Here is a 56212-nt window from a genome sequence, read left to right on the forward strand (position 1 = left end):
TGAAACACCTCAGCGCCAATGGTACTGCGTCTTAAGGCGTGGGAGAGTCGGTCGCCGCCAGGTCACCCGGACCCAAGGACACACAGCTCAGCAACACACAGCCACTTGCACCTGTCTTCGCTTCTCCATGCTCCCACGAAACCGAACGGCACAATCGCGGGGTGGAGCAGCCCGGTAGCTCGTCAGGCTCATAACCTGAAGGTCGCAGGTTCAAATCCTGCCCCCGCAACCAAACACGCAAAAGGCCCAGCTCCTGACGGAACTGGGCCTTTTGCATTCCGGGCTCTGCCCGCGCCTGCCGGATCGGACTCTCCGCCGAGCCGTGAGCTTTACACAAGCGTCTGACTCGCGGATAACTTTACTAAAGTCCCTTGCAGGAGGCGACCATGCCCTTTTTCTTCCGCGCCCTGTCCGGCATCTGTGCAACCGTGGGCACCGCCATCGGCATCCTGCTGGGGCCGGCCATGGCCCAGTCGCCGAGCCCGAACTACAAAGTATCCTCGACCGTCGTTCCCGGCCATTACGCCTGTCTTGAATTCCGCGGAAGCCGTCCGGTGGAGTTCGGGCAATACACGGGAACCCGCTTTTCCAACGAGTTCGACATCGTCGATGCCAGCCGATACGAATACCGCGGCTCGCGTCGGCAGCCCGGCGCCTATTCCTTTTCCGCATCGACCGGCGCGATCACCTGGACCTCTGGCCCTTTCGCACCGGACGCCGATGGTACGTCGGTGGAGGCGGTGTCGACCGTCCGGGCATCCGACGGTAGACCCGCGATCATCCTGACCTTCAAAATACCTGGCCTCGGTGAAAGCCGGGAGTTCTGCGCCCTGGTGCGTTAAGCCTTGCGGTAGGCATCGCGACAACTCCCGCCCTTTTTGGCGCGCAAGGCTCAAAAACCTCAAGCGGCACTCCCGAAGCTCCGATTCACAAGGATTTCTGTCCATTCGGGTGGTGAAAACGCCACCCTCGCCAAGATTGGGTGCCCGTCCGTGCCGGCGCCGAGCCCTGCGGAACCCGCCGAAGGCGGACAGGACGCTGCCAAGCCAAGCGGGGTCCGGCCGGGAGAGATCTACGTCACGGTATGCGAGGTCGCGCTGATGGACCGCGCGGCCCGCAACGCCCGCAGCCTGCACCGGTTCGACGGCGGCGAGCCGCTGACCATCGTCGGGCCGGACGTCGAGAAGGGATGGATCAAGGTCCGCGACGTGTTCCGGAAGGAGGGATACGTGCCCCTGGCCAGTCTCAGCAGAGAACAGCCGCTGGGCGGGCAGAAGGCGCAGGATACGCTGGCTTTTGCCACGGCCTCGCTCGGCGCGCTGCCATTGCGGCAGGGCGGGGAGCAGGACCGAAGCCGTCGGCGCAGGGGGTATCCGGCGCCAGTGGCGCGGACTCCGTCGCGGCCTCGAACGGGTCAAAAGCCGGGGATGCGTCCGGCGACGAATATGAGGACAGCGACATCGTCCGGTAGCGGCCCGTTTCAGCCCGCCGGGGCGAGCAGCCGGGTGCTGACATAGCCCGCGCGCCCTTCGTGGCTGACCGGTGCCCAGCCGTCCTGGACCGGGCCGGTCAGGGTCAGCGGGGTTCCCCGGTACAGGACGCCGAGCACCGACGACTCCGTCGTCGGGCCGGCGCGCAGGATGGCGGCGGGCACCACCACCGTCATTCCCGCCCCCGTGACGGCCGCCCTGGTGGCGGCGTTGCCGGCGGACGGACGCTGCGCGTCCCGGATCTGCGAGCCGACGGCCTGGTTCGTGATGCGCATCTGGTTGCGCAGCAGGCTGTCCGACGGCGACTGCGCCGCCAGGGGAGCGGGCAGCAGGAGGGCCGCGGCGGCGGCGGCGAGGAATGGGCGCATGGTGACGACTCCCGGCGGTTCCGGCCACGCTCATGCGCGGCCCTTCTCTTATAACGCGATCACCTGCGACGCGTTCAGTCAGCTCTTCTTCCGCTTTCCGCCCTCGGCGTTGCCTGCACCACCCTTGGCCGGCCGGCTCACGGTGAAGTCGCCGCCGCGCGAGAAGGCACTCGGGTTCTGTTCGCTTTGTCCGTGCCGCAGGGCGAGGGAGGGGACCTGCGCCGTGGCGTAGCCGAGCACTTCCCGCGCGCTGACCGTCCCGTCGCGGGGACCTGTGTCGGCGACCCCGCCAAGCCCGTTCAGGACGGCGTAGGTGAAGGCGCCGTGGCCCAGGGAAGCCAGCTCGACGGCGAGCTGTTCCTTGTCGGTCGCCGCCAGGATGTGGACGCCCGCCTGCTGGCTGAGCAGCGCCAGGGTGCGCCGGTCGGCGTCGGCCTCGAAGGCCCGCTTCACGCCGCCCGACTTGCAGGCGTCGATCAGCACCAGGATGCGCTGGGCGCCGATGCGTACGACGTTCTGGTGGAAGGTGCGGGCGCTGATGCCGTCGCTCGCGACCGCCTGCAGCACGGCCTGGCGAAAGGAGGCGCCGCTGCGCGCGTCGCCCGCGGCCGTCTCGAAAGGTAGGTTGCGGCCGAACTCCGTGGGCAGGAAGTACCAGTTGGATTCGGCATTCTCGCCGTGCCCGGCGATATACAGCACCACCACGTCCTGCGGCTGGGTGTCTTTCAGCTTCGCGAAGAGCGCGTTGATGTTGGCGCGGGTCGCCTGCCGGTCGTACAGCTCATGCAGCACCACCTTGCCGAAAGTGCCGCTGCCGTTCTGCGTGCGCGCCCAACTGGTCAGGCCGCGCGCGTCGGCGACCGCGTAGTTCAGCGTCAGGGCTGGGTTGGAATACTGGTTGATGCCGACGGCGACCACATGCAGCGTCGGCGCGGCCACTGGGGCCTGAACCGTCACCACCGTTTCGGCAGGGACGCTCTCGATGCGGTTGTCGCCCAGCGCCACCGCGCGCAACCGGTTGCTCCCCGCGACGAGGTCGACGTTGTAGGTCACTCGCCGGGAGGGCAGGTTGTTGACGGTCACGTCCTCGGTCGAGGCGACCCGGTCGGGATCGAGCGCCTTTCCGTTCGCATAGAGCAGAACCTCGGTGATGCCGCCGCCGCGGTCCGACGCGGTGACCGTCACCTGGGTCGGGCCCGGCACCGCCGCCTGGGACCCGGACGCGGCGGCGAGCTGCACCAGCGGGGGCGGCGCGATGCCGGCCGTGATCGGTGCCGCGGCGGGGGTGAGCAGGGCGCCGGGCGCCCGCAGCGTCTTGGCCAGCAGGCCCGGCTCGTAATAGGGCTGGGAGAAGTTCGTCATCTCCAGCACCTCCTGGTCGGCCTGCCAGGCGACATCGCCAAGGCCGCTGTCGGAGCCGTCGAACCGTCCGGCCGCGTCCAGCACCGTCCAGCCGCCGCGCGTCATGATGAGTTGCGCCGCGAGCGTGCCGGCCGCCGCGTCCCAGAGGCGTGCGCGGCCGTCCGAACCGGCGCCGACCACGCGGTCGCCCGCGAAAACCGTCGCGACGACCGTGCCCTCCGGGTTCTCGACCTCGGCGACCCGGCGGCCGTCGGCGCCGTTCCAGACGCCCAGCCGCTGGCCGCCGGAGGCGACGGCCAGCATTCCGTCCGGGCGCAGGGCGAGGCCGGTGACCGCGCCGCCGACGGCGCGGAAGCGGCGTTGCGCGGCCGGGGTCCCGGCCCGCCATGCCTGCACCGAGCCGGTGGCATCGCCGCCGTACAGGGTGCCGTCGGCGGTGAAGGCCAGGGCCTGCACCGCTCCCTCGCTGCCGGTCAGGCTGGCCGAGGCGCGCCCGTCCGGCACGGACCAGAGCCGCACCGTTCCGTCGGCCCCGCCGCTGGCGAGCTGCGTGCCCGTGGGTGCGAAGGCGAGCGCGTTCACCGCCCCGGCATGGCCCGTCAGGGTCGCCAGCGCCTGACCGGTGATCGTGTTCCACAGCCGCACCGTCCCGTCGGCCCCCGCCGACGCCAGCAGGGTGCCGTCTGGCGAGAAGCGCACCGAGGAGACGGCCCCGGCATGGCCGGGGAGGCGCCGCACTTCCTGTCCCGAGGCGATGTCCCACAGGATGAGGTTTCCGTCGGCGCCGGCGGTCGCCAGCCGGCGGTTCGCCTCGTCGATCGCGACAGCGCGCAGGGCGCCCGCTTGGAGGCGCTGGATCTGTCGGCCGGTTTCCAGGTCCCAGACGCGCACGCCGCCGTCGGCCGAGGCGACGGCGAGGAAGCGGCCGCCGCTTCCCGTCTCCATGATGGAGACGGGGCCCGCGGAATCGCGGATCAGCAGCCGCGGACGCAGGGCTTGGCGCACCTGGTTGGTGATCGCCTGGTTGATGATGCGCGTCTGGTTGCGGATGACCGGCGCCTGCGCCTCGGCCGGAGGGCTGAAGCCCGCCAGCACCGTGGCGGCACCGAGAGCGGTTCCGAGAAGGGCGCCGAGGCGGCGCGTGCGGCGGGAGCTTGTCATGGTTCGACTCACCTGATAGCGGCGCTGATTCCAGCCCTGGTTTCTGCGCTGGCCGGCCATTTGGGCATCATCCTACACCAAATACGGGTAGGCGTCTCCGGGTGGCGGTGAAACACGGTGTGAACATTGCGGCCGGAATCAGGGCCGGGGGTGTGGCGCGGGCAGGGCCAGGGCGGCGCGCAGCTCGGGCCAGAGGGCGGCCCAGTCGCCGCCATGGTCCACCCCCGCCACCACCCGCACCGGGGCGCCGATGCGCGCCGCGAAGGAACGCACGAGATCCGGCGGAACCACCCTGTCCTCCGCCCCTGCGAGGTGGAGCTGGGGAAGGCCGGCGAGCGCGTCCGCGGCGTCGGCTGCGTTCAGAGAACCAGCCAGCGGCGTGATCCCGTGACGCCGCGTCCAGGCCGCGTGGTCCAGGGGGGCGGCGACGGTCAGGAGCCCGTCCACGTCCGTGCGCCGCGCCGCCAGCAGGGCCGCCAGCACGCCGCCGCCGGAATAGCCGGCAAGGATCAGCCGCTCCGCCCCGCTGTCCCGTTTGGCCGCGTCGAGCGCGCGGCCGAGCGCCCCGACCACCTCCGGTGCGAAGCGGTGCGAGGTCCAATAGCGGTTGCCGCAGGCGGGCTCGACCGAGGCGCCCACATACTGGCAGGGGCGGCCCAGATAAAGGACCCGTTCCGCCGGGTCGCGCGCGGCGAGGCGGAGGGCGACGGGGTTGCGCGGCGTGGGATCGCGCGACGGCCGTTCCGGCGTCACCCAGCCATAGCCGTCGCCCTCGATGTAGGCGACGAGCGGCCCGCCGTTCCGGCCGGAACCGCCGGCCCGCAGCCAGCCGGCGAGCGTGAAGGGGGCAGCCGGATAGAGCCTAGGGACGAGCCCGGCTCCGGCCGCGATCTCCTCCGCCGTGCCGCGCCGGGCTTCCGGGCCGGCGGCGCAGCCGGCGGCCAGTGCCAGCATTCCTAGAAACGCGAACGCCCGCCAGGGCCGGAACGGGCTTTGGCGGGCGTTCATCGATGCGTTTCCCGTGCCTGGAACGTTGGGGACCCGACGGCGGCGCCGGAGCGGCCCGGCGCCGCCGGAGGTCAGAAGGTCAGGCGCGCGGAGACGCCGACCGTGGTGTCCCGCTCGTTCGCGCGCAGCGCCTGGTAGGACAGCTGGCCGGTGAGGGACAGGTTCTCCAGCGCGTCGACCCGGACACCGACCGTGCCGATGATGCCGCTGCGGTCGCCGTTCGTGGAGGTCATCGCCGCGCCCGAGGCTTCACGGGTCCGGTTGAGCAGGTCGTACTCCAGCGTCGCGCCGACGAAGGGACGGATGATGTCCGTCGCCTGGTACTCGGCCTCCGCGCCGATCCGGAACTGGCGGAGATCGTTCACGCCCGGAGACACGCTGTTGCCCGCGGAGTCGAGATAGCTGTCGCTGCGCGTGCGCGACACCGACAGGCCCGTGACGCCCCGGAAGGTCCAGGCATCCTGGACATAATAGCCGGACAGGTTGGTGCTGGCGACGAGCCGGCGGGAGTCGTAGTCGCCGGTGCTCGGCCGCCCAAGCAGGTTCTGCCGGACGTCGTTGTCGTTGTAGCCGTAGGACAGGCTGGCATCGACGGTCAGGTAGTCGTTGATGACGTAGCCGACATAGGGGGTGAAGGAATAGCCCCGGCCCGTGCGGCGGCCGTTCAGGCTCAGCAGGTCGAAGCGGCTGTGCTCGACGCCGACCGCGCCGCCGACCACGAAGTTGTCGCTGACGCGGTAGTCGGCGCCGAACAGGCCGGTGTGGTTCCGGCCGTTGAAGCGCGAACCCGAGTTGAAGTTGCGCAGGAAGGAGACGTTGCCGTCCACCCAGCCGGAGATCCGGCCGGTTCCGTCGCCCGCCGACATGCCGAAGGCGGAGGCACCCTCGGCGTTGCGCTGGCGCGCGGCCATCCGGCTGCGCAGCACGTCGCCAATGCGGCTGGTGATAGTACGGACCGTCTCGCCGACGGTGCTGCGCTCGCTCTGCTGCGTCACCTCGGAAAGGGTCGCCGCCTGGGCCTCGGCCTCGATGTCGTGGTTGTCTACGATCACCTCAACCAGTTGGACCTGACCGCCGCTAACCTCGAACACATAGCGGCCCGGCACGTCGGTGTTCGACTGCCGGATCAGGGCCGTGACGGCTTGGTCGAGGAAGCTGCCGGGCTGCCCGGACCCCGGAAGTTCGAAAGAATGGGTTCCGTCGGCGCTGGAGTAGCCGGCGCGGGCCGAGGAGCCTCCAAGGCCGGCGGCGCCGCCCGAGGCGGTGCCGGATTCCCACTGGATCTGGTTGTAGTTCAGCTGGATGTCGAAATCGCCGGCCTGCCGGTCGGAGCGGTCGACCAGGACGGCCTGGAAGGTGTTCCGCTTGTCGCCGCCGCCATAATAGGCGACCTCGTTCCAGGTGGTGACGAAGGCCGTGCGGCCGTTGACGCTGGTCTGGCCGTACTGGACGGTGCCGCCGTTGCGCGTGTCCACGTCCGCCCAGAAGGGGGCGACGATGTCACGGCCAACCGTGTTGAGGGGTGACGGTGTGTAGGTGGAGATCGCCTGATCGAAGGTGAAGTTGCCGTTGTTGTTCACATAAACGGCGCTGCGCGTGCCACCCCAGATGTTCGCCGTGAAGCCGATGGGAACCGGGGCGCTCGACCCGTCGTCGTTCGCGGGAAGCGTCCCCACGTAGTTGACGCCGGTATCGAGCACCGCGCCGGCCTGCACGCCCCCAGCCGTCATGCAGACGCCGACGGCCAGCGCGATCGAGGAGGTCTGGACCAGCCGGCTCAGGGGAAAGCGCGTCTTCATGGATACATTGACTCCGAATAGGGGTTGAGCGCCGTGCCCGCTGCGGCGCAGACCCCCGGCGTCCCAGTTCCGCCCGGGAAGGAGCAACCGCTCGGCGGATTTCGCGCGAGTATCGCCGCGGTTTGTTAACAAATTTTATCATTTTCGGGCTGCTGCCCGTCAAAGGGGAAAGCTGTATCCATACTACAACAGCGCGTGCCGCCATTCCCGAGCGCTGCCTGAGCGAGGGCGTCAGCCGTCCACGTCCTCGTTGTATTCGCTGCCCGCGTCAATGACGACCTTGACCATGAAGACCACAGGCACGAGCCGGCCGGCGCCGCCGACGGTGCCAGCGAGATTCTCAGGTCCTTGCCGAGGGGCTGAGGCCGGTTCAGCCGGAGTTAAGGGCCGGAGCGGGTTCGGCGACCACCCGCTTGGCCTCCGGCCCGGCCGCTTCCCCTCCGGCGATGGCGGCTTGCGCCGTGCGGTTCACGTTCTCGGCCATCCGGGACGTGATGAGGCGCAGGAGATAAAAGCTGATCTCCGGCTTCTGGTAGCAGAGGTGGGCCAGCTCATCCTCGGTGATCCACAGCATTTCCGCCTCCGTCTCGCAGACCACGGACATGGTGCGCAGCCGGTCGGGCGAGAACATCGCGATCTCGCCGATGAAGTCGCCGGGGGAGAGGCGATGGCCGATTTCCGGGATCGTGACGGTGCCGGAGATCACGCAATAGACCTTGTCGGCGATCTCGCCCTTGCGGAACACGGTGGTCCCGGCCTCGAACACGACCTTTTTCATGTAGGGCTTCAGCCAAGCCACGGACAAGTTGCCCTTGGCCGCCGTCCGTACCTTGCGCAGCAGCATCACAACATCGACCAGCCGGTACAGGTTCAGCGGCAGAAGGATGCAGTTCTGGATCAGGGATGGGATGATCCCATGGCTTGCGGCGTAGGCGATGCTGAAGAGGTTCGCGACCATGGCCAGCACGCGGAGCGGGATTGCGGTCTTCTGATAGCAGGACAGGAGCGTCGCCACGACGGCGGCGTAACCGACGAGTTCGGCGAGGATGCCGCCAAGATTATTGGCCGTCATGTTGGGATGCTCTGCGTTCCGGCGCGAGGTGGCGTGTTGTCTGCAGGCGAGGGCCGCCGGTCAGGCCGCGGCGCAATCTGAGCAGCGCAACATAAGCTTCACAAGCGATAATTTTACGGGGACCCCGTGTGGGATGGCGGCCGCCGCGCCTGTTCCGCCGCGCCTATTTCTCGTTGAGGGCGGTCACGCCGGTCCAGCCGGCGGCGGGCTCGCCCAGGCGGGCGGCGGCCTTGCGCCGCATCACGGCGGCGGCCGGGTCGAGAAGGGCCAGAGGCTCGAACGCGGCAGCGGCCTCGCCGAAGCGGCCGGCGCGCCAAACCGCCAGGGCCTCGGCGTAGGCCATGCGCCGCGCGCCCTCCGCCGGATCCGCCCGGCGTTCCACGGCCAGCGGCTCGTGGAGCGTCACGGGCTCGCCGCGCCCGGCCACCTGGACCGTGTCCAACTCCCGGAAGGCGGCGGCGTCGCCGTGCCGGGCGACGGTCCCCTCGCTGACCAGGACGGCGGTCCCGTAGACCTTGTTCACGCCCTCCAGCCGCGAGGCGAGGTTCACCGTGTCGCCCATGACCGTATAGTTCAGGCGGCGCGGCGAGCCGATGTTGCCGATCAGCGCCGGGCCGCTGGCGACGCCGATGCGGCAGGTCGCGCGCTCCCCGTCGCCGTAGGCGAGCAGCGTCGGGTCGGCCTCCAGGGCCGCGCGCATGGCGAGCGCGGCGTCCACCGCCGCCCGCGCGTGGTTGGCCGGGCAATAGGGGGCACCGAACACGGCCAGCACGGCGTCGCCGATGTATTTGTCCACGAAGCCGCCATGCGCCTCGACGATGTCGGTCATCGTCGTGAAATAGCGGTTCAGGATGAGGACGAGCTGCTCCGGCGGCAGCGCCTCGGACAGCGCGGTGAAGCCGGCGATGTCGCTGAACAGGATGGACAGCTCCCGCTTCTCGCCGCCGAGGCTCGGCGTCCGGCCGGACGCCAGCATTTCGTCGATCAGCCGGGCCGGCAGGTAGAGCCGGAAGGCGTTGCGGATGTGGCGCTGGTCGCGGTCGAGCACCGTGAAGCGGACGGCCAGCAGCAGGGGCAGGGGCAGCACCGCCGCGACGCCGCCCGGAAGATAGGGCAGCACGATCCCGCTCCGGAAGGACATCAGGGACGCGAGGCTCCAGGCCGCCAGCACCAGCGCCAGCCCGCCGGCCGCCGCCAGCGGCTTGAGCGAGAGGGTCAGCGCCGCAGCTGCCAGAGCCAGCCCCAGCAGGAGGGCCGCGGCCAGCGCCGGCCCCGCCTCGTCCAGCGCGTTCCCCGCCATCAGGTTCGACACGGCGGCGGCGTGCAGATAGACACCGGGAACGCTGTCGCGCCGGTGGTCCTCGTGCAGGCCGGCCATCACCGGCAGGCGGCAGCGTTCGGGCTGGTTGGTCCCCTCGGGCTTGGTGACCCAGCGGTTGGAGGAGAGCTTGCGGTCCTCCACGTCCAGCACGGTGCCGACCAGCACGGCCTTGCCCCTGAAATGCCGCTCGAAATAGGCGCTGTCGCCCGCCTCGGCGCAGGCGTGCAGGTCGGCGAGCGAATAGGTCGGAATCGCGCCGGCGACCGTCGGGTGGTTGATCAGCATGCGGTTGGAGGCGCTGCCCGGGATGGCGTAGCCGGCGAGGCTGGCACCGCCGGGGCCGCGTTCCAGCGGCGCGCCCAGCGCGCGGGCGGCGATCTCCACGGCCAGCCCCGGCTCCTGCCATGGCGCGCCGTCGGGGCCGGCGGCGGTCAGGGTCAGCGGCACGCGGCGCAGCACGCCGTCGGGATCCTCCACGAGATTGACCGAACGGATGTTGGCCGCCCCGCCGGCGGCCAGGGCGTGGCCGCGGTAGGGCACGAGAGGCTCGGTCTGGTGCTGCACCTTGGCGAGCACGAGGCTGCCGGCCTTGCCGCCGCGGCGGAGTGCGAGAAGGTAATCGCGCTCGAATCCGGGGACCAGCGTCTCCACCGAGGTCGGGTGGATCACGTCCATGCCGACCACCTTGGCGCCGCCGTCGAACAGCGCGTTCAGCACGGTGCCGAGGCGCGGGGTCCACATGGCCTGGGGCGTGCCGGCGAAGGGCGGGCGGCGGTAGGTTTCCTCGTCGATGCCGACCACCACCACCGGGGATGGCTGGGGTCCCGGCGCCGGCCCGTAGGATGCGTCGCGCAGCCAGTAGAGCGTGTCGATGGACGGTCCCTGCAGCTCCCCGCGCGCTGTCCAGGCCAGCAGCGCGCACAGCACGGCGCCGGCAAGCCCGACGAGCAGCAGGCGGCGGGCGCGGGGCGTCATGGGCCGTGGCGTCTTAGCGTCAGAAGCGGATCAGGCGGCCGAGCGCCGGCCCGCCCTCGTCCTTGGCCTCCGGCGCGATCCGGATCAGCTGCGACCGGGCACCAGCCGTGACCCTGTAGGTGGCGCCGGCGGTCAGCGCCGGCCCGCCCTGCGCTCCACCTTGGGCCCCACCTTGGGCCCCACCTTGGGCCATGTCCAGCGTCCGGGCCTGCGCCTCGACCGTCAGCGTCTCCGCCGGCTGGTCGATCCGCTCGAAGGTGACCGGACCGGGGGTCGCCAGGATGAGGATCGGCCGGGTCTTGTAGAGGGTCTGGGCCGCGGGCTCCGCGGCACCGAGCACGGACCGGTACACGGTTACCCCGGCCTTGCCGGCCTCGTTCGCGGCGAGGATCAGCGGCTCGCCGTCGCAGGGCATGGAGCCGCGCTCCACCTTGCCGTTCACGACCTTGGATTCCCGGCTGCCGATGATGACCGTGCCGCCGGTGATGGTCTCCGTGACGCAGGAGGCCAGATAGCTCACGGACATGGTCTGCCCGTCCTCGAGCTTGAAGGTCCGGCCGGTCTGAAGATAGTCCATCGCCTGGATGCCGGGCACGGTGCCCGTCACATCCTCGACGAGCGCCGCGGGCTGGGAGGCCCAGGCCGTCCCGGCCGACAGGAGGGCAGCGGTTGCGAGGAGGATGCGTGTCGCCGCGGGCATCGGAGTTCCCCAGGATCTCTGGTTTGGTCGCGTGAAGGTCAGGGGCGCGCGGGAAACGGATGCCAGTCGCGCGGGCCCGTGAGCTAAAGAAGCTGCGGCAATCTTAACATTGAATTAATGCCTCGGGAGCCTGGCGGGCGGCCCCGCCGGTCCGGCGGGCTCCCCCCAGGAGTTTTGGCGATCCCATGCATTTGATGTATATTGCGCACCATCGGGTTTACTCCAGAAAGTACGCTCCATGACCGGTCGCCGCCTGCTCGGCCTCGCCGTCCTCGCCCTCGGCCTGCTCGCCGAGGCCACGGTGCCGGCCCATGCCTTCCGCCTCGTTCCCATCGAGATGCAGTTCGAACCGGCGGGCCGTGGCGCCACCCAGATCTTCCGGCTGGAGAACGACACCGCCGAGCCGGTCGCGGTCGAGCTGACGATGATGAGCCGGCGCATGAACGAGCGGGGGGAGGATCAGCTGGAGGACGCCTCGGACCGTTTCGTGGTCTATCCGGAGCAGGTGGTCCTTCAGGCCAACCAGAGCCAGTCCGTCCGTGTCCAGTGGATCGGCCCGGCCACGCCCGAGCGCGAGCTGGCCTTCCGGCTGGTGGCGGAGCAGCTCCCCGTCGATCTCGGCCGCGCGCCGCCGAAGGGTGGGCAGGTGCGCCTGCTGGTGCGCTATGTGGGCTCGGTCTACATCACCCCGCCGGGCGCCAAGCCGGACCTCGCCGTGACCGCGCTGGCGCCGGAGGGCAAGCAGCTCGCCGTGACTGTCGCCAACCGGGGCACCGCCCGCCAGATCCTGCGCGACCCCACGCTGACCATCCAGGCGGGCGGCAAGCCGGTGCAGGTCCGCGGCGCCGGCCTCGCCGGCCTGACGGGGGAAAACCTGCTGGCCGGCGCCACCCGCCGCTTCCTGATCCCGATGCCGGCCGGACTGGCGAAGGGTCCGCTCAGCGGCTCGCTGGCCGTCACCGATCCCTGACCGCCGGCAGCCGATCCCGTGCCCGCCGGACGGCCGCATCCCTCCTTCCTGCTGGCGGCGCTCCTCGCGGCGCTGACCCTGCCCCTTGCCGGGACGGACGGGGCGCGGGCGCAGGCTCCCGCTCCTGCCCCTCCGGCCAAATCGTCGGAGGACATCTTCCGCGAGGTTTTCGGGGGCAAGAGGAAGGCGGCCCCGGCGGTGCGGGAGCTGGAGGTGCCGCTGACCGTCGGCGGGCGGGACGCCGGGACCGTGCCGGCCCGCGTCGCCGGCGACCCCGCGCAGACCCGCGTCGCGGCGGCCCCGCTGCTCGCCGCGCTGGAACCGCTGGTCCGGCCCGATGCGCTGGAGCGGCTGCGGGGCCTGCCGCCGGAAGACGGCGGCTTCCTCGCCCTGCCGGAGCTGTCCGGGGACGGCATGGCCTTCGCCTTCGACCCTGCCGAGATTCTGGTGTCGGTCACGCTTGATCCCGCGCTCCGCCGCGCGGTGGAGCTGGACCTGCGCGGCGGCCTGCGCCCGCCGTCCGGAAACGCGGTGGTCGAGCCGGCGGCCGTCAGCGCCTTCACCAACATCGGCGTCAACGAGGAATGGTCGATCCTGTCGGACGGGCGCACCGGCGGGCGGGTGCCGTTGGGCATCGCCTTCTCCCACGGGGTCAACCTCGGCGGGCTGGTGCTGGAAGGGGCCAGCTTCTACGACGAGGACGGGGCGGATCGCTGGCAGCGCGGCAACCTGCGCCTGACGAAGGACTGGGTGGATGCCCGCCTGCGGGCCAGCGCCGGCGACCTCGTCTATCCGGCGACGGGCTTCCAGTCCGGCCAGCAGGTCGGCGGATTCCTGATCGCCCGCAACTTCCAGCTCCAGCCCTACGCGCTCTACCAGCCCACGGGCCAGCAGGAGTTCATCCTGAACGAGCCTTCCACGGTCGAGGTGGCGGTCAACGGCCGGCCGACGCGCAGCTACCGGCTGCCCGTGGGGTCCTACAATCTGCGGAACTTCCCCGGCACGCTCGGCACCAACGACGTCACCCTGCGCATCACCGACGCCTTTGGGCGGACCCAGACCATTTCCGTCCCCTATTTCTTCGACAATCAGCTGCTGGCCGAGGGAATTCACGAGTTCGCCTATGCCGGCGGGCTGCCGACGCGGATCGAGGAGGGGACTTATCACTATGAGCGCGGCCGGCCGAGCGTCTCGGGAAGCCACCGCGTCGGCATCACCGACCGGCTGACGCTCGGCTTCAACGCGCAGGCCGACCGCACCCAGCGGCTGTTCGGCGGCGAGCTGCTGTTCGCCACGGCGCTCGGCACCATCGCCGTGGAGCCGGCGGTGAGCAGCGGGCATGGGCTGAAGAGCGACAGCGCGGTGCGGGTCAGCTACCGCGACTTCTCGATGGGCGACAGCTACTGGAAACAGCGCAGCGTCACCGCCTCCGCGACATGGCGCGGTGCCGGCTTCGCCCCATTCGGCGTCGCCGAGCCGCGCAACCCGGTGAGGCTGGACCTCGCGCTGCGCGTCAGCCAGCCCGTGAACGAATGGCTCACCACCAGCCTCGGCGGCCGCCACCAGTTCTCCCGCGACCCGGAAGGGGGGGACGCCTCCAACCTGGAGCTTCTGCTGCGCAGCCGCCTGTCGCGCTCGCTCGCCCTCGACCTGTCGGTGGAGCACAACCGCGACGCCGACGGGCGGCGGGAGGTCGCCGGCTTCGCCAGCCTGCGCTACAGCTTCGACGGCTTCCGCCAGAGCGTCGGGGCCAGCGCCGACACGTCGGCCGGAGAGCGCCGGCTGGACTGGCGCTACCGCGACCTGGGCATCGTCAACACGGTCGATGCGGGCGTGCAGCTCACGCGGGACGAGGATGGCGAGCGCGCGGAGGGCGACGCCACCTTCGTGCACCAGCGCTTCATCGCCACGGCCCGCAGCAGCTATCTCAGCCGGCTGGAGGATGCGGAATCCGCGTTCGGGCGGCGCAGCTACGACCGGCGCACCGCGCTGGGATTCTCCACCGGGCTGGTCTTCGCCGACGGGCATGTCGGCGTGACGCGCCCGGTGAACGACTCCTTCGCCATCGTGTCCGCCCACCCGCGGCTCGATGGCAAGGCCGTCACCGTCGATCCCTTCGAGGAGCGCTACACGGCCCGCACCGATTTCCTGGGCGCTCCGGTGCTGCCGGACCTTACCGCCTACCGGCAGCAGGCGCTGCTGCTCGACGTGCCGGACGCGCCGGTCAACCATGACCTCGGCAACGACCGGCCGGTGATGGCGCCGACATACCGCAGCGGCACGGTCGTCCCGATCGGCACTGACACCACCGCCGGACTGTCCGGGGTCCTCAAGGATGGGGAGGGGGCGCCGCTGGCGCTCCAGTCCGGGGTGCTCCGGCCGCTGTCCGGCGGCGGCGAGATCCTGTTCTTTTCCAACCGCCAGGGCCGTTTCCGGATCGAGGGGGTGCGGCCGGGCGGCTGGACGCTCACCGTCTTCGGCCTGGAGGACCGGCCCGTCGCCATCACCGTTCCGCCGGAGGCGGACGCGCTCATCGATCTTGGAGAGGTCCGGCCATGAGGCTTCCATTCGCCACCCTGCTTTGGGTTGCCCTGCTCGCGCCGGTTCTGGCAGCCGGGAGCGCCGAGGCCTGCCGGCTGGATCTGCGCAGCGTGGATGACATCCGCTTTTCCGGCCGCTACGACCCCTTCGCGGGGAGCCAGCCGCCGCGTTCCATGATTTTCCAGGTCCGGAACAAGGACAAGGACCGCTGCAGCTTCGGCGTCGGCATCGACCGGGGCCAGAACGGAAATCGGCGCATGCAGGGTGGGGGCTTCCTGGCCTACGAGGTGGTCGGCCCGGACAACCGGCCCGCCGCCGACGCGCCCTCAGGGCCGGGCAACGGCCTGCTCGCCGGCACGGTCGGCGATGACGACGCCGTGGTCACGGTGTGGGCGGCCATCGCCGCCGGGCAGCTCGTCGAGCCCGGCCGCTACCGCGACCGGCTGACGGTCAGCCTGTACGAGCTGTCCGGCGGGCAACCGGGCCAGCTGCACGACCGGCAGACCATCGAGGTGGAGGCGGAGGTCGGCTCCGCGATGCAGAGCAAGCTGATCGTCGGCGGGGCGAGGGGCGAGCTGGACGGACGCGTCGCCACGCTCGATTTCGGGGAGATGCGGACCGGCGATTCCCTGTCCTTCGGGGTGGAGGTCGCCGGCAACACCCCTTACGCCGTGCGGCTGGAATCGGAGAACGGCGGCGCCTTCGCCGGCGTGGACGCGAACAACCGCGAGGGGCGCATCGGCTACAGCCTGTCCATGGACGGGGCTGTCCTGCCGCTCGGCGGCCCGGTGAGCATGACGGGGGGCGGCTCCTCGGGCGCGGGGGGATCGCACGAGCACCATTTCGAGGTCCGGGTCGGCGACACCTCACGCGCGCTCGCCGGCCGCTACGCCGACAGCCTCACCGTCACCGTGTCTGCCCGATAGACGCACCCGAGGATAAGGAAACCCGCATGGCGCACGCGCGTTCAATCGTTCCGGTGGCCCTTCCGGCGGCCGGTGCCGTGCTGACGGCGCTTGCCGCCGCCGCCCTGGCCGGTCCGGGGGGCAGCGGCCAGATCCAGCTGCGCGCGCAGGTGCCAGCGCTGTGCAGCGTCGCCGTCGCCGACCTCGGCGTGGCGCTCGACCTCGCCCGGCCGCTGGAACGCGTGGCCGTCGCCACGGTGGAGGAGCGCTGCAACGCGGCGGGCGGCTACAAGGTCTCGGTCAGCACCCGCAACGGCGGCGAGCTGCGTTCCGGTGAGGGAAGCGCCGTTCCCTACCGCCTCGAGTATGACGGAGCGTCGCCGCGCGAGGGCGGCCTGGTCGCCACCCGCGCCGCTTCGCCGCTGCCGCAAAGCCGCGAACTTTCGGTTTCGACGGCACCGCGGCCCGGCACACCGGCGGGCAGCTACATGGACACGGTTACCGTCACAATCTCCGGCGAATAGGCGCCGCCGCGAAACCCCTGAAGGTGTCCCGGCACATCCTGCGCCACCCCGACGGATCTTTCCGGGTACCGGGACGAAATTGCCGGGTGACGGCGCGAGCGGGTACAGCGGGCCGGGCCGGCGGCGAAGGCGGCAACCTCATGATATTCTTGTGATTTTTTGGGGAGCCGCGGTTTTTTTCGCGGTTGGCACCGGTCTTGCGATTGGTCCTGGCAGAAAACGGCAACTGTCAGAACCAAGGGAACCGCGAACATGACCGCTTCCATCGCCCTCCGCGCCGCCTCCGTCTCCGCCGCCCTCCTGCTGGCCGCCTACGCCGTGCCCGTCCAGGCCGCCGGGGCAACCGGCACGTTGCGGCTGAAGGGGAACGTCACGCAGGTTTGCACGGTCGAGGTGAGGGACATGGGCACCGACCTCAACCTCGTGAACGGCTCGAACACGGTGCCGGTGGGCGAGGTCACGGAGAACTGCAACAGCGGCACCGGCTACACCATCACCCTGACCTCGCAGAACCAGGGCAAGCTCACCAACGGCGTCGGCACCCAGGTCTCCTACACCGTGAATTACGACGGCGCGACCGGCGGCGCCCACGGACTCCAGGTAAACCGCGACGGCGCCCGGTTCGACAAGAAGTCCACCCTGGCCGTGAACGTCAACGGCAACGCCCAGGCCATCGCCGGCAACTACACCGACACCGTCACCATCACCATCGCAGCCAAGTGATCCATTCGGTCGGCGGGCTGACAGGCCCCCGGCCACCGGCAAGGCAACGGCGCCCCAGGCGCCCTCACGCCCGGAGGAAGCCGATGGCCTATTACAGCTCCCATTCCGAGACCGCGGCGCCGGGCGCGCGGCGGCCTTTCCTCAGCTTGCCGCGGCTGGTCTGCGGATTCCTGGCCCTGTTCGTCCTGCTGGAGACGGCGCACGCCGGCGGCTGGCTGGAGGTGCCCGACGGCCCCCATGTCTGCCTGGAGCGCCCGACCAAGGCCCAGGTCGAGGCCACCATCGCGCGGCTCGGCCACGCGCGCCAGGTCGAAAGCGTGGAGATGGGGGCGGAATGCCCCTTCGCGACCTACGCCGCCGTCCAGCCCATGCGCTGGATCTGGGAGTGAGCATTTCCTTGGGGGCCGGCGCGCATCACTCCGCCAGATGGCCCAAGGGCAGGGCGGTGCGGTAGCGCACCTGTTTCAGCGCGAAGCTCGACCGGATGCCTGCGACGCCGGGGATGCGGGTCAGATGCTCCTTCAGGAAGCGCTCGTAGGTGGCGAGGTCCGGCACCACGACCCGCAGCAGATAGTCCGAATCCCCGGTCATCAGGTAGCATTCCAGCACCTCCGGCCATTGCATGACCGCGGCCTCGAAGGCGCCGAGCCGCTCCTCCACCTGCCGTTCCAGCGAGACGCTGACGAAGATGTTCACCGGCAACTCGACCGAGGCCGGATCGACCAGCGCCACGCAGCGGGTGATCACCCCGGCCTCCTCCAGTGCCTTGACGCGCCGCAGGCAGGGGGACGGCGACAGGCCGACGCGCTCCGCCAGCTCGTTGTTCGGGATGCGGCCGTCCTCCTGGAGGAGGGCGAGGATCTTGCGGTCGATGCGGTCGAGCTTGATTCTTGGCATGGGATGCTGATTCCGGCCCTGGATTGGCATCCGATGCTAATCCAGGGGGTACCGACAACGCCACTTCGCAAACTCATGCCGCGTCACAAATGATAGGCTTCTCCAACGATTGAAGCCTGTCCTTGGAAGGGATGACGCCATGGCCGCGACCGCATCGAACCACGCCGACCTCGCCTGCCTGCGCGAGCTGGAGCGCAAGGTTCTCTGGCTCGCCTCCTGGACCATCCACAACGCCAACCACGTCCGCGAGAACCTGGACGGGCTGAAGATCGGCGGGCACCAGGCCTCCTCGGCGTCGCTGGCGACGATCATGACGGCGCTCTACTTCGCCGTGCTGCGGCCGGAGGACCGGGTGGCCGTGAAGCCCCACGCCAGCCCGAACTTCCACGCCATCCAGTATCTGCTGGGCAACCAGACGCGGGAGAAGCTGGAGAACTTTCGCGGCTACAAGGGCGCCCAGTCCTACCCGTCGCGCACAAAGGACATCGACGACGTGGATTTCTCCACCGGCTCGGTCGGGCTGGGGGTGGCGCAGACCCTCTTCGCCTCGCTGGTGCAGGACTACCTGAAGGCCAAGGGCTGGGCGAAGGACCTGCCCGAGGGGCGCATGGTCTCGCTGGTCGGCGACGCCGAGATGGACGAGGGCAACATCTTCGAGGCCCTGCAGGAGGGCTGGAAGCACGGGCTGCGCAACACCTGGTGGATCGTCGACTACAACCGGCAGAGCCTGGACGCGGTCATCCGCGAAGGGCTGTGGGAGCGGCTGGAGAACATCTTCCGCGCCTTCGGCTGGGACGTGGTGATCCTGAAATACGGCACGCTGATGCAGGAGGCCTTCCGGGAGCCGGGCGGCGAGCGGCTGCGGGAATGGATCGACGGCTGCCCGAACCAGCTCTATTCGGCGCTGACCTATCAGGCGGCGGCGCAGGGCGGGGCGGTCTGGCGCCGCCGGCTGCTGGACGATCTCGGCGACCAGGGACCCGTCACCCGCCTGATCGATAGCCGCAGCGACGAGGAGCTGGCCGCCCTGATGGGCAACCTCGGCGGCCACGACCTGCCGTCGCTGCTCGACGCCTTCGAGGCCGCGCGCCGGCACGACCGGCCGGTCTGCTTCATCGCCTACACGGTCAAGGGTTTCGGCCTGCCACTGGCCGGGCACAAGGACAACCATTCCGGCCTGCTGACGCCCGCCCAGATGGAGGGCTTCCGGGCCGCCAACGGCATCCGCCCCGGCCATGAGTGGGACCGGTTCGAGGGGCTGTCCCTGGATCCCGCGGCCCTGGAGGGCTTCCTGAAGCGGGTGCCCTTCGCCCAGAAGGGCCGGCGGCGTTACGAGGCCCCCGCCGTCGCGGTCCCGGCCGCCCTGCCGGTGCCGGCGCAGAAGAGCCTGTCCACCCAGGCCGCCTTCGGCCTGATCCTGAACGAGCTGGGACGGGAACGGTCGGACCTCGCCGCTCGGATCGTGACCACGGCGCCGGACGTCACCGTCTCCACCAACCTCGGCGCCTGGGTGAACCGGCGCGGCCTCTTCGCCAAGAGCGAGGCCGCCGACCTCTTCAAGAAGGAGCGGATCCCCTCGACCTACGCCTGGGAGTTCTCGGCCAAGGGCCAGCACCTGGAGCTGGGAATCGCGGAGTCCAACCTGTTCATCCTGCTGTCGGCGCTGGGCCTGTCGCATTCCCTGTTCGGGGAACGGCTGCTGCCCATCGGCACCGTCTACGACCCCTTCATCATGCGCGGCGCCGACCAGCTCAACTACGCCTGCTACCAGGACGCCCGCTTCCTGCTGGTCGCCACCCCGTCGGGCGTGACCCTGGCGCCGGAAGGCGGGGCGCACCAGTCCATCGCCACGCCGCTGGTCGGCATGGCCCAGGACGGGCTGGCCTATTTCGAGCCGGCCTTCGCCGACGAGCTGGCCGTGATCATGCGCTGGGCCTTCGACTACATGCAGCGCGACGGCGAGGGGCAGCCGGGCGAGCGCAACTGGCTGCGCGACGAGACCGGCGGCTCGGTCTATCTGCGCCTGTCCTCGCGCGCGCTGGAGCAGCCCAGCCGGACCATGGACGCGGACCTCGCCCGCGACGTGGTGGACGGTGCCTACTGGCTGCGTCCGCCGGGGCCGAACGCCCAGGTCGTCGTCGCCTACACCGGCGCCGTCGCGCCCGAGGCCATCGAGGCGGTGGGCATGCTGGGCGAGGACCGGCGCGACGTCGGGCTGCTCGCCATCACCTCCGCCGACCGGCTCCAGGCCGGCTGGAGCGCCGCCCAGCGGGCGCGCGAGCGCGGCATGACCCACGCCCGCTCCCACATCGAACGGCTGCTGGCCGCCGTGCCCTCCCACTGCGCGCTCGTCACCGTGCTGGACGGCCACCCGGCGACGCTCGGCTGGCTCGGCTCGGTCGAGGGGCACCGCACGCGGGCGCTGGGCGTCGAGCATTTCGGCCAGACCGGCACCATCGCCGACCTGTACCGCCATTTCGGCATCGACGCCCAGGGCATCGCCCGCGCCGCCGAAGCCCTGTCGCCGGGCCGCCCGGTGCGGCACCTGAAGGCGGTTTGAGGGGGAGGGACTTTCCTCCTCTTCAATGCATAAATCATAGGGAAAATAGCGACTTAGCCGTCACCCCCGCGAAAGCGCAAAGGCGCTAACTTTTGCATGTCGGCCCCTTTTGCCGAAACCTGCAACCTCCCTCCTCGTCATTCCCGCGAAAGCGGGAATCCAGTCCGTCCCGTAGCGAACCCTTTGGAAACTCTGGATCCCCGCGTCCGCGGGGATGACGGTGGAAGGTGGTCGGAACCTTGCTTTGGTCGAACAACCCTCAAAGTTAGCGCCTATGCGCGAAAGCGGGGATCCAGGGTTTCCAACGGTTCCGCTTTGGGAGGAACTGGATCCCCGCTTTCGCGGGGATGACGGAAAAATATTGATTTTCAAAGGCTTCCCGAGGAAACGCCGGCTTGAATGGCGGGTCCTCCGCCTCACCCCGGCAACCGGAAGGTCCCCCGGCTGACCGTGACGGCGCTGCCGCCGATGCGCACGGCGTGGGGGCGGCCCGCCTCGGTCTCCGCTTCGATGCGGATCAGGCTGGGGCGGCCCATGTCCTCGCCCTGGTGGAGGTTCCAGCCGGTGAGGCCGGTGCCGAGTGTCTGGCGGGCGGCGAGGAAGCCGGCGAGCGCCGTGGCGGCGGCACCCGTGGCCGGATCCTCGGCGATGCCCATGGCCGGCGCGAACATGCGGGCGTGGATGCTGCGGCCGGCCTGCCAGTCCTCCATGAAGACCGGGAAGAGGTGCGGGGACGCCGTCTCCGCGATCTCCGCCCGCCAGACCGACAGGTCCAGGCGGATGGCGGAGAGTGCTGCGCGCGACGCGACGGGCACGATGGTGAAGGGCACGCCGGCGCTGTAGACGGCGGGCAGGGAGCCGGCCCGCGTGATGGCCTCCAGCGGCAGGCCGAGCAGACGGGCGAGGATGGAGAGCGGCGGGGCGTCGGCCACCGCTTCCGGAAGCCGGGCGCTCGACAGCACGGCGAAGAGCGGGCCTTCCTGGGGCCGGTCGATGCGGACGGGGATCGGCCCGACCTTCTCCCCCAGCACGATGCTCCAGGGGCCGTCGCCCTCCAGCGCGCCGATCTCCGCCAGGATGATCGCCGTACCGATGGTCGGGTGGCCGGCGAAGGGCAGTTCCATGGAGGGGGTGAAGATCCGCACGTCGCGGGTGTGACCCCGGTCGGACGGGGGCAGCACGAAGACGGTCTCGCTGAGGTTCAGCTCACGCGCGATGGCCTGCATCGTCGCGTCGTCCAGCCCGCGCCCGTCCGGGAAGACGGCCAGCGGGTTGCCGCCGAACAGCCGGTCGGTGAAGACGTCGGCCGTGATGAAGTCCAGCGTGCGCATCCCTCGTTCCCCTCCGTTGCCGGCCCCTTGGGCACGGTCACGGTCGAGTTTCGGGAAAGCGGGGCCGGCCGACAAACGGGAAATATTCAGGCGAGGATTAGGAAAGCTAATGCGTGCGGGACCGGCGGCACGGCCGGTCCCGCTTTCATGTCGATCAGGCTATCGTCTCGACGACGCCGCCATCCACCCGCAGCGCTGCCCCGGTGGTCGCCGAGGCCTGCGGGGAGGCGACGTAGACGGCGAGGTTGGCGACCTCCTCCACCGTGGCCGCGCGCTGGATGATGGAGCTGGGGCGGTTGGCCATCACGAAGTCCGCCGCGATCGCCTCGATGTCCTTGCCGGAGCGCTCCCGGTCCTCCTCCAGCATCGCGCGCAGCCCTTCGGACAGGGTCGGGCCGGGCAGGATGGCGTTGACCGTGACGCCGGTGCCGGCCATGCGTTTGGCGAGGCCGCGCGACAGCGACAGGTCGGCGGTCTTGGTGACGCCGTAATGGATCATGTCCGCGGGGATGTTCAGCGCGGATTCCGACGACAGGAAGATCACGCGGCCCCAGCCGCGCTCCGCCATGCCCGGCAGGTAGGCGCGCGACAGCCGCACGCCCGACAGCAGGTTCACCGCCAGGAAACGCTCCCACACGTCGTCGGGCGTCTCGAAGAAATCCTGCGGGCCGAAGATGCCGACGTTGTTGACGAGGATGTCGGCACTGGGCTCGGCCCGGACGAGGGCGGCGCAGCCCTCCGCCGTGCCGAGGTCGGCGGCCACGCCGCGCGCCCGCGCGCCGGACACTTCGCCGGCCAGGCGGGCAACGGCCTTGTCCACGGCCTCTTGGCCCCGGCCGTTCAGCACGACCTCCGCCCCCGCCTGGGCCAGCCCCTTGGCGATGGCGTAGCCGATGCCGGCGGTCGATCCGGTGACGATGGCGGTCTTGCCGGTCAGGTCGATCCTCATGCGCGTGTCTCCTCGCGTGTCGTTTGGTTCGGGGTTGATGGTCAGGCGTCCGGCGGGACGCCGCCCTCCCGGAACACCAGTTCCAGAAGGATGCCGCCCGGCGTCCGGATGAAGAGCCGCCGCTCGCCCAGCTCCGGCAGTTCCATGCGGGAGTAGGGGATGCCGAGCGCATCCAGCTTCGCCCGGTACCCCGCGTAGCCGCTGAGCCGGAAGCCGACATGATCGATGGCCTCGCCGGCACGGCCATGTCCCGGGCGGCCTTCAGCAGGTCCCTGTCCGGGGATCAGATGGACCACCGGCTCTCCGTCCCGGTAGAGCCAGTGGCCCGGAAAGCCGAAATCGGGGCGGTAGCCCGGCTTCAGCTCCAGGACCGCCTCAAGGAAGGCGCGGGTGCCCTCCAGGTCGTGGGTGCGGAGCGTCACGTGGTCAAGCATGGCGTCCTCAGGCGATGGCCCCGCCGCCGTCGACCCGCACGGTCGATCCGGTCGCGAAGGGCGTCGTGATCAGGAACAGCACGGCGTTCGCGATGTCCTCGGGCTGGCCCATGCGGCGGGCCGGCAGGGTCTCGGCGGCGCGGGCGAAGATGGCGTCCCGCTTGTCGCCGGGCAGGCGCGACCAGAGCGGCGTGTCGATCAGCCCCGGCGAGACGGCGTTGACGCGCACCGGCGCCAGCTCCAGCGCGAGGCCGCGGGCCAGCGCCTCCAGCGCCGCGTTGATCGCCCCCTGAAGGACCGAGCTGGCCGAGGGGCGGACGCTGAGGAAGCCGGAGATGAGGGTCAGCGATCCGCCCTCCCGGATGCGCGCGGCGCGGGCGACGCGGTAGGCGCCCCAGAACTTGCTCTCCATGGCGGACCGGGCGTCGGCGAGGCCGAGCGACCGGACCGGGCCGGAGGGGGTCTGGGCGGCGGAGACCACGATGTGGTCCCAGGGCGTCCCTTCGGCGAAGAAGGCCTCGACCGCCGCCTCGTCGACCGTGTCGAGCACGGCGGCCCGCGCCTTCGGCCCGAGGCCGGCGAGTGCGGCGTCGAGTTTCGCTTGCGAGCGCGAGGCGATCGTCACCTCGGCCCCGGCCTCGGCGGCGCGGGCGGCGGCCGCGAGCCCGATCCCGGAGCTTCCGCCGAGCACCAGAACGCGCTGTCCGGTCAAATCCTGCATGGGAGCACCTGTCCTCTGGGGTTTCGTCCTCGTTTCGATGGACAGAGGCTAGCTCTTGCGGAAGCTGGCGATAATCCGCCTAATCGGAGAAGGTTTCTTGCGGGATCGGCAAGGCTATGGCGGACAATCTCTTCGACATGACAGTGTTCGTCCGGGTGGTGGAGACGGGCAGCCTCTCCGCCGCGGCGCGGGCGCTGAACCTCTCGCTCGCGGTGGTGAGCCGCAAGCTCGCGCGGCTGGAGGAGCGGCTGGGCGTGCGGCTCATCAACCGCAGCACCCGCAGCCTCGCCCTGACGGAGGAGGGGGCGAGCTTCCACGCGCGCTGCGCCCGCATCCTCGCGGAGATTGAGGAGGCCGAGCTGGAGGTCACGCGCGGGCGCCACGAGGCGAGCGGCCTGCTGCGCGTCACCGCGACCGTCGCCTTTGGCCGGCGCCGCCTCGCCCCGCTGCTCCAGGAGTTCCGGGCGCTGCATCCCGGCCTGCAGATCCAGCTCGACGCCTCGGACACCATCGTGAACATCGTCGATGCGGGCTACGACCTCGCCGTGCGCTTCGGGGCGCTGGCCGATTCCAGCCTCGTCGCCCGGCCGCTGGCCGCCAACGTGCGGGTCATCTGCGGCGCGCCCTCCTATCTCGACCGGCGCGGACGGCCCGCCGAGCCGGAGGACCTGCTGTCCCACGACTGCATCGTCTTCGGCGAACCGCCGCTGGACCATTGGAGCTTCGCCGACGGGCGCACCGTGCGCGTTCGGGGTGCCCTCATCACCAACGACGGCGAGCTGGCCCATGGCTGGGCGTTGCAGGGGGCGGGGCTGGTCCTGAAATCCATCTGGGACGTGCGCGACGACATCGCGGCCGGACGGCTGGAGACCGTGCTGCCGCACCGTCCCCTGCCGGCCTCGCCCATCCACGCCGTCTACCCGCACAGCCGCCACGCCGCCGCCAAGGTGCGGCTCTGCGTCGATTTCCTGGCCGAGCGGCTGAAGCGGGAAGCGCCGCTGCCGTTTGGGTGACGGCAATCCAGCAGGATTTCAGATTGAACTGATTTGAATTACGCGGTTCCCTAATCGTCGCCCGTCGCGCACCTTTCGCTCCGTCACCAACTCCCAGACGGAAGCTCAGAATGCGCGCTCTGCTGCTGCGGGCCCATGGCGGGCCAGAGAATTTCGACATCGCCGAGGTTCCCCGGCCGGAGCCGCGTCCGGGCAGCCTGCTTGTCCGTATGGCGGCCACCTCGCTGAACCGGGTCGACATCCGCATCCGCGAGGGGCTGCCGATCGGCGGCGAGCTGCCGGCCATCCTCGGCGCGGACGTCGCCGGCACGGTGGAGGCCGTCGGCGAGGGCGTCACGGGCTTCCAGCCCGGCGACGAGGTCTATGGCTGCGCCGGCGGTGTGCGGGGGCAGGGCGGGACGCTGGCGGAGTTCATCGTCGCCGACGCCCGGCTGCTGGCCCACAAGCCGCGCAGCCTGTCCATGCGCGAGGCCGCGGCCCTGCCGCTGGTGGCGATCACCGCCTGGGACGCGCTGGAGCGCACGGCGGTCACCGAATCCGACCATGTGCTGGTCCATGCCGGCACCGGCGGGGTGGGGCATGTCGCCATCCAGCTCGCGAAAAGCCGGGGCGCCCGCGTGGCCGCCACCGTCTCCTCGCCCGAGAACGCGGAGATCGCGCGCGGCCTCGGCGCTGACGCGACGATCCTCCACCGGGAGGAAGCCGTCGCCGACTATGTGCGGCGGCTGACCGGCGGGCGCGGCTTCGAGGTGGTGATCGACACGGTCGGCGGCGCCAACCTCGACAAATCCTTCCAGGCCGCCGCCCTCAACGGGCGGGTCGCCGCCACCGCCGCGCGCAGCACCCACGACCTCGGCCCGCTGCACCAGAAGGGGCTGTCGCTGCACGTCGTCTTCATGCTGATCCCGATGCTGCACGACCTGGGCCGCGAGCGCCACGGCCGCATCATGGCGGCGCTGGCCGAGCTGGCGGACAGGGGGGAGCTGCGCCCGCTCATCGACGAGCGCCGCTTCGACCTCGCCGGGGCCGCCGACGCCTACCGGCACCTGGAGAGCGGCAAGGCCCGCGGCAAGGTCGTCGTGGACATCGCCTGACGCGTCCTTCCATCCCATCGAACCGTCCGAACCGGAGCCCGGTCATGAGCATCTCCGCATCCTTCCTGTCCTTCCCAACCGCCGGTCGCCCGCGCGTGGGCGCGGTCGGGACGGTGCTCGCGCTCGTGGCCGCCATCCTTCTGTGGGGCGCCAACTGGCCGGTCATGAAGATCGGGCTCGGCCATGTCACGCCGCTCTGGTTCTCGGGCCTGCGCTTCGCCACCGGGGCGCTGTGCCTTTTCGCGATCCAGGCCGCGCGGGGCGGGCTGCATCTGCCCCGGCGCGGTGACCTGCCCTTCGTCGCCTCCGTCGGGCTGCTGCAGATGATGCTGTTCACGGCGCTGGGGGCGGTCGCCATGACCCAGCTCCCGGCCGGCCGCTCGGCGATCCTCAGCTACACCACGCCGCTGTGGGTGGCGCCCATCTCGGTCCTGTTCTTCAAGGAGACGCTGTCCCCGGTGCGGGTGGGCGGGATCGCGCTGGCCGCCGCCGGGGTGGCGATCCTGGTCAACCCGCTGTCCATCGACTGGACGGACGGGCGGGTGGTCGGCGCCCACGCCATGCTGCTCGCCGGCTCGGTCTGCTGGGCGCTGTGCATCCTGCACCTGCGCTACTTCCGCAGCGTTTCCTCGGCCTTCCGGCTGGCGCCCTGGCAGATGCTGCTGGCGGCCCTCGTCCTGACCGCCGCGGCCTATGGGACCGAGGGACCCTTCACCGGCGACGGCACCGCCGCCTTCTGGGGCTCGCTGGTCTTCGTCGGGCCGGTGGCGACGGCCTTCTGCTTCTGCGCCGTGAACGCCGCCAGCACCAGGCTGCCGGCGACGGCCATGTCCACCATCATGCTGGGCGTGCCGGTCACCGGGGCCGCCATCTCCGTCATCGCGCTCGGCGAAACTCTGACGGCGGCGCTGGCCTTGGGATCGCTCGCCATCCTGCTGGGCATCGCCGCCGGAGCCGTTCCGAACCGCCGGCCCTTAAACTCCTGACCCTCGCTCCCAACCTCACTCCGAACCCTGATAAGGACCATCGCCATGAAAGCCATCGGCTACCACGCTCCCTCGCCCATCGCGTCCGCTGAATCGCTGGTCGATCTGGACCTGCCGGTCCCGGCCCTGCGTCCGCACGACCTGCTGGTCAAGGTCGAGGCCATCTCGGTCAACCCCGTGGACGTGAAGCTGCGCGCCGCCGCCGCCCCGCCGAACGGCGAGGCGCGGATCCTCGGCTTCGACGCCGCCGGCATCGTCGAGGCCGTCGGCCCGGCGGTCACCCGCTTCAAGAAGGGCGACGCGGTCTTCTACGCCGGCGCCATCGACCGGCCCGGCAGCAACGCCGAGTTCCAGGCGGTGGACGAGCGCATCGTCGGGCCGAAGCCGGCCAGCCTGTCCTTCGCCGAGGCCGCCGCCCTGCCGCTGACTTCGCTGACCGCCTGGGAGCTGCTGTTCGACCGGCTGCGCGTTCCCTACGGCCAGAAGACGTCCGAGGACGCGATCCTGATCGTCAACGGCGCCGGCGGCGTTGGCTCGATCCTGACGCAGATCGCCCGCCGCCTGACCGGCCTGACCGTCATCGCCACCGCCTCGCGTCCCGAGACGGTCGAGTGGGTCCGGAGCATGGGCGCCCACCATGTCATCGACCACCGCAAGCCGCTGGACGAGGGGCTGAAGGAGATCGGCATCCCGCAGGTGCGCTACGTCGCCGGCCTGACCGCCACCGACAAGCACCAGAAGGCCATCGTCGAGGCGCTCGCCCCGCAGGGGGCGCTCGCCCTGATCGACGACCCGGCGAGCTTCGACATCGTGCCCTTCAAGCGCAAGAGCCTGGCGGTCCATTGGGAGCTGATGTTCACCCGCTCCCTCTTCGGCACGCCGGACATCGCCGAGCAGCACCGCATCCTGGCCGAGGTGTCGGCGCTGGTGGACAGCGGCGTGCTGCGGACCACGATGCGCGAGGAGATCGGCCGCATTGACGCCGCCACCCTGCGCCGCGCCCACGAGGCCGTGGAAAGCGGCCGCAGCATCGGCAAGACCGTGCTGGCGGGCTTCTGACGGGCGCCCGTTCCGGACGGCGCAGCTTCTGGCCGGCTTGCCGGCCAGAAGCTGAACGCATAAGCTTTCCCCGATCCAGCAGAAAGCGGAATGGACCATGCGCTTCCCCGACCTCGAGATCGACCTGCTGCGGGCCTTCGTCGCGGTGGCGGAGACCGGCAGCTTCACGGCCGCCGCCGACGTCGTCGGGCGGTCGCAGTCGGCGGTCAGCCAGAAGGTGCTGCGGCTGGAGGAGATCCTGCAACGGCGGGTCTTCGACCGCACCAGCCGGTCGCTCAGCCTGACGCGCGACGGGGAGCGGATGCTCGTGGCCGCCCGCCAGATGCTGGAGTTCAACGATTCCGTGGTCCGCGAGCTGCGGGAGCCGCCCGCCGCCGGCACGTTGCGGCTCGGCATTTCCGAGGACTTCATCCCCGGCGAGCTGCCGAAGCTGCTGGCGCGCTTCAGCCGGCTCTATCCCGGCATGCACATCGACCTGATGACGGGGCTCAGCTGCTCGCTGCTCCAGGCCTACGACGAGGACCGGCTGGACGCCGTCATCGCCAAGCGCGACGGCACGGCCCAGCGCGGCCGGGTGATCTGGCGCGAGCCGCTGGTCTGGCTCGCCGCCGCCGACTATCAGGTCGATTTCGACCGCCCGGCGCGGCTCGTCATGCTGCCGGCGCCCTGCACCTACCGCGATCTGATGATCAGCGCCCTGGATTCTGTCCGACGCGAATGGACCGCCGCCTGCACGGCGAGCAGCCTGATGGGCGTCCAGGCCGCCGTGGCCGGCGGGCTCGGCGTCACGGTGCTGGGCAAGTCCTTCGTGCAGGAGGGCATGCAGATCCTGCGTGCACCCCAGCACTGGCCGGCCCTGCCCATGACCGAGATCACCGTGGTCGGCGAGGACAGCAAGGCCGCCGACCTGATCCGTCCGCTCGTCGCCTTCCTGACCGAAAGCCTGGCGCGCAACGGCGCCCTCACGCTGGTGGCCTGATGGCCGCCCCCGTTGTTCAGCGGGTTCCGCCATCCTCGCCGGATTCGCCCAGACGCGGCAGCAGCTTCGGCAGGAGGCTCGACAGGACGAGTGTTGCGACCCCCAGCGCGGTCGGCAGCATCCAGTCGGGCTTGCCGTCCAGCAGATGGTCGCTGGCCGCCCCGAACTGGACGAAGGCGACCGTCATCGGCAGCTGCCCGATCAGCGTTCCCACCGTGTAGGGGACGAGCCGGATGCGCGTCAGCCCCAGCGCGTAATTGACCGCGCTGTGAGGCAGCACCGGCACCAGCCGGAGGGTTGCCACCGCGCGCCAGCCGCCATGCTCGATCCGCCGGACGAGCCGCGCGAAGCGGGCCGTCTCGCCGAGCGACAGCATCCCGCGGTTCACATGGCGGGCGACCAGGAAGCCGGTCACCGCGCCCAGCACGCTGCCGGCCACCGCCAGCGCCCCGCCCCACCAGACGCCGAAGATCAGCCCCGCCATCATCGCCATGGCCGAGCGCGGCAGGAACATCAGGCTGGTCGCGATGTGGAACAGCAGGAACAGCAGCGGGGCGGCCCGGTGATGCCGCAGGATCTCCTGCAACTGGCCCACATCGAACCCGCCGCGCAGCACCCAGGCCGCCGCCCCGCCGGCAAGGGCGAGGATGATCAGTATCTGCCCTGCGGCGCGCAGGCTGGAAAGCGAAGGCTGCATGGCGTCCTAGTCTTCGATCCGCCCGGCCGCGCCGGGGGCATCCTCTTGGTAAAAGGATTATGTCTGCCCCTTCGGGACCGCCGTCAATCCCGGCGGCGTGCTGGTCAGGCCACAGCGGAACACAACCCTCGGAAGGCCGCCGTGACGTTCTGCGGTATTCCCGCGTTTTTGATCCGGGCTGGCGGAAACGGGCGATTGTGCCGATGCGCGAAAAACCGGCCTCTCCAACAGTGGGACTGTTCAGGATTCCCGCCCGAGGCTATGTGTTCGGCAACCGCGTCCCACATCCACCAACTTCGGTCACCCAAAACGGTCACCAACAACGGTCGAGGACATTTCATGGCGCATTGCCTTTCCAACCTGGCCCGGTCCGCGCTGGTCGCGCTGTCCCTGGCCGTCCCGGCGGCGGCGGTTCCGGCCCTGGCGGCCCCTCCGGTCCAGCAGAAGAGCCAGGCGCCCGGATTCTTCCGCATGAGTTTCGGCGCCTTCGAGGTGACGGCGCTCTATGACGGCTACGTCGATCTCGACACCAAGCTGCTGAGCGGCATTTCCGCCGAGGACGTGAGGGGGCTGCTCGACCGCATGTTCGTGGAGAGCGCCACTGGCGTGCAGACCGCGGTCAACGCCTTCGTGGTCCACACGGGCGAACGGCTGGTGCTGATCGACGTGGGTGCGGCCGGCGCCTTCGGCCCGACGCTCGGCGGCATGCGGGAGCGGATGCTGGCCGCCGGCTACGACCCCGTGCAGATCGACGTGGTGCTGCTGACCCACCTGCATGCGGACCATGTCGGCGGGCTGCTGACACCCGACGGCAAGCCGCTCTTCCCCAACGCCGAGGTGCGCGTCGCCAAGGAGGAGGCGGACTACTGGCTGGACGAGGCGAACGCCGCCAAGGCCCCGGCCGACGCCCAGCCCTTCTTCAAGATGGCGCGCGACAGCGTGGCGCCCTATGTGGCGTCGGGCCAGCTGAAGACCTTCACGGCGGGCGAGGAGCTGGTGCCGGGCATCAAGGCGGTGTCGGCCTTCGGCCACACGCCGGGCCACACCGGCTATCTCGTCACCTCCGGCGGCAAGAGCCTGCTGGCCTGGGGCGACATCATCCACAACCACGCGGTCCAGTTCGTCCGGCCGGAGGTCGCCATCGAGTTCGACACGAACAAGGAGCAGGCGGTCGCCACGCGCAAGCAGATCCTGGCCGACGCGGCGCGCGACCGGCTGTGGATCGCGGGCGCCCATCTGCCCTTCCCCGGCATCGGCCATGTGCGCACCGACGGGGAGGACTACGCCTGGGTGCCGGTGGAATACGGCCCGGTCCGCACCGACCGCTGACGGAACGCCCGATCGATGATCAACGCCCACATCGCGCGCGGCGGCCTGCTTTATTCCACCGTCGCCGATCCCGCCAGCCTTCCGCCGAACGCGCTCTGGATCGATCTCTGCGAGCCGGACCGGGAGGAGGAGGTGGCGCTGGAGAAGACGCTGGGCGTCAGCCTGCCGACCCGCGAGGACATGGTCGAGATCGAGGCGACGAGCCGCGTGTCCAGGGTCCGGGACACGCTGTCCATGACCGTGGTGGCGGTCTGCCGGTCCGACAGCCGCGACCCCACGACGGTTCCCGTGACCTTCGTGCTGTCGCCTCAGCGGCTGATCACCGTGCGCTACGACACGCCGCAGTCCTTCAAGATCTTCCAGCTGCAATGCGACCGGCAGGAGATCCAGGTCGAGACGGCGACCGACGTGCTGCTCGCGATCTGGAACACGATGGTGGACCGGCTGGCCGACATCATCGAGCGGATCGGCACCGACCTAGACACGCTGAGCCGCGAGATCTTCAGCTACAGCCGCCCCGAAGGCGCCCGTCGCCGAACGGCGCGCGGCGGATTGGCAGGTGCGGCGGGCAAGAACCGGCGCCGGCGCCGCCCGCTGGAGCATGTGCTGGGCGATGTCGGGCACGGGCAGGACGTGATCTTCCGCATCCGGGAAAGCCTGCAGAGCCTCGACCGCGTCGTCGCCTTCGCCCGCGCGAATCTGCGCAACGATTCCGGCACGGTGTCGCCGGCGCTCGACGCGCTGGAACGCGACCTGCGGTCGCTGCATGAGTATGAGGGCGACCTGTTCAACAAGGTGCAGTTCATGCTGGACGCCACCATCGGGCTCATCGGCATCCAGCAGAACGGCATCATCAAGATCATCTCCATCGTCTCGGTCGTCCTGACCCCGCCGACGCTGGTCGCCAGCATCTACGGCATGAACTTCGAGCACATGCCGGAGCTGGCCTGGACCTATGGCTACCCCTACGCGCTTCTGCTGATGGCGGCGACCGGGGTGCTGCCCTACCTGTTCTTCAAGTGGCGCGGCTGGCTGTGAGGCCAGCTCACGCCTCCGCCGGCTCCACCTTCGCCACCGCGCGGCGCAGCGCCTCGAAGCAGACGGGGTCGAAGGCCTTGCCGACGTCCGCCTCCATGATCGCCAGCGCCTTCGCCACGGGCATGGCGGCGCGGTAGGGGCGGTCGGCGGTCAGCGCGTCGAACACGTCGGCGGTGCTGACGATGCGGGTGGCGAGGCAGATGGACTCGGCCCTAAGCCCGCGCGGGTAGCCCTTGCCGTCCAGCCGCTCGTGATGCGCCCCGCCGATGCGGGCCAGTTCCGCGAAGGCGCCGATGCGCGACAGGATGGCCTCGCTGTACACCGCGTGGTTCCGCATCGCGGCCCATTCCGCCTCGTCCAGCTTGCCGGGCTTGTCGAGGATCTCGTTGCTGACGCCGAGCTTGCCGATGTCGTGCAGCAGCGCCGCGCGGCGCAGCCGGCGTCGCTGGTCCTCGCCGAAGCCGAGATCCTCGGCGATGAGGTCGGCGTAGAGCGCCACCCGGTCGCTGTGGCCGCGGGTGAAGGGGCTCTTGGAATCGACCACGTCGGCGAAGGCCTCCGCGATGTCGTCGAGGTAGGAATCGTCTGCATCGACCGTCCGCTGCGCCGGGGCCAGAGCGAAGACCGCCGCCTCGACCTCGCCGGAGCCCAGCGTGGCCCAGAAGCCCGCGTCGGCGATGCGCTCGAAGGCGGCGACGGCCTCCGGGTCGAACCAGGTTCCCGTGCGGTCGCGCACCTCGCGCAGGGCGGCCTCCGGCCCGGCGCTGGTGTGGAAGACGTCCACGATCTGCGAGAGCAGGGCGATGCGGGCGTAGAGCGGGATGTCGGCGCCGGCGAGGCCGAGCGGCTTGCCGCCGCCATTCCAATGCTCGTCCAGCCCCTGGATGCCCTCGGCCACCGCGCCGGAGAAGCGCATGCGCCGCGCGATCTCCGCCCCGCGCTGGCAGCGAGTCTCGATCAGTTCGCGTGCGATGCTGCCGCCGTTGCGGACGATGTTGACGACGGCGCGGAACCGCTCCGCCAGCCCGGACTTCAGGCCCGTGTGGCCGATCACGAAGCGCAGCACGTCCGGCAGCCGGTCCCCGACCAGCTTGACGTCGTGCTTGAAGCCGCGGTCGTCGGACAGGTAGAGCTGGCAGATGCGCGCGGCGTTGCTGCTGCATCCCAGATCCTTCAGCAGGATCGTGTAATACAGCTCCTCGATCTCCTCCGCGCCGAGCCCCAGCTCGCGCCCGACCTGCACCCCGATCCAGCAGCAGCGCACGCAATGGCCGGCCGGCTGCCCCTCGGTCAGGTCGAGCGCGTGGCTGAGCGCGCTGAGGATCCCGGCCAGCGGCATCGCCGTGGCGACAGGCGTGAAGACAAGATCACGTTCCAGGACATCCGACACCGCTGCCCGCCTTCGCCGCTTGTGGAGGATTGCGCGAGAATCTTAGCAGATCCTCCCCCGGCATGGGTTAACGGCCGGCAAAAGTTTACGGCCAAAATGGGCAGGAGCGGGCGCTACCCGGCCGACGCGAAGCGCTTCGGCGTCAGGCCGGTGACCTCGCGGAAGCGCAGGGTGAAATGGCTCTGGCTGCTGAAGCCGCAGGCGGCGGCGACCTCGGCCAGCGGCAGGCCGTCCATGGCGATCAGCGATTTTGCGCGCTCGATCCGGCGGCGCAGGACGAAGCGGTGCGGCGCCTCGCCGGTGGAGCGCTTGAAGGCGCGGGCGAAATGGAAGGGGCTGAGCCCCGCCACGGCGGCCAGATCGTCGATGGACAGCGGGGCGTCCAGATGCGCCTCCACGAACTCCGCCACGCGGCGCAGCACGGCCGGGGCCAGCCCGCCGCGCGCGAACAGGGCCTGGGGGGCGCGTTCGGTGAAGCGGGAGGCGAGATAGGCGATCAGCATCCGCCCGGCGTGGCTGGTGGCGACGCGGTCGGCCGGCTCGTCCCAGCGGAGCGGCAGGATGGCCGAGCGGATCACCGTCTCGATGGCCGTGTCCTGCACGTAGGTTTCGTCGCGCAGCCGCACCGCCGCCGGATCGGCGTCCAGCGCCTCGACCACCGCCCGGTCGAAGGCGGGTTTCGGGATGTAGAGGTGGAACAGCCGCACCGGGCCGCTGACGTCCCAGTCCGAACTGACGTCGGCGGGCATGATGCAGAGGCTTCCCGGCCCGCCGCCCTTCAGGGGCTGGTTCCGGCCGCGCAGCCGGCTGATGCCGGTGCCGCCATCCAGATAGAGGCTCAGCGTGTGGTGGCCGGGGTCGGTGTAGCGCGTCTCCGAAGTGCTCTCGCGGTCCCACAGGGCGGCGGCCACGCCGTCGCCGAAGGGTGCCGCCGCGCGCAGCGCCGCACCGGCGCCGCGCAGCACATCGTGGATCGTGTAGCCGTCCAGGGTCGTCATGATGGGCACAGGAGACACCCGCACGCCCAACCCGCGCAAGCCCGTAAGGGAGGCCGGAGGTCACTTCGCAGCAAGATCAGGACATTTCCGCCCCGCGGCCCCGCGATTGCGCAAGCCCGTGGCAGACCCGGACCCCCGTCCCGTGGCATTCAGCGTCCCGACACGTTGAAGGGGTTTTCGCCATGACGGCCATTCTGTTCGCGGCGGTGGTCGCCGCCTGGGGTTTCACCTGGTTCGCCATCAAGATGCAGTTCGGCCCGGTGCCGCCGGAGGTGTCGATCCTCTGGCGCTTCCTGCTGGCGGCGGCGGTGCTGTGGGCCGGGCTGGCGCTGACCGGGCGCCTGCGGCGGGTGAGGCTGCGCCAGCATCTCTGGTTCGCGGCGCTGGGGCTGTGCCTGTTCGGGGTGAACTTCGTGCTCATCTACAATGCGACCCTGCACATCGCCAGCGGGGTGGTGTCGGTCGTCTTTACGCTCGCCACCGTCTTCAACGCCCTGAACCAGTGGCTCTTCCTGAACAAGGCGCCAGGCCTGCGGACGGTCGCCGGCTCGGTCATCGGCATGGGCGGCATGGCCCTGCTGTTCGGGGAGGCCTTCATGAAGCTGGAGGTCGGCGGGGGTGCGGCACTCGGCATCGGGCTGGCCCTGGCCGGCACCTACGTCTTCTCCATCGGCAACCTCGTCTCCACCCGCGCCACCGCCGACGGCACCGACCTGCCCAACGCGATCGCCCGCGGCATGGCCTGGGGCTCGGTCTTCCTGCTGGCGCTGACGCAGCTCCGCGGCCTGCCGCTGGTGATCGAGCCGACGCCGCGCTACCTGCTGAGCCTGCTCTACCTCGCCGTCCCCGGCTCGGTCCTCGGCTTCTTCGCCTACCTGTCCCTGGTCGCCCGCATCGGCGCCGCCCGCGCGGCTTACGCGACCGTGCTCTTTCCTGTCATCGCGCTCGCCGTCTCCACCCTTCTGGAGGGCTATGTCTGGACCCCCTGGGCGCTTGCCGGCCTGCCGCTGGTCCTGCTCGGCAACCTCGTGATCTTCGCGCGCTGGCCGGCGGCGTGGCGGGGCGTGGCGCTGTCGAGGGGGTAGGGCGCCTGCGTGCGCCCTTGAAAGCGTCACGCGAAGACGCCACCATCCGGACTGGAGGTGCGGCATGGTCAAGGTCGAGGCACAGGCCCGAAAGGAAGGACGTGCGGCGCCCAGTCACATCGAAACCATCGACGTGGCGGCGGTCATCGACCGGCTGCGCCAGCTTTGCCAAGCACAGCCGCGCCGTTATGGCGGGAAGTTGGACATTGATAGGATCGTCGCGGCCAGTGTCAACGTTCCCTTTCCGCATGTGATGGACCCGGCGGCGCTGGCGCGTTCCATCACGGAGAACAGCGTGCCCCCGGAGTATGCCGGGCACATCGGCCGCTTCCTGGGCGAACTCCCTCTGACCGACATCCTGCGCTTCTGCGACCGCCACGGCATCAAGGCGCCCACCCTGGCGCGCTTCGTGCGCGACAACCGTGCAAAGCTTGCGCTTCGCCGTCCGGAGCTGGACCAGCACATCGATGCCCTCGTACCCAGTCCCTGACGGGCCGCACAACGACGACTGGAAGTCGCTGCTCGCCTATCTCTTCCCAGTCGTCGGAGAGGTGGTCCAGCGTCATGGCCTTCCGTTCCCCATACAGATCGGCGGCGGCTCGATGCTGCTGCGCCGTTACCGGCACCGCAAGAGCCGCGATCTCGACGTTTTCGTGACCGACGCCCGCCTGGTGCGCCTTTGCTCGCCGCGGATCAACGAAGCGGCAGCCGACATCTTCGTCGATTACGGAGAGGAGGCCTCGGCGGTCAAGCTCGTCCTCGGCATGCAGGAGATCGACATCATCGCGGTGGCGCCGGTGATCACCGATGAGGCGACGGAGGAAGCCGTTCTCAAGGGGCGCGACATACTCATCGAACGGCCTCGGGAGATCTTGGCAAAGAAGGTCGTCTATCGCGGGCGGACCTTCCAGCCGCGCGACGTGTTCGACCTCGCCTGCATCGCCGTGGAAGAGCCGGAGGAGGTCGCCGCCATTCTGCCCTGGCTATCGCCGACGCACCTTGATGATCTCGCCGTCCGTCTCGATGAAATCGAGCCGATTCTTGACCGGGAACTCGCCGACAAGGTCGAGGCCTATCCGGACTTTCAGCCGGTTATTGGCAAGTGCCTGGACATCACGCGCGGCGTGCTGGCGACTTGGAAGGAGGAGCTGACACCAAAAGTCCAGGCGCCTCCGCACCCGCAGCACACGCACCGGGCGATCTACTCCCGCGATGGATCGACGGTGGTCATCAAAGAGCGCAACCCGGAAACACAGCGCTTTGAGCGGATCGGGAACACTCTGGGGCCGGCGAAGGTTGCGCCGGAGGGCGTATCCTATTGGCTGGCCGGCATCGAAATGCCGGAGGCCGAGTGGCGATTGCACCCGGCCGTCCTGGCGGCCTTGAGGAAGGCCTGAGTGGAAGTTTTTAGACGGCGCTCGCGGTAGAGCCAAAAGGTCCCTACCGCACCTCCTCCCATTCCAGCCTCACCCCCGCTTCGCCAGCTCCTCGTGGGTGATCGGCTGCAGGCCGCCGTCGCGGCTGACGACATAGACGGCGTCGGCGTTGCGGATGGTGGCCAGGCGGTGGGCGATGACCAGCGTCGTGCGCCCTTCCGCCAACTCCATCAGCGACTTCTGGATCTCGCGCTCGGTCTGGGTGTCGAGCGCCGAGGTCGCCTCGTCGAGGATGAGGATCGGCGGGTTCTTCAGGAACATGCGGGCAATGGTCAGCCGCTGCTTCTGCCCGCCGGACAGCTTCACGCCGCGCTCGCCGATGATGGTGTCGAGCCCGTCGGGCATCGCCTCGATCAGCGTGTCGAGATGGGCGCGGCGGGCCGCCTCCATGATCTCCTCATCACTGGCGCCCAGCCGGCCGTAGGCGATGTTCTCGCGGATGGTGCCGCCGAACAGGAAAACGTCCTGCTGCACGATGCCGATCTGGCGGCGCAGGGAGGCGAGCGTCATGTCGCGGATGTCGATGCCGTCGATGGTGATGGCGCCACCGGTGATCTCGTAGAAACGCGGCAGCAGCGAGCAGATGGTGGTCTTGCCGGCGCCGGACGGGCCGACGAAGGCCACGGTGCTCCCGGCCCGGATGGCGAGATCCACGCCGCCGAGCACCGGCCGCTGGCGGTCGTAGCCGAAGGACACGTTGCTGTAGACGATGTCGCCCTTCAGCGGCGGGGCGGGGATAGCGTCCGGCCGGTCCGTGATGTCCGGTTCGGTGTCGAGCAGTTCGGTGTAGCGGCGGAATCCGGCGATGCCCTTGGGGTAGGTCTCGATGACCGAGTTGATCTTCTCGATCGGCCGGAAGAAGACGTTGACCAGCAGCAGGAAGGCGAAGAAGCCGCCCTGCGTCAGCTCGCCCGCCAGCACGAAATGGGCGCCCGCCAGCATGACCACGATCAGGATCAGCCGCATGCCCATGTAGCTCATGGTGGTGGAGGCGGCCATGATGCGGTAGGCGTCGAGCTTGGTCCGGCGGTAATGCGCGTTGTCCTGGGCGAACAGCGCGCGCTCGTGGTCCTCGTTGGTGAAGGCCTGCACCACGCGCATGCCGCCGACATTCTCCTCGATGCGGACGTTGAAGTTGCCGACGCTGGAATAGAGCGACTGCCAGTTCCGCGTCATGCGCCCGCCGTAGCGGCTGGTCAGCCAGGCGATCAGGGGGACGATGGTCGCGGTGATCAGCGCCAGCGGCGTGTGGACCGTCAGCATCAGGGCGAAGGCCCCGACGAAGGTCATGACCGCGATCAGCAGGTCCTCGGGGCCGTGGTGCGCGACCTCTCCGATCTCCTCCAGGTCCTTGGTGACGCGGCCCACGAGATGGCCGGTCTTGTGGTTGTCGTAGAAGCTGAAGGACAGCTTCTGGAGATGGTCGAAGCTCTTCCGCCGCATCTCCGTCTCGATGTTGATGCCCAGCTTGTGGCCCCAATAGACCACCACTGCCATCAGCCCGCCGTTGGCGAGGTAGATCGCCAGCAGCGCCACCGAGGCGAGCACGATCAGCGGCCAGTCGCCGGTGGGCAGCAGCTGGTCGACGAAGGAGCGCACGGCCATGGGGAAGCCCAGCTCCAGCAGGCCGGACAGCACGGCGCAGAGGATGTCGAGGGCCAACAGGCCCTTGTAGGGGCGGTAGTAGGCGAGGAAACGGCCGATCATGCTTGGGATCCTGAGTGCGGCTGGCCCTGGGACGGCGGGCTTGGAACGATGGGCTTCGAACAGCGGGGATGCGTCGCGGGGGTCGGGTCAGCCGGCACGGGGACCCTCCCGGCCGAGCAGCCAGATCAGATAGGGACCGGCCAGCAGCGACGCGAACAGCCCCAGCGGCAGTTGATACGGAAAGGCGGCGGTCCGGGCAAGCCAGTCCGACAGCACCATCAGGGCAGCACCGATCAGCATGGCGCCCGCCGCCTGCGCCCGCGCGCGGCCGAGCCCGAGCAGCCGGGCCAGATGCGGCGCGATCAGCCCGATGAAGCTCAGCGGCCCGACGAAGAGTGCCGCCACGGCGGTGAGCAGCCCGGCGAGCAGGACCAGCAGGCCCCGGCAGCGCCGCGCCGGCAGCCCGACCGAACGCGCCGTGGCGTCGCCCAGCGGCAGGATGTCCAGCCAGCGCCCCGCGAAGGGCAGGGGGGCGAGCAGCAGCAGGGCCGCGACCGCGCAGCCCCAGGCGTCGGCGGGCGTCGCCTCGTTGGTGGAGCCGCTGAGCCAGCGCAGCAGGGCGAAGGCCTGGGGCGTGCCGGTGGCGATGACGGCGGTCAGCACCGCGCTGCACAGGGCGCTCATGGCGATGCCCGCCAGCAGCAGCCGTTCCGGCCCGAAGCCGGCGCGCAAGGACAGCGCCAGCATGCAGGCCAGCACCGTCACGGCGCCGATGGCCGAGGCGGCGGCCTGGACGCCGATGCCGGGCGACGCGAACAGGAACAGCGCGGCGGTCAGCCCCACGCCCGCCCCGGTGCCGACGCCGAGAATCTCCGGCCCGGCGAGCGGGTTCGCGGTGACCCGCTGAAGCACCATTCCCGCCGCCGCCAGCATGGCCCCGGACGCGGCGGCGACGGCCACGCGCGGCGCCCGCCAGGCCATCAGGTCGCCAAGCAGGCCGCCGGTGGAGACGGTCCAGCCCTCCGGCCCGTAGCCGACGGTCAGCGCGAGCCCGGCGGAGACCGCGCCGAGCAGGGCGAGCAGCGCCAGCAGGAGTCCGGGGCGGGCGCTGCGGCGCGACGCCGCTCGGCGGGCCTCCAGCGAGGGCCATTCGAACATGCGCAGCCGGGGCAGCAGCCACAGCAGCAGCGGCCCGCCGAGCAGCGCCGTGGCGGCGCCGGTCGGCACGCGTTCGCCGCCGCCCCCGGCCAGAAGCTGGACCAGCCCGTCGGTGAGCCAGAGCAGCAGCGCGCCGATCAGGGGGGCGGCGACCAGCCTCTGCCTTTGCGTCCGCGCGCCGCTGAGCTGCGCCAGCGCCGGGGCGGCCAGCCCGACGAAGCCGATCACCCCGACCTCCGCCGTCACCCCGGCGGCGAGCCACACGGCGATGCCGATGACGCCGAAGCGCGTCAGGTCCAGCGCGACGCCGAGGCTGCGGGCGCTGCCGTCGTCCAGCCCGAGGATGGCGAGCGGGCGCGACAGCAGGACCGCCGCCACGGCGCCGGCCGCCAGCCGCCAGGATATGTCGAGCGTCGGCCCCCAGCCCTGCTGGGACAGCGACCCGCCGCCCCACAGGAAGATCGAGAAAAGATATTCGCCGTTGGCGAGGATGACGGCCGCACTCGCCATGGTCGCTGTCAGGGCGACCATCATGCCGGCCAGCACCACCGCCACCGGCTCCAGCCCGCGCCGCCAGGTCATGGCCATGATCAGCCCGACGGCGGCCAGACCGCCGCCGAGCGCCACCCCCTCGCGCGCGCCCTCCATCAGCGCCGGGGCGTAGACCGCCGCCAGCGTCATGGCGAGCTGCGCACCGGCCGACACGCCGAGGGTGGAAGGCTCCGCCAGCGGGTTGCGCAGGACGCGCTGGAGCAGCAGGCCGGACAGGCCCAGCGTGGCCCCCGCGATGAGCGCCACGGCCATGCGCGGCAGCACGCTGTACTGGAGGATCACCGCGTCGAGTTCGGGCACGGACGTGTCGGCACCCGCGCCGAAGCCGGCCGGCCCGGCGATCCGCAGCGCGGACAGGAAGGCCGCGGCAAGGGCGAGGCCGCCCCACAGCAGCAGCCGGCTCATGGGCCGCCCCGGACGCATCGCGCGCTCAGCCATGGCGGCCGCCCTCCCGGCCGAGCAGTGCGGCGGCCAGCAGGCGGGCGAAGCGCAGGGCGGCGGGCAGCCCGCCGAAATGGTTCACCGGCTCGATGGTCGCCACGCGGTCCTCCCGCACCATGGGCAGGGCCTGCCACAGCGCGCTTTCGGCGAGGCCCCGGCGCGCCTCGGCCGGCACCGGCGGCACGACGATGACGGACACGTCCGGCAGGCGGGCCAGCGCCTCGATGCCGAGCGGGGCCGCGGCGCTGTAGCTGGAACCGGCGGCCCAGCCATTCTCCAGCCCGAGCCGCCCGATCACGTCGCCGAACATGCTGTCGGTGCCGAAGGCCCGGAAATGGCGCGCGTCGCCGAGGTTGATCGGCAGGACGCGCCGCCGCGCCACGGCTTGCAGGGCCTCGCGCAGGCGGGCGATCTCCGCGCGCGCGCGGGCGACGACGGCGCGGGCCTCCGCCTCGCGGCCGATGTTGGCGCCGATGGTGAAGGCGGCCTCCTCGGCGCGCGCGTAGGGCGGCACGCCCGGCTCGTAGACGGTCACGGACAGGACAGGGGCGACGCGCTCCAGGCTGCCGCGCTGGCGCTCGTAATAGTTGGAGCTGAGGATCAGGTCGGGTGCGGCCAGCCGCAACGCCTCGTAGTTCGGCGTGCCGCGCAGCCCCAGGTCCATCACGGAGGCCGGGATCTCCGGCTCCACCGCGACCTTGCGGAACTGGATCAGCTCGGTCGCGGCCACCGGGACGGCGCCCAGCGCCAGCACGGTCTCCAGCGCCGCCCAGTCGATGGCGGCGACGCGCTGGGCCTGCGCGCGGGCCGTGGCGGGCAGAAAGAGAGGAAACAGGGCCGGGCCGGCCGCGAGGCCGAGCGCCCGGCGGCGCGTGATGGGGGACGCCATGCGCATGTTCAGGGGACGCAGGCTCACTGGACGTACCCGATCGGGTCGCCGGTGACCGGGTGGGGCAGGATGCCCATGGCGAGGTGGTAAATGCCGGCGAGGGTCTCGGCCGTCATCACCTCCCTGGGCGTGCCGCGCGCGACCAGCGCGCCGTCGCGCATCGCCAGGATCTCGTCGCACAGCCGTGCCGCCATGTTGATGTCGTGCAGAACGATGACGGCGCCGATGCCGCGCGCGCGGCTCAGCCGCCGCACCAGCCCCAGCATCTCGACCTGGCTCGCGATGTCCAGCGCGGAGGTCGGCTCGTCCAGCAGCAGGCAGCGCGTGTCCTGGGCCATCATCATGGCGAGCCAGGCGCGCTGCCGCTCGCCCCCCGACAGGCTGTCCACCAGCCGCCCGGCGAAGGGCTGGAGCCCGGTCTCGGCCAGCGCCTCCTCCACCTTGGCGGCGTCCTCGGCGCCGAAGCGGCCGAGCGCGCCGTGCCAGGGGAAACGCCCCAGCGCCACCAGCTCGCGCACCGTCATGCCCTCGGCGGGCGGGGTGAACTGCGGCATGTAGGCGACCGAGCGCGCGAAGTCGCGCTCGCCCATGCCGCCGATGTCGCCGCCCATGAAGCGGATGCGCCCGGCCTGGGGGGCGCGCTGGCGGGCGAGCAGCCGGATCAGCGTGCTCTTGCCCGAGCCGTTCGGGCCGACCAGCCCATAGATGCGCGCGGGCTCCAGCCGCAGCGACAGGCCGGACAGGATCGCCCGCCCACCCACGGAGAAGCCGACGGAGTCCAGGTCGTACAGGGCCGGGGTTCGTTCAGCGCCGCTCATGGATGGTCCCGATCGTGAGAACAGAAAGAATCGTGAGAACAGAAAAGCAGGCCTGAAAAAACGGATCGGCCGGGACCGTCCGCGAGCCCCCGCGGACGGTCCCGGCCGGCGGAAGGCCGGATCACCAGCTCATGTTGACCTTGAGCAGGGCGGTCCGCCCCTCCGCATAGCCGCAGGAGAACTGAGTCTGGCAGCTCGCCACGTACTTCTTGTCGAAGAGGTTCGTGACCGAAAGGTTGACGCCCCAATTGTCCTGTTCGTAGCCGACCCGCGCGTCGAAGACCGTCGCGTCGGGCACCTTCAGCGTGTTCTCGTTGTCGGCCCAGGAGGAGCCGATGTAGCGCACGCCGCCGCCCACCCCCACGCCGTCGAGCGGCCCGCCGTCGCGGAAGCTGTAGTCGAGGAACAGCGACGCCTGGGTCTGCGGCACGATGTAGGGCGTGTTGCCGATCAGCGACGCGTCGGCGTCCTCGGTGATCTCCAGGTCGAAGGCGGTGAAGGCGGCGGTGGCCTTCAGGCTCTCGGTCAGGTTGGCCTTCGCCTCGAACTCGAAGCCCTGCGAGTTGACCTCGCCGATCTGCGTCTCGGCGTTGAAGGGGCCGGTGACGACGTTGGTGCGCGTCAGGTCGAACAGGGCCGCGGTGAAGAGCGCGTCCGCCCAGGCCGGGCGGTACTTCACGCCGACCTCGTACTGGCGGCCGGTCTCCGGCTTGAAGACGCCGGCGGCCGGGGAGGAGCCGAGCACCGGGTTGAAGAAGGTGGAGGCGCTGGCGTAGGGCGTCAGGCCGTTGGCGAACTCGTAGGCGAGGCCGGCGCGGCCGCTGAACTCCACGTCCTTGCCCTGGTAGGCGGGCGTGCCGTCGGCGTCGGTGGAGACATGGTCGTAGCGGCCGTTCAGCGTCACGATCCAGCCCTGGCCGAAGCGCATCTGGTCCTGAAGATAGACGCCGATCTGGTGCATCTTCAGCACCTGGTCGATGTAGGCGGAGCGCGTGCCCTGCGGCGCGCCGTAGACCGGGTTGGTGGCGCTGATCGGGGTGGCCGAGCCGGAGAGCTGGACTTGGTCCATGTCGAAGAGGCGGTAATCGACGCCGAACAGGGCGGTGTGCTCGATCGGGCCGGTCCGCAGCTTGGCCTGGACCTGGTTGTCGATCAGGAAGCTGTTGACCTCCGTCTGGTGCTCGAAGTTGATCCGCGACAGGAGGTTGTCCGGATCGGCGGGCGCCGCCGCGAAGCCGCCATAGCCGAAGGGATAGAGCGAGACCTCGTGGATGTCGCTGTAGCCGTAGCGGACGTTCTGGCGCAGCGTCAGGCTGTCGTTGACCTGGTGTTCCAGCTCGTAGCCGACCTGGAGCTGGCGGCGCTCGTAATCGTCGAGGTCCGGTTCGGTGAAGTTGGCGTCGCGCTCGATGCGGCCGAAGGGAGCGTCCACCACCGTGCCGACATAGGGCAGGAAGGCGCCGCCGTTGTGCCGCTCGTCGATGTGCGTGTAGTTCGCCAGCACGGTCAGGCTGGTCCGGTCGTTCGGCGTCCAGCGGAAGCTGGGCGAGATCGTGCCGCGGAAGCCGTCCTCGAAGTCGGTGGCGCCGTCGCCGCCCTCGATCCGGCCGGTCAGCCGGTAGCTCAGCGTCCCGTTGAGCTGGTCGCCGAAGTCGAAGCCGAGATGCGCGCGGCCGCTGTCGGTGATGCCGGTTTCGACCGAGCGCAGACGCTCCCCGTCGGGGCGCTTGCTGACGAGGTTCACGAGGCCGCCCGGATTGCTGCCGCCATAGAGGACGGAGGCGGCGCCGCGCAGAACCTCGACCCGCTCCAGCGTGTAGCTGTCGGTGAAGGTGCCGCCGAACCCGAAGCCGTAGAGCTGGAGCCCGTCCTGGTAGACGCCGGTCTGGGTGGCCTGGAAGCCACGGATGTAGATCCAGTTGGTGTCCTTGTCCGAGCCGAAGGGCTGGGCGAAGACGCCCGCCGTGTAGCGCAGCGCCTCGTCCACCTTCTGGGCGCCGCGGTCGTCCATCTCGTCCCGGCCGATGACGGAGACCGACTGCGGGATCTCGTCGATCGGGGTGTCGGTCTTGGAGCCGGTCGCGGTGGAGCGGACGACGTAGCCCTGGACCGGGCTGGTCGGGGTGTCGGCCGGACGCGTTCCCTCGACCGTGACCGGGTCGAGGACGACCGGTGCGGTGGGGGCGGTGCCTTGCGCGTGGGCGAGCGCCGGCATCAGCAGGGCGGCCGCCGCCGTGCCGTTCAACAGGGCCTGGGTCAGCCAGTGCTTCGGACTATGGACCATCACATTCGTTCCCGGACAATGGCGCGCCACGTTGAAAGCCATCGTTCGGGCCGGGATCCCTGTGGGGCAGGGTTTCCGGCGGATCGGGCGTTCGTCCGTGCGTCGTTGTTGCGAATGATTAGCAAAAGCATCCCTGCCGGGATTGAACCGTCTTACGGCCGCTTGGACGATCTTCGGACAATGTTCGGCCTTTCCGGTCAGGCCGCGCGGTCGCGTTGCCAGGCGGCGGGGGTGGTGCCGACGATCTGCCGGAACACACGGGTGAGGTGCGCCTGGTCGGAGAAGCCGGCGGCGTCCGCCACGGCGGCCGGCGTCATGTCCGGTGCCGACAGCAGCGCCTTGGCCCGGTCGACCCTGGCCCGCATCTGCCACTTGTGCGGCGGCATGCCGGTGGAGGCCTTGAAGGCCGAGCAGAAATAGGTGGGCGACAGGCCCGCGAGGTCGGCCAGTTCCTGGAGCCGGATGGTGCGGCTGCAATGCTCCTCGATGTAGTCGATCACCCGCCGCAGCTGGCGCGGCGGCAGCTGCGCCCGCCGCCGGCCCGGCTTCGGCCCGATGCGCAGCAGCGCCACGAAAAGGGCGGAGGCGAGGCTGTCGCCGTACAGGTCGTGGAAGGCGCTCGGCTCGGTGCATTCCGCCGCGATCAGGCGGGCCAGCGCCAGCAGCCGCTCGTCGGAGAATTTCAGCCGGGGCGTCTCGACCGCGTGGCGGTCGATCTCGTCCATGAAGCGCGCGCCCAGCACCTCCATGTCGAAATGCAGGTCCAGATGCGTCAGGCGGCGGATGTTCTCCACCCGCGACCGGACCCGCAGGCCCGCCGGCACGTAGCTCATCGGCTCGCGGGGGTCGATCCGGTGGCCGGTCCCGCGCGCGGGCGATTCCGTGACGTGCAGCCCGCCGTCCCCGTCCGGCCCGTCCCATTGCTGGTCCAGCACCACGACCAGCCGGGGCGCCTGCGAGACGTACTCGCCGCCGGCCCCGCGCGCGCATTCCACGTTCCAGACATCCGCGATCACGCCGTTCCAGGCGCGCCATCGCAGGTCGCCCAGGATGGTGATGCCTTCCGTGCTGCTCTGCATGCGGGGATGGAACGTCATCGGTCGGGCTTCCCGGTCACGGCGGGTGTGTCTTTCGGCTGTGTTCGGCGCACCCCTTTCCCTATAGACCGAAGCAGGATTGCGAACAAGTCGCATTATCAGATACAAGGGTGACCGGCCGGGCCGTTCCGGCGAACGGAGGAGGGCAGCGAGGGTGGCAAGCAGTTCCGTGTGCGACGTCCGCTGGGTGGAAGTGGCGGCGGTGTCCAGCCCGACGCCGCGCATGCGCTCCATCGTCCTCACCGGCCCGGCGCTGGAAGGCTTCGCGCTCCAGCCCGGCGTCATCGCCCCGCACGTCGCGGTGACCATCCCCTCGGACGATGCTTGCGCGCGGCAGAGCCGCATCTATTCGGTGCGGCGCTTCGATCCGGTGGCGCTGACGATGGAGATCAACTTCGTCCTGCACGGCGGCGGGCTCGCCTCCGGCTGGGCGGAACGGGCACGGCCGGGGGACCGGGCGGGCATCGCCGGGCCGGGTGGCCTCGCCCTGGAAACGGTGGACCGCTACGTCATCGCCGGCGATCACACGGCACTGCCCGCCATTGGGCGCCTTCTCGACGTGCTGCCCGCCGGGGCCGGGGCCGACGTCTTCGTCGAGGTGCCGGACGAGGCGGAACGGCAGGAGCTGCCGTCCCGCGCGGGCCTCTCGGTCACTTGGCTCCACCGCGAACGCGGCGCCCCGCCCGTCGCCTCGCGCCTGCCCGACGCGGTGATGGAGGCGACGCCCGCCGGCGGGAGCGGCACCGTCGCGGTCTGGACCGGCGCCGAACAGACCGTCGCCCGCCGCATCCGCTCCCACGCCCGCCAGACCCTGAAGCTGCCCTCCGGCCGCCATTCCGTCGTCGCCTACTGGAAGGCGGGCGTCACCCAGGGCGGCTTCCAGTGCTACGACTGAGCATGGCGCGCGGGTGATCCATTCAGGCCCGTGCGCGCCGGTTGACACCCGGCTCTCCGGGGTGCTGTGATTCCGGGACCGTTTCCATGCTCAGTGGGACGGGCCGTATCGGATTCGCGGGCACCGGGGAGCCAAGCCATGAAGAGCCGACCTTGAAGGCTGCCGTGACATCGCGACGGCCGTTCCTTCTGCTTGCCGCCGGTCTTCTCGCCACCAGCCTCGCCGCCCCCGCGCTCGCTGGCCAGACGCATGTCGCGGTCGCGGCGAACTTCACCGAGGCGGCGAAGGAGATCGCCGACGCTTTCCAGCGGAAGACCGGGCACCGGGCGGTGCTGAGCTTCGGGTCGTCGGGGCAGCTCTACGCGCAGATCACGCGCGCCGCCCCCTTCCAGATCCTGCTCTCCGCCGACACGGAGCGGCCGCGGATGGCGGTGGAGGAGGGGTTCGCGGTGGCGGAGAGCCGCTTCACCTACGCCATCGGGCGGCTCGTGCTGTGGAGCCGGGACGCGGACCTGGTGAAGGGGGAGGAGACGCTGCGGGCCGGCTCCTTCGCGAAGCTCGCCATCGCCAATCCGGCAGCGGCCCCCTATGGCGGCGCGGCGCTGGAGACGCTGACGGCGCTGGGGCTCGGCGACGCGCTCCGGCCGAGGATCGTGCAGGGCAACAGCATCGCCCAGGCCTTCCAGTTCATCGACACGGGCAACGCCGAACTCGGCTTCATCGCGCTTTCGCAGCTCGCCGGGAAGGAGGGCGGGTCGCGCTGGCTGGTGCCGCAGACGCTGCACGCTCCGATCCGCCAGGACGCCGTGCTGCTGAAGACCGGCGCCTCGAACGAGGCGGCCACGGCCTTCATGGCCTTCCTGCGCGGCGGCGAGGCCCGCGCCATCATCGAGCGCTACGGCTACGCCGTGGACATGGGATCCTGACGGCGCCATGCAGGGCTTGCCCGCGGAGGTCTGGACCGCCGTCCGTCTGACGGTGGAGCTGGCGGCGATCACCACCGTGATCCTGCTGCTGCTCGGCACGCCGCTGGCCTGGTGGCTGGCGCGGTCGCGCGCCCGCTGGAAGGAGGCTGTCGGGGCGGTGGTGGCGCTGCCGCTCGTGCTGCCGCCGACGGTGCTGGGCTTCTACCTGCTGGTGGCGCTCGGCCCCGGCGGGCCGGGCGGGCTGCTGGCCGGGCTGTGGGGCGCGCGCACGCTGGCCTTCAGCTTCGAAGGGCTGGTGATCGGGTCGGTGGTCTATTCGATGCCCTTCGTCGTGCAGCCGATCCGCAACGCCTTCGAGGCGATGGGCGACCGTCCGCTGGAGGTCGCGGCGACGCTCCGCGCCTCGCCCGCGCGGGCCTTCTGGACCGTCGCGGTGCCCCTGGCCCGGCCGGGTTTCCTGACGGGCGCCGTGCTGGGATTCGCCCACACCATCGGGGAGTTCGGCGTCGTGCTGATGATCGGCGGCAACATCCCCGGCGAGACGAAGGTCCTGTCGGTCGCGATCTACGACTATGTCGAGACGATGCAGTGGCGGGAGGCCAACATCCTGGCCGCCGGCATGGTGGCCTTCGCCTTCGCCGTCATCCTCGCCATGACGCTGATCGGCCGACGCGCCGCGCGGGTGGATGAATGAGCGGCGGAGGAACCATTCGCGCCGCCTTCCGCGGCCGTCTCGGACGGTTCGAACTGGACGCCGCCTTCACGGTGCCGGCCACCGGCGTCACCGCCCTGTTCGGCCCGTCGGGCTGCGGCAAGACGACGGTGCTGCGCTGCATGGCGGGGCTCCAGCGCCTGCCCGGCGGCGTCTGCACGGTGGACGGCGACCCCTGGCAGGAGGGGGACCGCTTCCGCCCGGCCCACGAACGGCCGGTCGGCTACGTCTTCCAGGAGCCGAGCCTCTTCCCGCACCTGTCGGTCCGGGGAAACCTGCTCTTCGGGGCGCGGAGCCGCCCGCCGGCGGCGGGGCCGGGGCGCATCGGCTTCGCGGAGGTGGTGGAACTGCTCGGCCTCGCGGGGCTGCTCGACCGCGCGCCGGGCCGGCTGTCCGGCGGCGAGCGGCAGCGCGTCGCCATCGGCCGCGCCCTGCTGTCCCAGCCGAAGCTGCTGCTGATGGACGAGCCGCTGTCAGCGCTCGACCGCGCGACGAAGGACGAGATCCTGCCCTTTCTGGAAAGGCTGCACGCGGGCCTGTCCCTGCCGGTCCTCTATGTCAGCCACGACATGGCGGAGGTGGAACGGCTGGCCGACCATCTGGTGCTGATGGAGGAGGGCCGCGTCCGCGCGGCGGGTCCTTTGGCCAGGCTCCAGACCGATCCGTCCCTGCCGCTGCTCGCAGCAGCGAACGCGGCGGTCAGCCTCGACGCCGTGGTGGAGGGCCATGACGCGGCCTACGGCCTCGCGCGACTGCGGGTGGAGGGCGCGGTGCTCGCCCTGCCGGCGCGCCCCGGGGTGCCGGGCGAGCGTCGGCGGCTGAGCGTTGCCGCCGGTGCGGTCGGCCTCGCCCTGGCGCCGCCGGAGGGTGACACGGCCCTGAACGTGCTGCCGGCCCGCATCCTGTCGGCGGTGCCGGTCACGGAGCAGGAGGTCGTCGCCGTCCTCGGGCTGGGGCCGGACGGTGCCGGGGCGCGCCTGCTGGCGCGGGTGACCCGGCTGTCCTGGGAGCGGCTCGGCCTTGCCGAGGGGATGGCCCTTTACGCCCGCATCGGCGGCGTTTCCTGAACGAGCGCCTCGCCGGGACCGAAGAACTCGTAAAAGACGCGGTCCTGCGGAACGCCCAGCTCCTTCAGCGCGCCCAGCACGCAGGCCATGAAAGGCTTCGGCCCCACCACATAGGCGTCCGTCCTGCGGCCCGGCTCCAGCAGCCCGGCCAGCAGGGCCGGCGTGACGAAGCCGGTGGCGTCGGGCCGGTCGCCCGGCTGCGGCTCGCTGTAGCAAATGACCTGCCGGAAGTCGCCGGCCTGGGCCAGCCCTTCCACGCTGCCGCGGAAGGCGTGCACCGTGCCGTTGAGTGCTGCGTGCAGGTAGCGCACGCGCCGCCCGTCGGCCAGCGCCTGGCGGGCCAGCGGCAGGGCGGGCGTCTGGCCGACGCCGGCCGTGACCAGCAGCACGTCGGCCTCGCCCGGCTGGAGCACGAACTCGCCGGCCGGCGGGTAGACGTCGATCTCCCCGCCGACGGCGAGACGGTTATGCAGGAAGTTCGAGGCCACGCCGCCCGGCTCCCGCTTCACGGAGATGCGGTAGGTGCGGCCGTCCGGCGAGTCCGACAGGCTGTAGTTCCGGTGGACCGTCTCCCCGTCGATGCTCAGCCGGACGCCGAGATATTGGCCGGGCAGGAAGTCCATCACCGGCCCGCCGTCGGCGGGCGCGAAGCGGAAGGAGGTGATGACGGCGCTCTCCGGGGTCTTCTCGACCAGCCGCATCCGCCGCGCGCCGCGCCAGCCGCCGGGCAGGGCGGCCTTGCGGCTGTATTCGGAATCCTCCGCCGCGATCAGGATGTCGGCGAGCTGCCAGTAGGCGGCACCCCAGGCGTCGGCCACGTCCGGCGTCACCGCGTCGCCCAGCACCCGGCCGATGGCCTCCATCAGGCTGGACCCGACGGCCTTGTACTGGTCCGGTGTTATGTTCAGCGAGACGTGCTTCTCGACGATGCAGCGCAGGGCGGGCTTCAGCGCGTCGAGCCGGTCGATGTTCGAAGCGTAGGCGATGATCGCGTTCGCGAGCGCCTGCGGCTGGGTGCCGCCGCGCTGATGGCTCTGGTTGAAGACGGCGCGGACCTCGGGGAATTTTTCGAACAGGATCGGGTAGAAGGTCGAGGTGATCTCGACGGCATGCTCCGCCACCACGGGGGCGGTCGCCTTGATGATGTCGGTCTGGGCTTGCGTCAGCACGGCTGCGTTTCCTGGCTCTGCGATAGGGTTGCCGCTGGAAAAGCAAGCACCGTGCCAGCTGCGGGGAGCGCGGAACGCCGCGCCCGAGGCGCTAGCCTGTGTCAGATAGACAGCGGGCAGGGAGTGTCAAATCGACTGAGGCGCTGTCGAAATGACACCACCCCAATATGGAAAGGGCGGGCTTTCGGCCCGCCCTCCGTGGGATTATTGGGTGCCCGATCCCGAACCGGAGGTGGAGCCGGCCGGCGCGGTGGGGGTGGTGCCCAGCGATGCGGGGGGATTCTGGGGCGCCGTGTTGCCCGACGGCATCGTGGCGGGCTGTTCGGCAACGGACGGGCTGGTGGATTGCTGATTGTTTTCAGCGGTTTGCTCATCACAGGCCGCGAGACCGAACATCAATGCGGGAATGGCGGCGAGCCATAGCTGACGTCGCATTCTTCCTCTCCTTGTCGTTGCCCTTCCAGGCTTTCCCACAGGGGGATCAGGCTGGGCCGATCGGCTCGGCACTCTCACCAACGGCGGGCGGACATGATTTATTCCCAAAACAATCCACTTTTTGATTGTCGGCGGGCCGACGCGCCGTGGTCGGCCGGCTGCACGGAATCCAAAAGAGTTGGATTCTGTAACACAGCAGATCTGAAGTACCAGGCCGCGTCTTGGCGGTGAGCGTAAGAATTCCTTTCCATTCCAGGAATTCAGTGCCCTTGCCCTGCTGAAAAGGGCGCTTTTGGCGGTGAGAATATCGCTTCTACGCAGACCCTATTTGGTGGAGCTTCCTTGATCAGAGCCAGCCGGAATTTTTCGTACCCTCAGCCAGAGTGGTCGGTGGAACATCTCCATGTTTGACGCATTATTTCCAACCGGTTGCAGAAATTTGTACCTCTTATGAAAGGCCTGGGCAGGCAATGCTTATGAGGACGCCAGATTCGGACAGCAGGCCTATACAGATCGATGCGCGCCGTCTTGTAATGTGTTTGCTTCTGGTTTTTTCATTTTTCGTAGCAGTCAGCCTCGCTCAGAACATCGTTGCTCACGCCACGGGCTATCTGGATCCGGCAAAGAAGATTTGGCTGCTTGAGGTCGATGAGGAGAGAAGCCTTTATACTTGGTTATCCTCCACCTTGATGGCCTTCATCGCCGCCCTGAACCTTATCGTGGCTCTGGAAAGAAGGCGGGACGGACGGCTCCCGTTCCTGCAATGGTTTTCCCTGTCCGTCATCTTCCTCGTTTTTTCCGTGGATGAAGCTCTCTCATTCCACGAAAAAATGGGAAATCTTCTTCCCGAAGGCATGAAGACGGGATTTACCTATTTCCGGTGGGTGATTCCCGCCGGTATCGCCTGCCTGATCGGGCTTGTTTTCTACATCCCCTTCATCCTTGGATTTCCGGGAAAGGCCAGGATGCTGCTGATCGCGTCGGCGGGCGTGTTCCTGTCCGGCGCGATCGGCATGGAAATGCTGGGCGGAGCGATCGTCGAGGGCACGGATGGGGTTCCGACACTGACCTACCGGTTGGTGTCCAGCCTTGAGGAGGCCATGGAGGGCTACGGCCTCATCCTCTTCCTGCACGCGGTCCTGCTGTACAGGCACCAGTACGGCAGGACGATGTCGATACAGGTCTGATCGGCGCCGCTGCCGGCCTCAGGGCGCCGGGTGGCTTCCCTGGTGCCGGAGCAGGATGTGTTCGGCGATGGCGAGGCTGAGCTCGCTCGTCCGGTAGGGTTTGTACAGGAACGGGCTGCCACGGTGCGCCGGCGGCACGTTGTCGATGCCGAGCCCCGAGGAGAAGATGAAGGGAACCCCCTTGCGGCTCAGCGCGTCGGCGACCGCATCGACGCGCTCGCCGCACAGGTTGATGTCCAGCAGCGCGCCCACGAATCCCCCTTCCCGGATCCGCTCCATGGCTTCGGCAACGGTCGCCACCGGTCCGATGACACCGATGCCCAGCTCCGACAGGGCATCCTCCATGCTCAGGGCGACGAGATGATCGTCCTCGACCACGAGCAGCGACGCGGGCTCGGTCATGCCCCTGCCTTTCAACATTTTTTCCGATCCCGAGATTGGCGAGATTCCCACTCCGCTTGAAATAACCTGTTCAAAGCAGCACGGACACCGAAGTGGCCGCTTCATTCCCTCCAGTATATGATGACGCCCCGTCGATGATGCGCCCTTATGGCTGTGACATTCATGCGACCGATGGCGCCGGGCGGCCCGGACGACTTGGCGTTGAACAGGACCGCAGGGCGCTTCACGCGCACGCCATTTGCCCTTCCTGTTCCGGGGCCGCATTCATCACGGGCGCTCCGCCACGTTACATTGTCTTCACGCGGATCCGGCGGTACAGCAGGGAAGGGCTCCGTTCGCGCCGTATGGCCAGCAGGGCGCGCTCGTAGGCGGCGACCGCGCGGCCGGTTTCGTAAGCGGCGGCGGCCTCGCGCAGCGCGCTGCGCTCAGGCGGTTGCCGCAGGACCGCCTCCATCGCGCCGGCGAGCGCCTGGACGTCATCCACGGGCACCAGCGGGCCGAGCGCCCCCTGTTTCAGCAACTCCCGCGAGCCGCCGGGGCAGTCGGTGCTGACCACAGGGCAGCCGCAGGCCAGCGCCTCCACCAGCACCCCCGGCATCCCTTCCCAGCGCGAGGACAGGACGAACAGGTCTGCTTCCGCCAGGAGCGGGAAAGGATTGTCCAACAGGCCGGGCCAGGCCACCGCATCGGCGATGCCCAGCCGGTCCGCCAGGTTTCTCAAGGCATCCCGGTCGGGTCCATCGCCCACCAGCGCCAGGCGGACCGGCAGGCGTTCTCTCAGCATCGCGAAGCCGCGCAGCAGGCTATCGAAGCCCTTCTGCCGGACGAAGCGGCCCATCGCGACGAGGAGGGGAACGTCGGACGTGGCCGGAAACGGCAGGTCGGGGACGGGGCCTCGGAGCAGCGCGGGAAACCCCTCCGGCAGGATCGGGCTCGGGACCGGATGGACGCGGTCCGCCGGCAGCCCGGTCAGGGCGCGCACGCTCTCGCCGACATCCTCCGACACCGCCAGGATCCCATCCGCCTGCCGCCAGAACCAGCGTTCGGGCAAGCGCTTCATCGACCCGGCTTGGCCGCCCCGGCGTCGGGACAGGTGGTTGCTGGCGCGAAGGACCAGGGACCTTCCGTCACCCCGCCCGGCCAGCCGGTGGGCCAGCACCGCCGGCAAGGTCGAGTGGTTGGCCATGCTGACCAGCATGTCCGGCTGTTCGGCGCGCAGATGACGGACCAGCCCGGCGACGGACGCCGCCATCTCCCCCGTCCGCCGGAACCCGACGGCGACCTCCTGCCCCGATCCCCGGGACAGGGCAACAAGCCGGACGGCCGGATCGACCAGCGTCTCCAGCGGCGCTCCGGGCAGCACCGTGATCAGGTCGATCCGGTGCCCCAGCCGGGCCAGCCCGTTCGCCAGCATCACGGACCGGCGCTGCGCGCCGCCCACGCTCAAGGAATGAAGAAAGAGCCCCACATGCATGCGATCACCTGGCCCCGGATGAATCGAAATCCAGCAGCATGGGAACAGCCGTGGGACCGGAGTGATGCAGGGCTTCGCCATCCGCGCCGGCGGATGCGCCCAATTGCCAGGAAGGTCATGCTAACGGCCGGCCAGCGCCTCCGCGAGCAGCGCTTCCAGCTCTGCGGGATCGATCGGCTTGTGCAGCATGATGCTGCTGCTGTTCCGGGCTTCCGCCAGCCTCTCGGCCGAGGTGTCGCCGGTGACCAGCACCGTGACCGGCGTGCCGCGCCGCCTCACCTCCGCGATGGCCTCGGCGCCCGTTTCCCCGCCCCCAAGGGAATAGTCCGCGATCAGGATGTCCGGTGGCCGGTCCAGCCCGTCCAGGATGGTTCTGGCCTGCGTCAGGGTGCGCGCGGCATGCACCCGCACGCCCCAGCTCCGCAAGGTGACCTCCAGCGCCTTCAGCACCATCGGCTCGTCATCCACCACCAGGGCCGTCCGCCCCGTCAGCGCCGCGCCGGGCGCCGGGACGCCGGGTTCCCGCTCCCGCTCCGGCCCGGCGGCCAGCGGCAGCGTCAGGCTGAAGGCCGATCCCTGTCCCGGCGTGGAGCGGACCGCCACGCTGGTCCCGAGCATCTCCGCGACTCGCCGCACAGTGGCGAGCCCGATCCCGAAGCCGCGCGAATGGTCCCGGGCGGTGTTGCCGATCTGGTAATAGTCATCGAAGATGCGTCCCAGATCCTCCGGCGGGATGCCCCGGCCGCTGTCGGTCACCTCGATCGTCAGCATGTTCCCTTCGGCCCGCGTTTCCACGCTGACGCCGCCATGTTCCGTGTATTTGATCGCGTTGGAGATCAGATTGCGCAGCACCAGCTCCACCAGGAGCGGATCGGACTGGACGGTGTGGGAGGCGGGCGGGATGTGCAGGCGCAGCTTCGCCTCGCGCGCCAGCCCCTGGAACTCGCCGTAGAGGCGCCGCAGCAGGCCGTCGAGATCGAAGGCCCGCGTCTGCGCCGTGAGAAGCCCGGCGTCGAGCCGCGCCACTTCCAGCAGGCCGTTCAGCATGCCCGTCAGGCTGGTCATGCTGTCCGACAGGGGCCGCAGCAATTCGCGCTCCGTCGGGCCGAGGGGCTGCTGCTTCAGCAACTCCAGGAACAGGCCCGCGGCCTGCACCGGCTGGCGCAGGTCATGGCTGACCGAGGCGAGGAAGCGCGACTTCTGCCGGCTCGCCTCCTCGGCGGCGTCGCGGGAGCTCTGCAGCAGGGCCTCGGCCTGCTTGCGGTCCTGGATGTCGGTCGAGGTGCCGAACCAGCGGGTGACCCCGCCGCTGCCGGGATCGCGATAGGGCACGCCGCGGACCAGGAACCAGCGGTACTCGCCGTCCTTCGAGCGGAGGCGGTGTTCGACGAGGAAGGTGCCGCTCGTCCGCTGGGCCTCCACGAAGCGCTCGGCCGTCAGCGCCGCGTCGTCGGGATGAATGACGTTGGCGAGGACCTCCGTCACCGTCGCGGACCCCGGCCGCCGGTCCCCGCCATCGCCGGTGTAGTCCGTCCACTGCCGGTTCAGGAACTCCACCACGCCCTGGGCGTCCGTGATCCAGACGATCTGCGGGACGGCGTCGGCCATCAGCCGGAAGCGGGCCTCGCTCTCGCGCAGGGCGGCCTCGGCCCTGCGCCGGTCGGTAAGGTCGACGGTGACCACGAGGAAGCGGCTTTCCCTGCCGGCCCGCAGCAGCGTGACGCTGCTGTGTCCCCAGACCAGGCTTCCGTCCGGCCGGATGTAGCGCTTCTCCAGCCCCGCCGTTCCCCCCGTGCGAAGCGTGTCGGCGATGGCGAGCACGCTCGCTGCTATGTCCTCGGGGTGGGTCACGTCCGCGACCGAAAGGCGCAGCACCTCCTCGCGCGGCCGTCCCAGGATTCGGCAGAGTTCGTCGTTGGCCGCGAGGAAGCGCCCGTCGGCGTCGATTTCCGACAGGCCGGCCGCCGCGCGGGAAAAGATGGCGGCGAGCCGCTGCTCGCTCAGGCGCAGGGCCGCTTCGGACCGCTTGCGCTCCGTGACCTCGATCACGGTCAGCAGCACCCCGGCGATCCGGCCGGCGTCGCGGACGGGGCTGTAGGTCAGGTCGAACCAGGCCTCCTCCGGAACGCCGTTGCGCTCGAGGA

Annotated in this window: 50 protein-coding genes and 1 tRNA gene (1 of these 51 cut by a window edge); 25 read left to right on the top strand and 26 right to left on the bottom strand. The window is 70.2% G+C overall.

Translation table 11 applies throughout. From position 1 onward, the window contains the following. The first annotated feature begins 155 nt into the window (after positions 1–155). The 3 genes from JUB11_RS16395 to JUB11_RS16405 all read left to right on the top strand — a co-directional run bounded on the left by JUB11_RS16395 (position 156) and on the right by JUB11_RS16405 (position 1517). A tRNA-Met gene (locus JUB11_RS16395) sits at positions 156–232 on the top strand. 154 nt (positions 233–386) lie between these two features. Then, positions 387–842 carry a hypothetical protein gene (locus tag JUB11_RS16400; RefSeq protein ID WP_207459648.1) on the top strand — a complete coding sequence of 152 codons (456 nt, stop codon included), beginning with the start codon at positions 387–389 and terminating at the stop codon, positions 840–842. A 150-nt stretch (positions 843–992) separates the two neighbouring features. Beyond that, on the top strand, positions 993–1517 hold the full coding sequence (locus tag JUB11_RS16405) for an SH3 domain-containing protein (protein WP_207459649.1): 525 nt from the start codon (positions 993–995) through the stop codon (positions 1515–1517). Here the strand turns inward: JUB11_RS16405 and JUB11_RS16410 are convergent. The 7 genes from JUB11_RS16410 to JUB11_RS16440 form a co-directional block, all read right to left on the bottom strand. Then, positions 1481–1858 carry an SH3 domain-containing protein gene (locus JUB11_RS16410; protein ID WP_207459650.1) on the bottom strand — a complete coding sequence of 126 codons (378 nt, stop codon included), beginning with the start codon at positions 1856–1858 and terminating at the stop codon, positions 1481–1483. The genes JUB11_RS16405 and JUB11_RS16410 overlap by 37 nt on opposite strands. Positions 1859–1936: 78 nt before the next feature. Continuing rightward, positions 1937–4381: a caspase family protein gene (locus JUB11_RS16415; protein WP_207459651.1), complete on the bottom strand. Its 2445-nt coding sequence runs from the start codon at positions 4379–4381 to the stop codon at positions 1937–1939. 138 nt (positions 4382–4519) lie between these two features. Further along, a complete protein-coding gene (locus JUB11_RS16420; RefSeq protein ID WP_207459652.1) occupies positions 4520–5389 on the bottom strand; it encodes an alpha/beta hydrolase in 870 nt (289 codons plus the stop codon). A gap of 71 nt (positions 5390–5460) precedes the next feature. Further along, on the bottom strand, positions 5461–7188 hold the full coding sequence (locus JUB11_RS16425; protein ID WP_207459653.1) for a nidogen-like domain-containing protein: 1728 nt from the start codon (positions 7186–7188) through the stop codon (positions 5461–5463). A 370-nt stretch (positions 7189–7558) separates the two neighbouring features. After that, positions 7559–8260: a cyclic nucleotide-binding domain-containing protein gene (locus JUB11_RS16430; protein ID WP_207459654.1), complete on the bottom strand. Its 702-nt coding sequence runs from the start codon at positions 8258–8260 to the stop codon at positions 7559–7561. 163 nt (positions 8261–8423) lie between these two features. After that, positions 8424–10556 carry an adenylate/guanylate cyclase domain-containing protein gene (locus JUB11_RS33205; RefSeq protein ID WP_207459655.1) on the bottom strand — a complete coding sequence of 711 codons (2133 nt, stop codon included), beginning with the start codon at positions 10554–10556 and terminating at the stop codon, positions 8424–8426. Positions 10557–10575: 19 nt separating this feature from the next. Beyond that, positions 10576–11256 (bottom strand): hypothetical protein, encoded by a 681-nt coding sequence (locus tag JUB11_RS16440; protein ID WP_207459656.1) that lies wholly within the window; start codon positions 11254–11256, stop codon positions 10576–10578. Positions 11257–11494: 238 nt separating this feature from the next. Between JUB11_RS16440 and JUB11_RS16445 the strand changes: the two genes are divergently transcribed. The 6 genes from JUB11_RS16445 to JUB11_RS16470 all read left to right on the top strand — a co-directional run bounded on the left by JUB11_RS16445 (position 11495) and on the right by JUB11_RS16470 (position 17308). Next, a complete protein-coding gene (locus JUB11_RS16445; protein ID WP_207459657.1) occupies positions 11495–12226 on the top strand; it encodes a fimbria/pilus periplasmic chaperone in 732 nt (243 codons plus the stop codon). Between the two features lie 18 nt (positions 12227–12244). Further along, on the top strand, positions 12245–14785 hold the full coding sequence (locus tag JUB11_RS16450; protein ID WP_207459658.1) for a fimbria/pilus outer membrane usher protein: 2541 nt from the start codon (positions 12245–12247) through the stop codon (positions 14783–14785). After that, on the top strand, positions 14782–15693 hold the full coding sequence (locus JUB11_RS16455) for a spore coat protein U domain-containing protein (RefSeq protein ID WP_207459659.1): 912 nt from the start codon (positions 14782–14784) through the stop codon (positions 15691–15693). Before JUB11_RS16450 ends, JUB11_RS16455 begins: the two co-directional genes overlap by 4 nt. A 26-nt stretch (positions 15694–15719) precedes the next feature. Continuing rightward, positions 15720–16196 carry a hypothetical protein gene (locus JUB11_RS16460; RefSeq protein WP_207459660.1) on the top strand — a complete coding sequence of 159 codons (477 nt, stop codon included), beginning with the start codon at positions 15720–15722 and terminating at the stop codon, positions 16194–16196. Positions 16197–16448: 252 nt separating this feature from the next. Continuing rightward, the gene (locus JUB11_RS16465) at positions 16449–16919 is read left to right on the top strand and encodes a spore coat protein U domain-containing protein (RefSeq protein ID WP_207459661.1); all 471 of its coding nucleotides are present in this window, start codon (positions 16449–16451) and stop codon (positions 16917–16919) included. An 83-nt stretch (positions 16920–17002) separates the two neighbouring features. After that, positions 17003–17308 carry a hypothetical protein gene (locus tag JUB11_RS16470; RefSeq protein WP_207459662.1) on the top strand — a complete coding sequence of 102 codons (306 nt, stop codon included), beginning with the start codon at positions 17003–17005 and terminating at the stop codon, positions 17306–17308. A 25-nt stretch (positions 17309–17333) separates the two neighbouring features. Here the strand turns inward: JUB11_RS16470 and JUB11_RS16475 are convergent, their stop codons facing one another. Further along, positions 17334–17816, bottom strand: coding sequence for an Lrp/AsnC family transcriptional regulator (locus JUB11_RS16475; protein ID WP_207459663.1), 483 nt, complete (start codon positions 17814–17816; stop codon positions 17334–17336). Between the two features lie 139 nt (positions 17817–17955). Here JUB11_RS16475 and JUB11_RS16480 point away from each other — a divergent pair, with 139 nt between their 5' ends. Then, on the top strand, positions 17956–20376 hold the full coding sequence (locus tag JUB11_RS16480) for a transketolase (RefSeq protein ID WP_207459664.1): 2421 nt from the start codon (positions 17956–17958) through the stop codon (positions 20374–20376). A gap of 416 nt (positions 20377–20792) precedes the next feature. Here JUB11_RS16480 and JUB11_RS16485 read toward each other — a convergent pair whose 3' ends face one another. The 4 genes from JUB11_RS16485 to JUB11_RS16500 all read right to left on the bottom strand — a co-directional run bounded on the left by JUB11_RS16485 (position 20793) and on the right by JUB11_RS16500 (position 23811). Continuing rightward, entirely contained in the window at positions 20793–21707 is a 915-nt protein-coding gene (locus JUB11_RS16485; RefSeq protein WP_207459665.1) for a PhzF family phenazine biosynthesis protein, read from the bottom strand. Positions 21708–21861: 154 nt separating this feature from the next. Continuing rightward, on the bottom strand, positions 21862–22656 hold the full coding sequence (locus tag JUB11_RS16490; protein ID WP_207459666.1) for an SDR family oxidoreductase: 795 nt from the start codon (positions 22654–22656) through the stop codon (positions 21862–21864). A 41-nt stretch (positions 22657–22697) separates the two neighbouring features. Continuing rightward, complete coding sequence (locus tag JUB11_RS16495) at positions 22698–23090, bottom strand: VOC family protein (RefSeq protein ID WP_207459667.1); 393 nt, start codon at positions 23088–23090, stop codon at positions 22698–22700. A gap of 7 nt (positions 23091–23097) precedes the next feature. Beyond that, entirely contained in the window at positions 23098–23811 is a 714-nt protein-coding gene (locus JUB11_RS16500) for an SDR family oxidoreductase (RefSeq protein ID WP_207459668.1), read from the bottom strand. Between the two features lie 116 nt (positions 23812–23927). Between JUB11_RS16500 and JUB11_RS16505 the strand changes: the two genes are divergently transcribed. The 5 genes from JUB11_RS16505 to JUB11_RS16525 all read left to right on the top strand — a co-directional run bounded on the left by JUB11_RS16505 (position 23928) and on the right by JUB11_RS16525 (position 28942). Beyond that, the gene (locus tag JUB11_RS16505) at positions 23928–24824 is read left to right on the top strand and encodes a LysR family transcriptional regulator (protein WP_247887109.1); all 897 of its coding nucleotides are present in this window, start codon (positions 23928–23930) and stop codon (positions 24822–24824) included. A gap of 110 nt (positions 24825–24934) precedes the next feature. Continuing rightward, positions 24935–25918: a zinc-dependent alcohol dehydrogenase family protein gene (locus JUB11_RS16510; RefSeq protein ID WP_207459669.1), complete on the top strand. Its 984-nt coding sequence runs from the start codon at positions 24935–24937 to the stop codon at positions 25916–25918. 44 nt (positions 25919–25962) lie between these two features. Then, the gene (locus tag JUB11_RS16515) at positions 25963–26904 is read left to right on the top strand and encodes a DMT family transporter (protein WP_207459670.1); all 942 of its coding nucleotides are present in this window, start codon (positions 25963–25965) and stop codon (positions 26902–26904) included. A 45-nt stretch (positions 26905–26949) separates the two neighbouring features. Beyond that, positions 26950–27963 (top strand): zinc-binding alcohol dehydrogenase family protein, encoded by a 1014-nt coding sequence (locus JUB11_RS16520; RefSeq protein WP_207459671.1) that lies wholly within the window; start codon positions 26950–26952, stop codon positions 27961–27963. A 97-nt stretch (positions 27964–28060) separates the two neighbouring features. Then, the gene (locus JUB11_RS16525) at positions 28061–28942 is read left to right on the top strand and encodes a LysR substrate-binding domain-containing protein (RefSeq protein WP_207459672.1); all 882 of its coding nucleotides are present in this window, start codon (positions 28061–28063) and stop codon (positions 28940–28942) included. Between the two features lie 16 nt (positions 28943–28958). Here JUB11_RS16525 and JUB11_RS16530 read toward each other — a convergent pair whose 3' ends face one another. Beyond that, positions 28959–29639 (bottom strand): TVP38/TMEM64 family protein, encoded by a 681-nt coding sequence (locus JUB11_RS16530; protein ID WP_207459673.1) that lies wholly within the window; start codon positions 29637–29639, stop codon positions 28959–28961. Positions 29640–29978: 339 nt separating this feature from the next. Here JUB11_RS16530 and JUB11_RS16535 point away from each other — a divergent pair, with 339 nt between their 5' ends. Together JUB11_RS16535 and JUB11_RS16540 are read left to right on the top strand one after the other, a co-directional pair. Continuing rightward, positions 29979–30968 (top strand): MBL fold metallo-hydrolase, encoded by a 990-nt coding sequence (locus JUB11_RS16535; protein WP_207459674.1) that lies wholly within the window; start codon positions 29979–29981, stop codon positions 30966–30968. Positions 30969–30983: 15 nt separating this feature from the next. Continuing rightward, positions 30984–32006 (top strand): magnesium transporter CorA family protein, encoded by a 1023-nt coding sequence (locus JUB11_RS16540; protein ID WP_207459675.1) that lies wholly within the window; start codon positions 30984–30986, stop codon positions 32004–32006. Between the two features lie 7 nt (positions 32007–32013). Here the strand turns inward: JUB11_RS16540 and JUB11_RS16545 are convergent, their stop codons facing one another. Continuing rightward, on the bottom strand, positions 32014–33396 hold the full coding sequence (locus tag JUB11_RS16545) for an HD domain-containing phosphohydrolase (RefSeq protein ID WP_348771451.1): 1383 nt from the start codon (positions 33394–33396) through the stop codon (positions 32014–32016). A 113-nt stretch (positions 33397–33509) separates the two neighbouring features. Further along, entirely contained in the window at positions 33510–34394 is an 885-nt protein-coding gene (locus tag JUB11_RS16550) for an AraC family transcriptional regulator (protein WP_207459676.1), read from the bottom strand. 182 nt (positions 34395–34576) lie between these two features. Between JUB11_RS16550 and JUB11_RS16555 the strand changes: the two genes are divergently transcribed. The 3 genes from JUB11_RS16555 (at position 34577) to JUB11_RS16565 (ending at position 36876) form a co-directional block, all read left to right on the top strand. Continuing rightward, positions 34577–35479 carry a DMT family transporter gene (locus JUB11_RS16555; protein ID WP_207459677.1) on the top strand — a complete coding sequence of 301 codons (903 nt, stop codon included), beginning with the start codon at positions 34577–34579 and terminating at the stop codon, positions 35477–35479. Between the two features lie 64 nt (positions 35480–35543). Continuing rightward, positions 35544–35969: a hypothetical protein gene (locus tag JUB11_RS16560; protein WP_207459678.1), complete on the top strand. Its 426-nt coding sequence runs from the start codon at positions 35544–35546 to the stop codon at positions 35967–35969. Continuing rightward, complete coding sequence (locus tag JUB11_RS16565) at positions 35947–36876, top strand: nucleotidyl transferase AbiEii/AbiGii toxin family protein (protein WP_207459679.1); 930 nt, start codon at positions 35947–35949, stop codon at positions 36874–36876. Before JUB11_RS16560 ends, JUB11_RS16565 begins: the two co-directional genes overlap by 23 nt. Before the next feature lie 69 nt (positions 36877–36945). Here the strand turns inward: JUB11_RS16565 and JUB11_RS16570 are convergent, their stop codons facing one another. The 6 genes from JUB11_RS16570 to JUB11_RS16595 form a co-directional block, all read right to left on the bottom strand. Further along, positions 36946–38622 carry an ABC transporter ATP-binding protein gene (locus JUB11_RS16570; protein ID WP_207459680.1) on the bottom strand — a complete coding sequence of 559 codons (1677 nt, stop codon included), beginning with the start codon at positions 38620–38622 and terminating at the stop codon, positions 36946–36948. 87 nt (positions 38623–38709) lie between these two features. Beyond that, a complete protein-coding gene (gene fhuB / locus JUB11_RS16575; RefSeq protein WP_247887110.1) occupies positions 38710–40710 on the bottom strand; it encodes a Fe(3+)-hydroxamate ABC transporter permease FhuB in 2001 nt (666 codons plus the stop codon). Then, positions 40703–41602, bottom strand: coding sequence for an ABC transporter substrate-binding protein (locus JUB11_RS16580; protein WP_247887111.1), 900 nt, complete (start codon positions 41600–41602; stop codon positions 40703–40705). The genes fhuB and JUB11_RS16580 overlap by 8 nt, the downstream gene beginning before the upstream one ends. Before the next feature lie 23 nt (positions 41603–41625). After that, positions 41626–42420, bottom strand: a complete 795-nt coding sequence (locus JUB11_RS16585) for an ATP-binding cassette domain-containing protein (protein ID WP_207459681.1) — start codon at positions 42418–42420, stop codon at positions 41626–41628. Positions 42421–42541: 121 nt separating this feature from the next. After that, positions 42542–44704 (bottom strand): TonB-dependent siderophore receptor, encoded by a 2163-nt coding sequence (locus JUB11_RS16590; protein WP_207459682.1) that lies wholly within the window; start codon positions 44702–44704, stop codon positions 42542–42544. A gap of 197 nt (positions 44705–44901) precedes the next feature. Further along, positions 44902–45801, bottom strand: coding sequence for an AraC family transcriptional regulator (locus JUB11_RS16595; protein ID WP_207459683.1), 900 nt, complete (start codon positions 45799–45801; stop codon positions 44902–44904). Positions 45802–45955: 154 nt separating this feature from the next. On the opposite strand from JUB11_RS16595, the gene JUB11_RS16600 reads away from it, so the two are divergent. From JUB11_RS16600 to modC, 4 genes are all read left to right on the top strand, one after another. Further along, positions 45956–46696, top strand: a complete 741-nt coding sequence (locus tag JUB11_RS16600) for a siderophore-interacting protein (protein WP_348771452.1) — start codon at positions 45956–45958, stop codon at positions 46694–46696. A 164-nt stretch (positions 46697–46860) separates the two neighbouring features. After that, on the top strand, positions 46861–47622 hold the full coding sequence (gene modA / locus JUB11_RS16605) for a molybdate ABC transporter substrate-binding protein (protein WP_348771453.1): 762 nt from the start codon (positions 46861–46863) through the stop codon (positions 47620–47622). Between the two features lie 7 nt (positions 47623–47629). Further along, positions 47630–48316: a molybdate ABC transporter permease subunit gene (modB, locus tag JUB11_RS16610; RefSeq protein ID WP_207459685.1), complete on the top strand. Its 687-nt coding sequence runs from the start codon at positions 47630–47632 to the stop codon at positions 48314–48316. Next, positions 48313–49401, top strand: a complete 1089-nt coding sequence (modC, locus tag JUB11_RS16615) for a molybdenum ABC transporter ATP-binding protein (protein WP_207459686.1) — start codon at positions 48313–48315, stop codon at positions 49399–49401. The genes modB and modC overlap by 4 nt, the downstream gene beginning before the upstream one ends. Here modC and hmpA read toward each other — a convergent pair. Together hmpA and JUB11_RS16625 are read right to left on the bottom strand one after the other, a co-directional pair. Continuing rightward, complete coding sequence (gene hmpA, locus JUB11_RS16620) at positions 49374–50570, bottom strand: NO-inducible flavohemoprotein (RefSeq protein ID WP_207459687.1); 1197 nt, start codon at positions 50568–50570, stop codon at positions 49374–49376. The two genes, modC and hmpA, sit on opposite strands and share 28 nt — an antisense overlap. A gap of 204 nt (positions 50571–50774) precedes the next feature. Beyond that, positions 50775–51005: a hypothetical protein gene (locus JUB11_RS16625; RefSeq protein ID WP_207459688.1), complete on the bottom strand. Its 231-nt coding sequence runs from the start codon at positions 51003–51005 to the stop codon at positions 50775–50777. Positions 51006–51481: 476 nt separating this feature from the next. On the opposite strand from JUB11_RS16625, the gene JUB11_RS16630 reads away from it, so the two are divergent. Beyond that, positions 51482–52192, top strand: coding sequence for a hypothetical protein (locus JUB11_RS16630; RefSeq protein WP_207459689.1), 711 nt, complete (start codon positions 51482–51484; stop codon positions 52190–52192). 18 nt (positions 52193–52210) lie between these two features. Here JUB11_RS16630 and JUB11_RS16635 read toward each other — a convergent pair whose 3' ends face one another. The 3 genes from JUB11_RS16635 to JUB11_RS16645 all read right to left on the bottom strand — a co-directional run. Then, positions 52211–52594, bottom strand: a complete 384-nt coding sequence (locus JUB11_RS16635) for a response regulator (protein ID WP_207459690.1) — start codon at positions 52592–52594, stop codon at positions 52211–52213. A 286-nt stretch (positions 52595–52880) separates the two neighbouring features. Next, positions 52881–54062 (bottom strand): glycosyltransferase, encoded by a 1182-nt coding sequence (locus tag JUB11_RS16640; protein WP_207459691.1) that lies wholly within the window; start codon positions 54060–54062, stop codon positions 52881–52883. Between the two features lie 126 nt (positions 54063–54188). Next, positions 54189–56212, bottom strand: the 3' portion of a protein-coding gene (locus tag JUB11_RS16645) for a PAS domain S-box protein (RefSeq protein ID WP_247887112.1). 361 nt of this gene lie beyond the right edge of the window; only the last 2024 of its 2385 coding nucleotides appear in the window; the start codon falls outside the window, past its right edge — the gene reads right to left on this strand; the stop codon is at positions 54189–54191.

The sequence above is a fragment of the Azospirillum sp. SYSU D00513 genome (assembly GCF_017356015.1).
In the GTDB taxonomy this organism is placed as follows: Bacteria; Pseudomonadota; Alphaproteobacteria; order Azospirillales; family Azospirillaceae; genus Azospirillum.

Coding starts and splice junctions, on each gene's coding strand:
- JUB11_RS16445 (WP_207459657.1), top strand. CDS start 11,495: ATGACCGGTCGCCGCCTGCTCGGCCTCGCCGTCCTCGCCCTCGGCCTG.
- JUB11_RS16580 (WP_247887111.1), bottom strand. CDS start 41,602: ATGGCGTCCCCCATCACGCGCCGCCGGGCGCTCGGCCTCGCGGCCGGC.
- JUB11_RS16625 (WP_207459688.1), bottom strand. CDS start 51,005: ATGCGACGTCAGCTATGGCTCGCCGCCATTCCCGCATTGATGTTCGGT.
- JUB11_RS16400 (WP_207459648.1), top strand. CDS start 387: ATGCCCTTTTTCTTCCGCGCCCTGTCCGGCATCTGTGCAACCGTGGGC.
- JUB11_RS16455 (WP_207459659.1), top strand. CDS start 14,782: ATGAGGCTTCCATTCGCCACCCTGCTTTGGGTTGCCCTGCTCGCGCCG.
- JUB11_RS16530 (WP_207459673.1), bottom strand. CDS start 29,639: ATGCAGCCTTCGCTTTCCAGCCTGCGCGCCGCAGGGCAGATACTGATC.
- JUB11_RS16410 (WP_207459650.1), bottom strand. CDS start 1,858: ATGCGCCCATTCCTCGCCGCCGCCGCCGCGGCCCTCCTGCTGCCCGCT.
- JUB11_RS16490 (WP_207459666.1), bottom strand. CDS start 22,656: ATGAGGATCGACCTGACCGGCAAGACCGCCATCGTCACCGGATCGACC.
- modB (WP_207459685.1), top strand. CDS start 47,630: ATGCAGGGCTTGCCCGCGGAGGTCTGGACCGCCGTCCGTCTGACGGTG.
- JUB11_RS16470 (WP_207459662.1), top strand. CDS start 17,003: ATGGCCTATTACAGCTCCCATTCCGAGACCGCGGCGCCGGGCGCGCGG.
- JUB11_RS16525 (WP_207459672.1), top strand. CDS start 28,061: ATGCGCTTCCCCGACCTCGAGATCGACCTGCTGCGGGCCTTCGTCGCG.
- JUB11_RS16420 (WP_207459652.1), bottom strand. CDS start 5,389: ATGAACGCCCGCCAAAGCCCGTTCCGGCCCTGGCGGGCGTTCGCGTTT.
- JUB11_RS16585 (WP_207459681.1), bottom strand. CDS start 42,420: ATGAGCGGCGCTGAACGAACCCCGGCCCTGTACGACCTGGACTCCGTC.
- JUB11_RS16535 (WP_207459674.1), top strand. CDS start 29,979: ATGGCGCATTGCCTTTCCAACCTGGCCCGGTCCGCGCTGGTCGCGCTG.
- JUB11_RS16465 (WP_207459661.1), top strand. CDS start 16,449: ATGACCGCTTCCATCGCCCTCCGCGCCGCCTCCGTCTCCGCCGCCCTC.
- JUB11_RS16480 (WP_207459664.1), top strand. CDS start 17,956: ATGGCCGCGACCGCATCGAACCACGCCGACCTCGCCTGCCTGCGCGAG.
- JUB11_RS16565 (WP_207459679.1), top strand. CDS start 35,947: ATGCCCTCGTACCCAGTCCCTGACGGGCCGCACAACGACGACTGGAAG.
- JUB11_RS16555 (WP_207459677.1), top strand. CDS start 34,577: ATGACGGCCATTCTGTTCGCGGCGGTGGTCGCCGCCTGGGGTTTCACC.
- JUB11_RS16460 (WP_207459660.1), top strand. CDS start 15,720: ATGGCGCACGCGCGTTCAATCGTTCCGGTGGCCCTTCCGGCGGCCGGT.
- JUB11_RS16440 (WP_207459656.1), bottom strand. CDS start 11,256: ATGCCCGCGGCGACACGCATCCTCCTCGCAACCGCTGCCCTCCTGTCG.
- JUB11_RS16560 (WP_207459678.1), top strand. CDS start 35,544: ATGGTCAAGGTCGAGGCACAGGCCCGAAAGGAAGGACGTGCGGCGCCC.
- JUB11_RS16475 (WP_207459663.1), bottom strand. CDS start 17,816: ATGCCAAGAATCAAGCTCGACCGCATCGACCGCAAGATCCTCGCCCTC.
- modC (WP_207459686.1), top strand. CDS start 48,313: ATGAGCGGCGGAGGAACCATTCGCGCCGCCTTCCGCGGCCGTCTCGGA.
- JUB11_RS16540 (WP_207459675.1), top strand. CDS start 30,984: ATGATCAACGCCCACATCGCGCGCGGCGGCCTGCTTTATTCCACCGTC.
- JUB11_RS16635 (WP_207459690.1), bottom strand. CDS start 52,594: ATGACCGAGCCCGCGTCGCTGCTCGTGGTCGAGGACGATCATCTCGTC.
- JUB11_RS16590 (WP_207459682.1), bottom strand. CDS start 44,704: ATGGTCCATAGTCCGAAGCACTGGCTGACCCAGGCCCTGTTGAACGGC.
- JUB11_RS16630 (WP_207459689.1), top strand. CDS start 51,482: ATGAGGACGCCAGATTCGGACAGCAGGCCTATACAGATCGATGCGCGC.
- JUB11_RS16415 (WP_207459651.1), bottom strand. CDS start 4,381: ATGACAAGCTCCCGCCGCACGCGCCGCCTCGGCGCCCTTCTCGGAACC.
- JUB11_RS16510 (WP_207459669.1), top strand. CDS start 24,935: ATGCGCGCTCTGCTGCTGCGGGCCCATGGCGGGCCAGAGAATTTCGAC.
- JUB11_RS16505 (WP_247887109.1), top strand. CDS start 23,928: ATGGCGGACAATCTCTTCGACATGACAGTGTTCGTCCGGGTGGTGGAG.
- JUB11_RS16595 (WP_207459683.1), bottom strand. CDS start 45,801: ATGACGTTCCATCCCCGCATGCAGAGCAGCACGGAAGGCATCACCATC.
- JUB11_RS16550 (WP_207459676.1), bottom strand. CDS start 34,394: ATGACGACCCTGGACGGCTACACGATCCACGATGTGCTGCGCGGCGCC.
- fhuB (WP_247887110.1), bottom strand. CDS start 40,710: ATGGCTGAGCGCGCGATGCGTCCGGGGCGGCCCATGAGCCGGCTGCTG.
- JUB11_RS16430 (WP_207459654.1), bottom strand. CDS start 8,260: ATGACGGCCAATAATCTTGGCGGCATCCTCGCCGAACTCGTCGGTTAC.
- JUB11_RS16520 (WP_207459671.1), top strand. CDS start 26,950: ATGAAAGCCATCGGCTACCACGCTCCCTCGCCCATCGCGTCCGCTGAA.
- JUB11_RS33205 (WP_207459655.1), bottom strand. CDS start 10,556: ATGACGCCCCGCGCCCGCCGCCTGCTGCTCGTCGGGCTTGCCGGCGCC.
- JUB11_RS16500 (WP_207459668.1), bottom strand. CDS start 23,811: ATGCAGGATTTGACCGGACAGCGCGTTCTGGTGCTCGGCGGAAGCTCC.
- JUB11_RS16570 (WP_207459680.1), bottom strand. CDS start 38,622: ATGATCGGCCGTTTCCTCGCCTACTACCGCCCCTACAAGGGCCTGTTG.
- JUB11_RS16425 (WP_207459653.1), bottom strand. CDS start 7,188: ATGAAGACGCGCTTTCCCCTGAGCCGGCTGGTCCAGACCTCCTCGATC.
- JUB11_RS16485 (WP_207459665.1), bottom strand. CDS start 21,707: ATGCGCACGCTGGACTTCATCACGGCCGACGTCTTCACCGACCGGCTG.
- JUB11_RS16515 (WP_207459670.1), top strand. CDS start 25,963: ATGAGCATCTCCGCATCCTTCCTGTCCTTCCCAACCGCCGGTCGCCCG.
- JUB11_RS16495 (WP_207459667.1), bottom strand. CDS start 23,090: ATGCTTGACCACGTGACGCTCCGCACCCACGACCTGGAGGGCACCCGC.